Origin of the sequence: Neobacillus terrae, assembly GCF_011393025.1 — a bacterium.
Lineage (GTDB): Bacteria > Bacillota > Bacilli > Bacillales > Cytobacillaceae > Neobacillus_A > Neobacillus_A terrae.
Genome location: NZ_JAAOEO010000001.1, coordinates 287576 through 344131, shown reverse-complemented (window position 1 = coordinate 344131; position 56556 = coordinate 287576). Strand labels below are relative to the sequence as shown.

Sequence of the window (56556 nt, the reverse complement as noted above, 5' to 3'; positions counted from 1 at the left end):
ACGGCAACTGCTGTAAATTTAAGTTCTTCCGATAACTCGGAAACTTTTTCGTTTAGAAGTGTTTCTTGATCCAGGATTAAAGGCAGATCTTTTAACGAGAAAGAAACTGGAGAAATTTCCACCTGAAAGGTTGTTACGTCCGGAAAAATATTCTCCTGCTCACTAACATGGAGATCCGCTTTCATTGTTTCAATAATGGCTTCCTTCTTACCAAGAAGACCACAAATATATCGGGCTGCACAGCGAAGACCATTTCCGCACATGGAGGCTTCTGAGCCATCTGTGTTAAATACCCTCATTACACCATCAGCATGGTCGCTTTTTTGCAGGTATAAGATACCGTCTGCTCCTAGTTCTGTTTCTCTGCTGCACAACGCTTTTGCTATTTCTGCCCTTTGAATCTCTGAAAAAGTATAATTATTTGTTATTTCATCTATTATCAAAAAATCATTTCCGGAACCATGGCATTTAATGATCTCTAATTCCACTTTCACAACCCCCGAACTCATGTTTTATTAAGAATAACATAAGAATGACACAATTTATTTTATTAATCAATTTAAAAATAAGGCTATAGTAAACTTACCTTTTGATTTCATTCACCGCAAGCGCTTTCCTCGGGCGGCCAAGCTGCTGTCTCTAAATAACTTCGTGAACAGCTTTTTGGAACAGCCACCAGCGGCTTTGTGAAGAACTGAAGGGTGGCTTCTTCGAAGACTCTCTATGGCGCTGGATACGCGAAGAGCCTCAGTACAGGGATGCTTTCCCTGTACTAACGCATTTCCCCACCAAAAAACAGCCGGTTTAAACCGGCTGTTACATGAGTGAAGTTTCAAATTCAATTAATTGTTTTGACCAGGTCATTGCCTGCTGATAAAAACGGAACGCTATGTCCTCGGGCATATTTAGCTGAGTACATAAAAGTGATGCTGCTTCCCAGTCCCCTTTTTCAATTGCCAGTGATAGATCAAGTACAAGCTTCAATTCATTATTTTTGCCTTTTAAGGCTTCACAAATATCCTCCTGAAGAGGAAGGTCCACCAGTACATCGTTCATTGGCATGTTTAGCAATGAGTCCATCATTGAAAACATTCCTGTCATAAAAAACGATGGAGCTCCTGCCACGTTATGTAAATATACAGCAATTAATTCACCCATTTTTGCTCTGGTTAGACTCATGGCAACCATCTCTTTGGAAGGCTCCTGGTTTGCTCCGGGTGTCTCTCTGACAGCCAGTACATAAATCCATTTTTGGATTTCGATTAATCCTAAAAGCACAATAGCCTGACGTATTGAATTAATTTTTTGCTTTGGCCTGTAAGCCGGAGAATTGATAAGTTTAAGAAGCTTATAAGAAAGCGAAATATCCTTTTCAATTAGCTTTGTAATCGTATCTATTCGGGGCTCAGGTGATGATAAATGGTTAATAATTTCATAGTATGAATGAAAATAGGACGGGATATCTTTTGTTGTTAAAATAACAGGCTTGGAAAAAAAGTACCCCTGAAAATAGTGATAACCGGAGTGGACTGCTGACGTAAACTCTTCCCGGGTTTCTATTTTTTCAGCTAAAAGCTGTATCTGTTTTCGCCAAGCAAGAGCTTCAATTTTCTTTCTCATTGCAGGAGTAGAATTTTGAAAATCTACTTTTATAATATCTATGTACTTTAACAGTTCTTCTAGATATGGGTTTTGTTCATTTAAAATAAAATCGTCCAGAGCGATCTGATATTCCATATCCTTTAATTCACGGCAGATGGCTATAAGATCAGGACCAAGAACAACCGTTTCAAGAATCTCAACGACTATTTCTCGAGGCCGGAAAAAAGTTGGAAGCTTAAGTTTAAGTAATTTTTCCGTAAAATTAATAAAACAAGGTTTTCCATTTGAGAGCTGGTCAATTCCTATATTTAAAAAGCTATTAATAATAACATCGGCGGTAGCTTTATCACCATCCACCTGTGGAAAGTAATTTAGCTCGTTATTTCGGTAAAGCAACTCGTAAGCATAGATTTCTTCCTTTTTTGTAAAAATTGGCTGCCTTGCAACAAAGACTTCCATTCCTAAATCCCCACCCGAAAAGGTTTATATTTTATCTCCCTCTATTATGATAAATTTATCAAAAAATGTAAATACACAGTACAAAAGTCTTACCAATTTACCTTTCAATAAAGAACTCGTTAATTAAAACCGATATGGCAAGAAGATTAATATTTGAGTTTTTATTGGGGTTAAGTGTAAGGACGGGAGTGTTGGAATCTGGAAAGATACTGCTCCATTCCACTGGCATCCAGCCTCTTCTCAACCGCCCTATACTTTCATTATCGGGCATTATAATTTGCTCATCCATAAAAAATGCAGCTCCCTTAATCTCCGCTAAAAAGCAGCCATTGCCCTCAAAAAGCTCCTTTTTCACTTTTTTAAAGCCAGGCCTCTTCCTCTTCTGGTACTTACCCGCATATTCTCCCATCTCATTCCAAACTTCAATTACCAGTGAATTATTATTTTTTACCCGATAAGATCCCCTTACACTACTATTTTGATCAGTAAGGATGTATCTCCTAGTGGAATTCATAAAATCAGATAGTTTACGAGAAATAGGGGATATTTCCCCTGCCAGATTTCCATCAGGATAAAAGAGCTTGACGCTGGGCGTTATGGCCGGCAGAAAAAGTACAAGTAAATGCTGGGAACAAAATAAATGAGGATAGCTCGTCCCTTTTGAAAGCATATTCTTTTTTATTGATTTTCCATCCCTTGTTTTATTTCGATAGAGTTGGTAGCTTAAGACACTGTAGACAATAAAAGGTATACATAGCAGCATTAATATCTTTTGATGTAAAATCAAGATATTTCCCAATACAATGAACATTGCAGGAAAAAGCGCTAAAAGGCCGCCATTAAGTGTTAAATTAGCTGAATCCCGATAATATTCATAGATTTTCATAATTGTAATGGCTCCTTATCTATCCTCTTATTCAATTCTATTTACCAGAATTAAAAAAAATGATAGAAATAAGCAAAAAGAAAAGGGAAAAGCCAGCTTCGCTTTCCCCTTTTCTTAACTTACATACTATGATTATTTATCCATTTAAGCATTTTTTCTGCAGATTTTTCCGCATCCACGTACCCCTGATAATATAGCTCTTCCAGCTTTTTTGGATCCCTTTCCATTCTTCCTACTTTCAATGGGAGAGAGGGACGAATAAGGAAGACACTGCCCTTCTTGTTTCCTTCCTCGAGAAAAGCCATTGTTTCATTATAAATACTGTAACGCTGTCTTAAAGACTTTTGTAATCCTGTATATAAAGGATATTTTCTGTTAACGAGGAAATGAAACCGTGAGGGCTTTTTCAGATATCCCTCATTCCGGGTCAATATGACAACATTTTTCTTAAACCCATCCTCTATCGCTTTCTTCACAGGGATGGGATCGCTAATTCCGCCGTCAAGCAGCATTCTGTTCTGATAAGGTATTTCCGGTGCTAGAAACGGCAAGGAACTGGAAGCCCTTAAAACGGTTAGAAGATCGTTTTTGTAATCCTTTTTTCCAAAATAAACAGGTTCTCCTGTATGGCAATCGGTTGTCCCTACTACAAATTCGGATGGCCTTTCGTAAAAAGCATTATAATTATAAGGAACATGTTTGCTTGGAATTTCATCAAAAATAAAATCCATACCAAAAAATTGGCGGTTACGAAAGTAATTTCTCCAGGAAATATAGCGGGGATCGCCAGCATATTCAACAGTTACTGTTTTATTTCTTCCCCTTTGGCCTGACAGATAGGATGCGGCATTACAAGCACCCGCGGAAACCCCAATTACATACGGAAAAAATATTTCATTTTCTAAAAAGAACTCAAGGACGCCTGCCGTATAAACGCCGCGCATGCCCCCTCCTTCTAAAACAAGGCCTGTTTCGTCTAACATTTTACTCTTCCTTTCAATGGTACATCAATCGGATAAAGACTATTATAGTCCACTTAAGCCTTCAATTAAAATTAAACGCATTCTCAGGCGGCGAGCTCTTTTTTCCGAAAAACAACTACACTTAATGTCAATAATATAATGGTTGCAGTGACTGTAATGGCTGCGGCAGGGTTTGCTGCAGTGGGCAATGATTGACCTGCTAGAAGCTGGTTAGCATAATCCGTAAGCATGGAGGGACTCCATTTCATCCACTTAGTCAACGTCCCGCTAATCAGTGTATAGATCAAAACTGTGGCAATTGAAATGAAGCCTGCAGTCCCAGGAACCAAAAACAGAGAGCTGCAAAAGACAGTAAAAGTTAAAATAAGGCCAAGCCAAAGGGAATACAATAAAAACGAATGGAGAAAGTCCCCAAATGAAATCCATTCAAAAAGAATTCCGGTGTAATACCACGTTGCCAGGTATCCAATAAAAAAGGAGAAAACCAATAAAATAAGTCCTCCCATCCACTTTGCTGTCACATAGGAGATAAAGGAAACAGGCTTTACAAGGATCATTGCGGCAACCCCGCTCTTTCGCTCGCCAGCAATAATCCCCATGGTGGTTAATACAATTATTAAAACTCCTATTGAAGTATAGGAGCTGAGCCCTTCAACAAGAACTTCGGCCGCCGATGGCTCAGGGAGTTTAATAACAGCCCCTTTAGGCAGCCCTCCCAAAGCATCCAGAATCGGCTGCATATAATAGCTTGTTAGAGGCTCTTTTACTCCTAATAATATAAAAGTAATAGGAACCCAAAGCCATTTAAAGTTTCTCCACATTTCAACCAATTCTTTTTGTAATAGTGTTATCCACTGGCTCATCATTTCCCACCACCTTCATAAAGATATCCTCAAGTGTCATAGAACTGATTTCGAATTTGGATAAAGACCAATTTTCCTCTGCTATCCGGTTAAGAAAATACGACCTTGCTTTTTCCAAATTAGTCACTTCGACCGTTACCGTATCACCTTGAATTTTAAAAGAATTTACCAGGGGAGAAGCTGCAAATAATGTCTCATACTTATCGGCTTTTTGATTAAAGGAAAAGTCAATTTTCGCTTCCGTATACCGGTACATTAATTCCTCCATTGTCCCTGATTCCACTATGCGGCCCTTGTGGAGAAAAAGGATTTTATCACATACCTCTTCAGCATCGTTTAAGATATGGGTGGAGAAAAGGATGGTTGTTTCTTTTTTCAATTCCTCTAACAGTTCAAGCACTTCTCTTCTGCCAAAAGGATCCAGCGCGGATACCGGTTCATCCAGCATTAGGAGAAGCGGCCTGTGAATTAGTGCCTGGGCAATTCCGAGTCTTTGCTTCATTCCACCAGAAAATTTTGCAATCCTTCTATTTGTTGCTTCTTCAATACCTACTCTTTTCAGCAATTCCATTGTTCTTCCCTTTGCTTCCCTGCTGCTTAGTCCTGCAAGCCTTCCAACATACTGAAGAAATTCTTTTGCAGTCATCCAGTCAAAATAGACAGGAAACTGCGGAAGATAGCCAATCAAGTGACGAATATCCTCCCCTTTTCCATAATTAGAAAAAGAAATAGAACCGGATGTTGGTTTCATTAAACCTGAAAGCATTCTTAAGGTGGTTGTTTTCCCGGCGCCATTTGGCCCTAAAAGAGCGATACACTTTCCCCTCTCAAGCGAAAAATCAAGCCCTTTGATAACCTCTGTTCCATGAAAGCTTTTTTTCAGCCCGCTTACCTCAACAAGGGTCATTAATTGTTTCTCCTTCCTACAATAAAATAGAGAATTGGGCCAATTAAATTAACAAAGAGAATGATAAGTGCCCAAAGCCATTTTGGTCCTCTTGTGTTTTCAACTCGAACTAAATCAATAACAGCCACAATTATTAAAATGAGATTAATAATTAAAACCGGAGCTAATACTGCAATGTTTATTCCTTCTATTTGATTCATCATTTTTCCCCCTAGTATTCATTTCATCTCATCTGACGGATAACTGGATTATTCGTTCAGTAATCTGGAAAAATTTTTTTAAAGTTTGATTTGACGAAAATTCTAAAAACTTCCTTTGAGTAATTTGTTCCCAACTAAACAGTTAATTGATAAAATATTTAAAACTGTTTCTAGTCAGGGGAAAGAAATTAAAATGACAAAGATATTATTAAAAAATGCAAATGTTTATCCTATAACATCAGAGCTGATTTTGAACGGCGATGTATTAATTGAAAATGGAAAAATAATAAAGGTCGGAAAAAATCTGGTCAGCTCCACTGATGTTAAGATTATAGACTGCAGTAACCATTGCTTATTTCCTGGATTTATTGATGTTCATACTCATCTGGGGCTTTATGATGAGGGAACGGGCTGGGCTGGGAATGATGCAAATGAGACGGCAGAGCCTTTAACACCACATATTAGAGCTATAGATGGTGCATATCCTTTAGATACAGGATTTTTAGATGCGATTAAAAGCGGAATCACAACGGTTCATATTATGCCGGGAAGCGCCAATGTAATTGGAGGGACAACATCTGTCATTAAAACACACGGGAAAAACATAAAAAAAATGATTGTTAAAGAAACGGCGGGCTTAAAGATTGCCCTCGGAGAAAATCCAAAAAGGATTCACAGTAATGGGAACAATGCTTCTATTACCCGAATGGGAATTATGGGGATGCTGAGGGAAGCTTTTTATCATGCTTTGAATGCAGATAATCCTGATGATTTAAGAGTTTCGCCTCTTATAAAAGCATTAAAGAGAGAAATACCTGTAAGGATCCATGCGCATAGAGCCGATGATATTATAACAGCTATACGGCTTGCAGAAGAATTTAATCTGGACTTAAGGATTGAACACTGCACGGAAGGGCATTTAATAGCAAATGAGTTATCAGGATTCAATTTAAAGGTATCTGTTGGGCCAACTTTAACAAGACGATCAAAGGTGGAGCTTAAAAACAAGACATGGAAAACCTATCAGGAACTGTCTGAAAATGGAGTCGAGGTTTCCATTACCACTGATCATCCTTACACTCCTATTCAGTATTTAAATATCTGTGCAGCAATAGCTGTTCGCGAAGGACTTCCTGAGCAAAAAGCCTTAGAAGGCATAACTATTAATCCTGCCAGAAATTTACGTGTTGATGACAGACTGGGAAGTATTGAAGAAGGAAAGGAAGCGGATCTGGTCCTTTGGAGCCATCATCCTTTCCATTATTTAGCTCAGCCGAGATGGACTATGATCGGAGGTAAAATTGTTTATCAGCAGGTGTAGTAAATTGTTGAAAATTGGCATAAAATTTCACAAAAAATAAGAAAAAAAACTATTTATTTTTCGCGTTTTTTTTTGTATGATACTTGAAGTGACCTCTTATTAAAAGGTGCCAAATTTCTTTTGGCTGCCAATTCAAACTAGAAGGTGTTTTTTAGATTTAAAGCTTTAAAACAAAATGAAATAGGGAAGGCAAATGGTGCGCCACCAGGTATTCTGGTTCTAGTGGGTTCGATTCCCACCCCGAAATTTTTTAGCAATATCACAAAAAATTTCGAGGTGGACCGCTTCATATTAAGTGGAATCGGACTGCCTAACTGGAGGGACAATCATGATAAAAAAACGTGATCTTTCAGAATGCCATGCATTATATGAATTGATGACGCATCCAGATGTCTTCCCTTTTGTGCGCCAAAAAGCGGCTTCATACGATGAATTTCTTTTCGTAACGAAGCAAACGATTGAAGCAGAAGAACGCGGTGAATTAATTTCCCGCACGATTCATGATGAATGGGGCGCGCCAATAGGAACAATCAATCTATATGATATGGAAGATAATGCAGGGTTTCTAGGTACGTGGCTAGGTAAACCTTACCATGGCAAAGGGTATAACAGCCCGGCAAAAGAAGCATTTTTTGATGAGCTGTTTTACGAGCTAGGTATCGAAACAGTCTTTATGAGGATACGCAAAGTAAATATTCGATCCATTAAAGCTGCTGAAAAACTTCCGTATGTTGTAAAAGCAAATGAAACAAGAAAAGTTATTTATGAAAGCTTAAATGCATCAGAGGATGTATATGATTTATACGAAATTCCAAAAGATCTATATACTCTATCTATGATGAGAAATACAAATAGTAATACAGATGCTGATGACTCTCAACTGTTAGAAGCATAAAGAACACTTGGCGTTTGCCGAGCCTCTATGTGAGGTCAGAGCAGTCGTTGAACTTGTGGATAATTGGCTAAATAACAGGCTGGAACTATCACTGTTCCAGCCTGTTTTTGTAGTGTATTTAAAGGTTTTGCTCCAGGTTTTCTGCCTTTTCAACCAAGCCTGTTTGCAGAAAGAATTCATCAAGCTCTTCATTAGTCAGGGTTTCAAACCGGCCATCTTCAAAAAACACCTGAGTCTGATTGGGATTTATGCGATTTGTCCTGTGGCTCATAATCCACTCATCCTTTCACCATATATTAGTTAGATATATTATCTGCCTCTGGCTAATGGTTTATTCCTCTTATTCAAATTGTTCATAAAATTTGAACATAGTATAAAAAAAGTTGACACTAAATAGAAAGACCAGGAATCACTTCCTGGTCTTCTATAAATCAGTTCTTTTCACTTGTTATTTCCCAATATAAATTTCTAATTACATAGGTCTTGTAAAGCTCTATTTTTTTACGCTCAACAGGATGTTTACTAATCCCCATTTTTTTCAATTCTTGAACAAACCAGCCTTTCGAGCCTCTAAATGCCATGATGTCAACTCCCTCAAATGTATGTTCATACACTTTATGAGGGAACACCTTTATTAATTCTTAAATTTTAGCTCTACTCAGAAATAACTGTGGACAACTGTTTTCTTTCTTTTGTGTGTTAATTTTTTTGCAATGGTGTCTGCTAAACTTGGCTGTTGATTTTCGCTTCAAGACACTCTCTTTCCTCGGGCGGTTCGGGAGCCTGTCAAACTCAGCGCCTAGCCCCTCGAGGTCGCTTCGGTCCTGCAGGGTCTCCTCTGACCCGCTATTCCCGCTGGAGTCTCATGTCCTTTCATTCCAATCAACATTTATAAAAAATCAACAATATGTTTTAACACAGCCTAGCTGAAAACAGCTTTTAAGAATCAAGCAGGCAATATAAAGGCTCAAAGTCAAAAACAAATTGCGGATTAGAAAACAGTTTTATTAGTGCTCTGAAAGTCTTAATCCGTTAAAGGACCCCAAGAAATAACGGCCTTCAATAATTAAAACTGGTATCCCAATAATTGCCCCATTCTTTTTGGTATCTCAATATTGTTAAAGACGCCATCAAATCTTTCGCTGCCAGGCCCAAATGCAAAAATAGGAACCATATTTGCAGTGTGTCCCCCTGTGGAGCTTAATGCCCTAATCCTGCTGCTATTTATTCCAGCATTCATGTGCTGGGCAATGATGCTTCCAATTTCCCATGCTGCATGTTTAGAGGCGTACATTTGTCCCTTGTTGGCTTTTATTCTTAAATTAAAATCACTGACTTCCTTATCTGTTATCATAAGGCCGGCATAATGATAAAAAGCACTTTTAACACTTTCGGCAGTAAATTCCCCTGTATTTGGATCGAATATAAGTTTACTTGCCATAAATTCCGGTGACACTTTTATTCTTTTATAAGCCTCTATATTTATTGGTTCAGCTGCTGAAACTCCCATTGTTTCATGATCAGCAGTTACTACCACAAGTGTATCTCCCCGTTTTTCTGCCCAATTAACTGCATACTTAACCGCCTCATCAAATTCTATTAATTCACGCCAAATTCCTGGTATGTCGGAAGAATGAGCGGCATGGTCAATCCTTGCTCCTTCAATCATTACGAAAAATCCCTTATTGCCTGCCGATAATGTTTCAATACCTTTCTGGGCCATTTCATTTAAGGTAGGCTCCTTGCTTCCTGCCTCTTCCCTGTCCTGCATATAAGTCATATAGGAAGAATTAAATAAACCAAGCACCTTACCACCTTTCACGCTGGCAAGCTGATTTCTATCGGTAACATAACTGTATCCATTTTTGCGATACTGATTTACAAGATCTAAACCGTTTTGATTTTTCGGCTCGAAAAAATCACCTCCGCCGCCAAGAATGACATCCACCTGGTTTTTTAATTGCTGACGGGCGATTTCAGGCTGGCCACTCCACCTATTGGTTACACTTGCAGTGAATCCTGCTGGTGTAGCGTCTGTTACAAGACTGGTTGAAATGACTCCTGTTTTTTTTCCATCCTTTTTGAAAAGATCAAGGATGCTGGGAACCTCTTTTCCATCTGGTGTTACTCCTATCATCCCGTTATTGGTTTTTCTGCCAGTTGCTAAAGCCGTGGCGCCTGCAGCAGAATCGGTTACAAAGTTATTGGCAGAATAAGTCCTGGCTAGGCCTGCATGAGGAAGTGTCTGCATAAACAGAGTCCCTTCTTTGCCATATTCGAATAAACGGCCAATTTCAAGCTGACCGATGCCCATTCCGTCCCCTATCATATAAATAATATTTTTTGGCTTTTGGAGCTGTGGATTTCGAGGTGCTGCTTTTGCCGTGTTAGCTGGGCTGCCAGCTAACACGGTAATTCCAGTGATTAGTAAGGAAATAAAAAAACGCTTTACTATTTTTCGCATTTTCCTTCCTCCAATTTTAATTATTTACCCATAAGTTTCCTTGAATGAAGAATAATCATTCATAGACATTGTTTTAAGGAAATTCCACCCTAACCCAAAAGGCTGCCCCTATGGGACAGCCTTTTACAATTCAGCTAACATTTTCTTTGTTGATACTTTCATTAATAAATTCAATAAACTGATCCACAATTTTAGCATCCCATTGTGTGCCGCGCCCCTCATGAAGGATGTGGCAGGCTTTCTCCTGTGGCATCCCTTTACGATAAGGGCGATCTGAGGTCATTGCATCAAAAGAATCCGCAACAGCAATAATTCGGCCGAACAGTGGGATCTCCTTACCTGTTAATCCATCAGGATATCCCTTACCGTCCATCCGTTCATGATGTGAACGAACTCCAGGGAGAAAGTCAGCAATTTCACTTATTGGGTGAACTTGCTTTAAAATGTTTTCTCCAATTACAGGGTGGGCTTTTATTAAATTAAACTCTTCATCAGACAACCTGCCATCTTTGAGAAGAACATTGTCAGGAACACCTATTTTTCCTATATCGTGCAGTAAGGCAGTTTTATATAGAGCTTCAATTGAGTCCTTTGGTAAATCTATTTTGATGCCTATTCCTTTTGAAAAATCCGCAACCCTAACTGAATGTCCTGATGTATATTTATCTCTTGCATCTAAGGCTGCCGAAAGAACCATTAAAAAACTTTCGAGCATCATTTTATTTTTAGCATCATGTTTTTCCAGCTCATGAATCATTTTATTAAAACCATTAAATAAGTCGGAAAACTCATCCGTATAGACATTCTCCATGTGGATGTAATTTTGTTTTTCAACTTCACCCATCATTTGCTGAAGCTGTAGAATTGGTTTTTCAATATCTTTTGCCATAATTCTAGAAATTAAAATCGAGTATCCAATCGTTATGATCAGAACAACACCGGCCCATTTCCAAAAAACAGAGGGATTCATTCCGCTTACCTGCTGAATTTTCACCTGGGCAGAAAGAAGAAACAAAATTACCGGGAATATTCCTATTAATACAATAGCAGTTCCAAGTTTTATATTGATGGGAACCCTGATTTGAGATTTTAAAGGTAGAACAGGCAAAGAGACATTTTGATTTAAAAATAAGATAACTGGCTGAATCGCTTTAATGGTTAAAAAGTATTCTATTAACGCATGCATAGAGGCTATAATTAATGAAGCTGCCGAGGCATAAACAACATAAATATAGGAAAAGTTTAATAACCCATTATAAATAAGCAAAAGTGAAATGGAGGCGGCGGGAACAGAAAATCCAAAAAGATGAGGCCCCATTATTCTTTTGGCTGTTAATTCAGGAAATTTCAAAAGCTGGTAATATGCACTTTGCGTCAATTTTGGATTTTTAAAATGATTGTCAAAAGCCTTCTTTATGGGATTTCTTTGTTTCATAAAAAATAAAAATTCGCATACAGCCATAACGGTCAACGATCCCGCAATAATAGCTATCAAAAGCAGGCTTTCTGTATGATTTATATTTATACTCATAAACATTGGAATTCCCCCAGCAACAAAAACAGCCAAAAAGGAACCAACTATATAATTTAAAATTAAACGCTGGATAAACTGTCTATATTCCTTCATATTACTCCTACTGATTAATTTGAGAATTTTTTTCAATTTTACCATTAAAAGCAGCCGTTGAATAGTTGAGTTTATTCCACCCGATGTATCTTCCCTAAAACATCAGCCCCGCCTGTTACAGGAATAACACTGCCCGTGATAAAACCTGATTGGTCATCTGTTAAGAATGCTATGACTCTCGCAACGTCCTCACCTGTCCCTGTACGTCCCACAGGTGCAGCCATTTCTTTATCTTCGCAGGCGTCAGCAATCCTCTTTTCCTTCCACTCATTAATGATATCACCAGGACAAACCATGTTAGCGGTTATGCCAAACTCTGCTTCTTCCAAAGCAATTGATTTTGTAAGTGAGACAAGTCCAGCTTTAGCTGCCGCGAATACCGAGCGATAAGTCCAGCCTGGTGCGGTCTCAGCTCTGTCAAATCCCATTGTAATGATTCGTCCCCATCCCCTTTCTTTCATTCCAGGCAGCAGGCTTTTTGTTAATAAAAAGACAGAAGATAAATTCCCATGCAATAAATAATTCCATTCCTCTGCCGTATATTCTGCCATTTTTTTTCTTTCGTGGATATAGGGGCCTGCATTATGGATAAGAACATCTATACAAGAATATATGGAAAGTACCTCCCGGACTAACCTTTCGCAATCCTCCGGTTTTGAAATGTCACCTTTATGTATAGTCGCTTTAATGCCGAATTTTCCACTTAATTCCTTTGCCAGTGTCCTTGCTTTATTCCCGCTGTTTCTGTAATTGATGGCAACCGAAAACCCTTTTTCAGCTAAAAGATAAGCTGTCATTTTACCTATTCCGGATGCTCCTCCCGTAATAAAAGCGGTTCTGCTCACATTAAATACCTCAAATCCTCTTTATTTTCTTTCCTTTATAGTAAAAAGTTATTTACTTTAATGCAAATATTAACGATATCCTAATGGTTTTGTTTTCCTGACTTTTAAGGAAAGAAGTTTTTATAACGGATGGGCGTGTCATTGCATAGTATGGGATATAAAGTTATGAAAAGGGCAAACCGCCTGTCTGGCCAATTAGCTTATGGTCAGACGCAAGAACAGAAATTGGGATCATCTAATTTTGATCCAAAAAAAGGATGTGAAGGGATGCAAACTGTTATCAATATTTTCAGCCTGAAAATTAACAGTGTCTCCAACAATGGTTCTATTAATATTGGCGAAGCTCTTCATAACGCACATACAGCAAATTCGAAATCTCAAGGCCAAAATTCATCCTACGGAGACTACGCTCCCCCTACTGCAGCCATGGAAAATGTATTTATTGATCCGGACGTTAACGATATGGGTGATATCGCAAATCCGGCCAATGTCAATTCAAATCAAATGTAAAAAGGATTGAATCCAATGCCTTTTCAGATTAATATTTTCAACATCAAAACGAACGCTATTAATAATAATGCAAACATTTCCCTGGGCCCTGCTGTCCATAACAGCCATACCGCCAATTCCAAGTGGGTTGGTGCAAATTTAGGATTTGGAGACCTGTCGCCTACTGGCCAGTTTTCGACTAACGGAGTTGGAGACTTTGATATAAGTGATCAGGATCAAATTGCGAACCCCTCTTCACCGATTTCAAACCAATTTTAGTTTTAGATCTGAAAGGAGACCAATAAGATGTTTCCGTGGAATATCTTCCCTTTTAATAAAGATATAAAAAACATGATGGGCCAAATGAAGCCGGATGAAATTGATTCTTATGTCAATAATCTTCTTGAAAAAATGCTTCCGGGAAATATGAGGGGGATGACGAACCCACAGGATCTTTTCTCAGGAATGAATTTCTCTGGCCAGCAGCAGCCGGCAGCTGCATCTGCACCTGGTGCCCTAAACTCTTCTTCGTTTGAAACACATGATTTTGTTTTTGTCAGAATCCCTCTTAAAAATGAGGAATGGATAAAACAGCTCAAGCTGTATCATACGACCAACCAGCTCATAATCGAACATATCCCTGAATTTGATGATAAGCATACGATTCCTCTGCCTGCGATAGTCAGGAAAAAAGGCTCCTCTGCCAATTTTAAAGATGGAACACTTGAAATAAAACTCCCAAAAAATATCGATATGCAGTTTTCAGAAATTGATGTTAATGAAATTTTATAAACATCAATTTTTTTTGCATTTTTTTAGATTCTAAAAATAAGATAGATTAGCAAATCATCTTAAGAGGTGGTTTTTAAATGGAAATGGATAAGTTAAAAAAATGGCTTGATCTCGCCCAGCAATACCAATCGGATGACTTCTGGAAATCTGTGTTTGATGAAAAAACAGGCAGTAACCCCATTAACCGGACTAAATCTGCTCATGGCTTCAACAGCCAGGATATTTTGCCTAAATGTGACTTATTTGAAAAAGACAATTACCTCATCTTAATTGCTGAAATGCCAGGATTAAAAAAAGAGGATTTTCAGCTCTCTATCCAGGAGCAAACTCTGACACTATCTGGTGAATTCGTTTCACTTGAACAAAATCTCAGGTACTTTATGAAAGAAAGACCAAGCCGTAAATTCGAGAAAAAAATCAATCTCCCGTATCCTATCTTGAAAGAACAAATTCATACGGAACTTGATAAAGGAATTTTCAAATTAATTGTTCCAATTAACAAGGAAGATATGGAGGATATCCCCATTTCATTTGGTGAATAAACACCAGAATAGAGGTAGTTATGCGATTTCCTTTCCGCTTTCTTCCATCTCAAAAAAAATTACTCGAAAAGCTGTCGGATATCGAAAAGAAAATGAATACCATAGAAAAAATCTCTGAAATTGAAAAGAAAATGACTGGACTTGAAAAGCTTCCAGATATTGAGAAGAAAATGATTGCTATTGAAATTCTATTAAAATCAGCAATGCATGAAAAGTGGCAGCATTACACACCAATAAAGCCACCCCCTTCTGCCGCTCCTCCAGATGAAATGCCATCCATTAAGATTGATAATATAAATGTAGATAAAATTATCATTGAAAAGCTTGATTATGCTAATAATTTCGGACAGCTAGGAATAAAAGAACTCACTGGAAAGCTGAATATCGGAACGAGTTATGAAGGGGATATTTCAAAAGAGGCAGCAAAAATATTTAAGAAAAAGCTGGAGAGCAAATCAGAAAATGGCTCAGAAAATGAACCAGATAGCAAATTAAAAGATAACCCAGATAGCAAACCACAAAATACTGACGAATCATCTTCAAAGATAAACTTTCGGCCACGGAAAGAATAAAAGGCAAAGTGCTGGATTTCTGCACTTTGCCTTTTTGTAAATTGGAATTACTTCCCAATGAACTCTTGTGTCCAATAGTTACCCTTGGCTACATATCCAACACCAATATTTGTGAAATTAGAGTTTAATATATTTCTTCGATGTCCTTCACTGTTCATCCAGGCATTCACTACCTCTTCAGGAGTTTTTTGCCCCATTGCGATATTTTCACCAGCAGAAGTATAAGAAATACCATACTTTTTCATCATATCAAAAGGTGACCCGTAAGTTGGGCTAGTATGATCAAAGTAATGATTTGCCTGCATATCCTTTGACTTATCTCTTGCCATTTTGCTTAATGCAAGATCAACTTTAAGTGCTGGCAGACCATTCTTGGCCCTTTCCTGATTCGTTAAATCGACAACTTTTTGCTCATAGGCACTAAGCTGGCTGGAAGTTTGTACTGCTGGTACCGGCTGAGCTGGTGCAGCAGTTTTGTTTGTGCCTGGCTTTTGGACTGAAACTTCTTGTTTTGCCGGTGCAGGTACTTTAATCTGGTTGGCCTGCCGAGGTACTGACTGCTTTATAGGAGTATCATTGAAACTCCACTGGATACCTTGTTCTTTGATAAACTTTTCTAAAAAGCTATTTATATCGTTATTATTAAAATTGGAAGATTGATAGTAGTATACTTTTTCCTTCGTTGCTGTGAGGTTATTTGCAGCCGCATCTGCCTTGTGAATTCCCGGGCTGGCAGCCAATAAAGCTGCAGTTGCTGCTGTTCCGATTAATGCTTTCTTTTTCATCTCTTTTTCCTCCCCTGCTTGCGTTTCTCTTTTTCGCTACTAGCTTACCATAGCTTTTTTGTAATATTTTAGGAAGGAAAAGGAAATGAATTTTTTAAGAGATATTTAGAAGTATCTTTCTTGAAGTTTTCACTCAAATTATCCAGTAGATTCGAATGTTGAACTGTTTTTAAATAATTTGTTCATTTCCAAACAAAAAGGAAGGTATTTTCACACCTTCCATAAATTATCATGAATAAAGGGTTGACAGGTTTTTATGATAACCGGGTTTATAACTAATTTTTCATTTCTGTAACGTTTTTTACTTAATATTTTTATTAAAAGGCTCGGTTTTAGAAAAAGCTTAAAATTGAAATATAGATTATAATAAAAAACTTACACTGTTAGAGTTCTTCCATTACTTCATTATGCATCCTGATAAGGGCAACCTTTTCTTCAACTCCTATAGAGGAGTCGAGTATTCTTTTTGAAGCTAAATAATATTTCTCGTACTTTCCCTTTCGAACTCGGGGATGAGAGTTTTCATCGAGGAGCTCCCTTTTAATCGCTTCCTTCAAAATAGCTTCACTGCCTTCCATTCCCTCTAGAAGCCTGTTATTCCAAATCGAGCGGTAATACTTCAATAGTTTATCAAAATCCACCAATGTTCACCTCTGTTTCTCTCTGCTTTGCCTTCTAGCATTTTTACATATTTTGCAGCAGAATTGCAAAAAATACATATTAATCTTTTATTTGGAAGGAGATTTATATGTCTACACCTTACCGCTGTCCCAATTGCAAAACGAATCGGAGCAGATTTAATTTAATCCAGCAGCTTCCACATCCAGTAAAGATGGACCCAAATTCGGGAGAAATAGTTCAGGAATATTCCCAAAATGATCTAGATCCTTTTCATATTCCCTATAAAGGGCCTGAATTAAAGGTACAATGTGGGGTCTGTGGGTTAGTTGAAGATGAACGAACGTTTATTAAATTTGGCGAGCAGCAAATGTAATAATCTAAAACACCTCCCGGATAACCGTCTGGGAGGTGTTTATTTTAAAATTTCCTCTTTTAAAAAGGAAGAATCAACTTTCCAGGAATCATATGGGACTAATCGAACAACATTTATTTCCCCCTGGAATTTTTCTGCCCCCTTGCCCCTAAGCTGCATATCAAGGGTAATGGGAACCGTAAGGATGATCTGCTCTTTGATATCCTCTTCGGGAAGAAGAGGCATTCCTGATATCCGAATATTTTCAATCTCATCAAAAACACTATTCCATTTCAAATCCTGTAAAGATGTTAAAGAAACAATGTCACTATCATGCTGCTTTATTCCCGCAATAAAGGCAGATATCACTTCATAGGGCCCCTGTTTCGCGATATGGCTCTTTAATTTTCCAGCTGCCTTAAGAATCATTAATTGATGTGATAAATCCATAAAATTAGATCGATGTGTCGTACTCCCATAAAAATGAATGCAAAAATGGCCGGGAAAATTATTCTGGAGTGCTCCAGCCCCATGAGGCATTCCGTGCATAGATGCTGCAATTCGTTTACCTTTATAAGGTATAAAAATGGCCCTTCTCTTCCAGCTCCACTTACCGTCATAAATACCTTTCATAATTTTTGTGTCCTTTGCAGACAATGGCTGGACATCTGCATGACGGCTTCCTGCCCGCCTCTGAACTCGAAACTTCTTTCCTGTATTCATATCAATAACAGTGAATTTGGAATACCGGGGCAATGTCTGATTTGCTTCTTCCCATTTCATCAATATCCCTTTTTCTTGTTTCTTTTCCCCTGCATCTCCTATTCCAGGAAAAGTGAAAAAGATAAAACCAGATAAGATTAAAGGGATATAAATCCTTTTCATTTTCTTCACCTTAATTCGCTTTTTTTATTTATCTATAAAAGTTTTACCTAAGGTGAACTCAGACATGCATTTTAAAATGGTAAAAAGAAAAACCCCGTCGTTACGGAGTTCTTTTCATCACTTATTTTTGGGAGAAATACCCCCAAGTTGTGCCAATTGCTCCTCTATTTTCTCCCAGTCTATTCCTTCGCCTATAAAAACCAGGTTTAGTGGGATATTAATATATTCCTTCATATAAAGTGGCATTCCATAAGAAAACTGAAAAAGATACGGTTTATCGGAATAGGGAAATTTAATGTAACCTTTGATTCGGTAAATGGAATCTGGTAAACCTCGTAAAAATTGTTCGAATTCATCCTGGTTTATAGCAGATTTGAATTGATAAACAAAAGTAGATAGTTTTAAATCCTTCTGAGTCACCGGAATAACATCCGACCTTCTTGCAGAAAGCTGCAGCTTCTTTAATTGCTCAACAGGAACCTTGGAATGGGTTGTAAGCAGGCATTGTGAGGCCGGGTTAATACTTTGAATTTTATAGGTGATGGAGGCCTGCTGGGAATCTGTTAATTCATCCATTTTATTAATAATAACAAAATCAGCGTGCCTTACCTGCTCCAGCAAAAGTTGCTGAAGCTGTGGACTCATTGATTTACGATTCAGCCATCTTGACCCATCTACAGTTGTAATAATTCCTTTTACGTTTAGCTTCTCAGCAAACAAAGGAGACAGCACAGAATCAAGAACCTCAATAGGATGAGCAGCCCCGGTAGTTTCAATATAAATAACTTCTGGTTTTTCATTCATTAGAAGCCCCTGCATCTGTCCCTCTAATTTATCTTGGATTGTACAGCAAATGCATCCTCCAAGTAATTCTTTTAATGCAACATCTTCATCTACTGCTTCAGAATCGATTGAGACTGCTCCCAGCTCATTCATCATTACAGCTACTTTGCGGCCGACTTTATGTTCATTTTCGAGGAGCCGTTTTAATAAGGTAGTTTTCCCGCTTCCAAGAAAGCCAGACAAAATGTATACTTCTGTTTTCATTTCGATTAATTCCTTCCCTATTCTTCCTGCCTGCTATCTTCCAGCATTTCTGTCAGAAGGGCTGAGACAGTGGCTTCTATTTGTGAAAGACTCCTGTTTGTAAGGTATCCGGTCATTTGAAGCCATTCACTTTTACATTTCCACAGCGGAATATATCCATCGGGGTAATACTCCCCCTCATGTTCCAGGCCTATTTCGATAAAGGATTCATAATCCTCTTCAAAGAGATCGTCTTGATCAGCAGATTTCCCTTTGCGGATTCTTATTACATCAACCAAAAGACCTTTCCCTAGCTGAAACTTTTCAAAATATATAGCTTTATATTTTTCGCATATTTTTTGGCATTCATTTTCCAGGAGAAGGATTTTATCTTTAAGCTGGCTGTCAAAATCAACAATTTGCTTCATCTTGTCACCCCACCCGGTTTATTTTGTTCATTGAATCTTAAATCATCCTTTTTTAGCTTATGCCCTTTTCTAACATCCTAAAAGATAATTTTAATTCATTTTTTAGTTCCATACAAACAATTGAGAACTGATGATTAGCAGGAACTGAATTCGCTTTAAAAATGGGTAAAAGATATTATACTAAATAAAATTCCAATACAAAAATATTAGGGCAATTTTTGTTTTTTGGATTAACAGTCCCCGTACATTTTCTTATAATATACTAAAGCTATTCAGAAAGGGATTTTCATCATGCTATATGAAAATGTAAATCCTCCTTCACTGCCACGGTTTATGTCTAATCCCACACATGATTCATTTGCCGAAATCCTCTTTAACAATACGGGTGAATCTGATTTTCTCGACTTTAAGATGAAGTGGATTGAATTTACCAAACTTGCGAAACACATGCTTGCTATTGCTAATTCCGGTGGAGGCTGTATTATTTTTGGGGTGAGCCAGACAGATGACGGCTCTATCCTGCTGAATGGTTTAAGTGATGAAGAGTATATGGACAAAGCAGACGTTGATAATAAACTTGAACGTCTTCTGCCTAAGAATTTGAAATTTAGGACTGAAGATTATCACTTTATCCATAACGGCCCCCCTTTACTGAAAAATAAAAGGTTTCAGTCACTCCTTATTGAATATGACCCTAAATATGTTCCCTATACATCAGTACTTAGTAAAAACGAGCTAAGATATGGTGCTATTTATGTTCGCCAAGGAACCAAAACCGTTGAGGCAACAAATGAAAAACTAATAGAAATAGTCCTAAGGAAAGTACAGTCTGGCGGATCAGGTGTAAATGATTTTACTCTAAAGGATCATTTAGAACAATTAAGAGAGCTTTACGAGGAGCTTGCCAAGCAAACAGGAGCAGAATATATTCTTTTTTTAAAAGAGCTTATTGAACAGAAGAAAATTAGAATACTGCAATATCTGGATTTAATTTCAACAGTTTAAAAATATGGCTTTTACTATTAGAAAGACTTGGCATTCTCCAAGTCTTTTTTGAGGGATACACTAGTTTTTCTTATCACGCTCAAAACGGCACATCCTCGAAAAAGCTATGCTTTTTCTTCGTGCGAGGCAAAGCTGACGTAGCTTTCCTTGTCCTGTGCCTTTCGCCTGACTAGGACTTGCTCGGAAAAGCTAGTGCTTTTCCTTCGTGCGATGATATTGCTGACGAAGCCTTCCTTATCCTGTCCGTCTTGCGTTCAGAATTTATGAATATAAATTCTGATTAGCTAAGAAAAAACCCGGAAGCTCTGGCTTCCGGGTCTAAAATATCCATTTTTATTTTTTCATTCGTTCTTTTAAGACTTCAATTGCCTTGTTTAATTGAGTATCATTTTTAACGATTTTCTCTCTAAGTAAATCCATAAGCTTTAGAGATGACTTTCCGCTTAATACTCCGTTTGTATCAAGCTTGTTATCCTTTTGGAATTTAATAACTGCAGCCTGGGTTTTTTCGTCAAAGAAACCATCTTCCCGGCCTGGGTCATATCCGATTGCTTTCAGCATTTTTTGTGCTGTTTTCACATCAGTTGATGTATCGGATAGTTTCATGGCTTTTTCCGGATTGATGACCTGCAGATTCGCATATTCTGGAAGTGGAACATCGAAATCCGGTTTTATTCCTTTTTTATGAATCCAATTTCCATTAGGTGTAAGCCACTTGGCCATTGTAAATTTAAGATTGGATCCATCCGGGAAGTCCTGAGCTGTTTGGACAGTACCTTTACCGAAAGATTTTTCACCAATAAGCGGAACTCCTGCTGACTCTTTAACAGCTGAAGCAAGAATCTCTGAGGCGCTGGCACTGCCTTTATCAATTAAAACGACAAGAGGCAATGTAGGATTACCATCATTTTGGGAAGTATATTCTTTCACTTTTCCGTTTCGGTCTTCCACTTTAAATAAAATCTTTCCTTTTGGAACAAATAAGCTTGAAATATTTACAGCCTGATCCAGCAAACCGCCTGGATTTTGGCGTAAATCTAAAACAAGTCCTTTCATTCCCTTTTTCTGGAGTTCATTTAACTTTGCTACAAGCTCTTTTGATGAATTAGTAGAGAAGTTTGTCAATTGGACCTTCGCCACTCCATCGCCAACCATTTCACCATATACTGTTTCAATCGGGATTTCATCACGGATAATTGGTACCTTTGTATTACCCTCTGTGCCCGGACGCTGAATTGTAAGCTGTACCTTTGTCCCTTTTTTCCCTCTAATAAGCGTTACCGCTTCGGAAGAGCTCATTCCCTGCAGGCTCTTGCCATCCACAGATAAAACGATGTCGTTTGGCTTTAACCCTGCTTTTTCAGCCGGAGAACCTTTTATAGGTGAGACTATGATGATGTGTCCATCCTTTTCCTGGATTTCGGCACCAATGCCCTCAAATGAAGAAGAAATAACTTGATGAAATCCTTTTGATTCCTCATTGTTCATATAATCCGAGTATGGATCATCAAGTGATTCAACCATTCCATTAATAGCACCATTCACAAGCTTCTTTTCGTCTAATTTTTGATAATAGCCATTTTGAAGTGTGTCAAAGGCAGTATAAAGTTTATTGAACTCAGGCCTGTTTGTATTAATTGCAACTGTTTTCTCTTTGCCTGATCCAAGTGAGAATGCTGTTATGCCAGCAGTGAGTAAGACTGTTAGCAGCAAAATCAAGGATAATTGCCATTTCTTCAGCCGAATTAATCCCGGCTTTTTTTCAGGTGTCTCCTGTCCCTGATCAACCTTTTGTTCTTCCAAATCATTCACCACTTTCGTAACCTTCATGTCATATGTATTAAAATCCTTACTGATTAGAATAACATTCTTAATAGAAAATTAGCAAAGAAAAGTTCATGAACAATTTATTAAAAAATCATGAGAAAAAAGAGGAATACCGAAGTACACCTCTTTAAATTTTTCTTACCTCTTTAAAATATTCCTCGAGGGTCCAGTTCCTTTTATATATCTCTCTGGCAGCCTTAATACCAACATAACGAAAATGCCATGGTTCAAATTCATAAACCGTCACACTTTCTTTCCCTTTAGGGTAGCGGAGGATGAAACCATATTTATGGGCATTTTGAGCGAGCCATTTTCCTTCTTTTGATTTGTCATAGGCCTGAGTTAAATCAAGATGCTGGGATGGAGAAGAAATATCCATGGCTAGGCCAGTCTGATGCTCACTGGTTCCTGGCACAGCTACAGCTTGTTCCGCCTTTTCTCTGCCTACATGATAGACTTCTGCATCAAACAAGGTTTTTTGGCGGGCATATGACCGGTATCCGGACACAGCATATAGCTCCACTCCTGCTTTTTTAGCATCACTAAACATCCTCTCAAGTGCCGTTGCAGCTTCCTGGCGAATATAACTTTTTTCTATTTTTTGTGCTCCAAACGAAAAAGGAACATTTGGACGAACGAGATCTGCTGGTGTATAATTCTCCGGCAAAGCGAAGTCTTTATTTACCAGTGCTAAAATATTATCTGGATTTTGTATAACTTTTTTCCCATTTGCCACTTTGATTTTATTAAAATAAGCTGCTTGGAGCACTGGACCTCCAATAGTTGCCTTTTTATTTTCGTTATTATTGCCAGTGTTTTTTTTATGCTGCCCGCTTTCGTTGTCATTCGTAAATGGCAGCTTGTTTATGAGCGGCTCAAGCTTGCCGCAGCCCGCTAAAAGAATGCTGCATCCGATAATAACTAAAAACTTTCTCATTATAATTTCACCTGGTTCAAATAGATTTTTTGACAATAAATCTATTCTAGCATAGATTGACATGGAATCCAGAGGACTTTGGACTTACCAATAATGAAGAAAAATATGGAAAAGAACATACACGAATTAAAGTCCTTTCATCTGTAAAATTGTCCTTAATGAAGAAAACTCCTCCCAAAATAGGAGGAGTTCGTAATTTATTCCTTAATAGCGGCTTCAAGTGCTACTTCAATCATATCATTGAATGTTAGCTGGCGTTCTTCTGCAGTGGTTTCTTCACCGGTTAAAATATGGTCACTTACAGTTAATATTGAAAGAGCTTTACGTCCAAATTTAGCCGCAAGAGTATAAAGAGCGGTCGTTTCCATTTCAATGGCCAAAATCTGATATTTAGCCCATTTTTCATGATCGGCATTATCATTATAAAACTGGTCAGCTGTAAATACATTTCCTGCCTTCAGATTAAGACCCTTTTCTAGACCAGCATCGTATGCCTTTTTTAACAGGTCGAAATTCGCTGTCGGGGCGTAATCAATTCCACCAAAAGTCAAACGATTCATTTGGGAATCTGTAGAAGCTGTCATAGCAAGAATCACATCACGTACCTTTACATCTCTTTGAATCGCTCCGCAAGTTCCAACACGGATAAGGTTTTGTACATTGTAGCTTTGCATTAATTCGTTTACATAAATGGAGATAGAGGGAATACCCATTCCTGTACCTTGTACAGAAATTCTTTTTCCTTTGTAGGTTCCAGTGTAGCCAAACATATTTCTTACTTCATTATAACAGACAGCATTTTCTAAAAATGTTTCAGCAATATATTTTGCTCTAAGAGGGTCTCCAGGCAATAGTACTGTTTCAGCAATTTCATTTTCTTTTGCTCCAATATGTATACTCATAAATAGAATATCCTCCAGTCATTTAATAAATTGGTTAACTTGACCAATGAACAATCCAACTATACCACAAAGACATTTTGATTGAAAAACCTTTCCTGTCTGCTTCATGTTTTTTTGTTTTAAGGAAAAGCTATATATAGGCTTTACTGCAAAAGCCGTGTTCATGCTTCCTTTATAAGGGGAAGTAAGTTTTTCTCGTGAATTCCATATTGAGCGGGAGGGGTAACAATGGGAAAAAAACACCGAAATCGCATAAATGGACAAAAGAAGAATAATCATATTCCGCCGGAAGCCATCGAGGCGGAACATAACGCTCATGCAAAAGAATGGACTGCAGCTGGCGGGAGAAAGAATAAAGTTTAAAGAAAATATAAACAAAAAAGAAGGTATTCCTATTGTGAATACCTTCTTCCTGCAAGCGGATACTTTTTCATCTAATATGAATTCGATTAATCGTTTTCCATCCATCGGGCTGTAATCGATAATAAAATTGGCCAAATTTACCCTGATCAATCATAATAATATCCCCAGTGGTTAAAAATCTTCCTTTATAGTCACCCGGCATTGAATCAGAGACATTAAATTTTTTAAATACCTTTTCGAGGCAATCATTATGCCCCTGGCCAAAGACTAAAGTTCGATATACTTCACGGTATCCTTTATTTTGTCGGAAGCTCGGAGTCTGGAAAATGGTCACATCGTAATGGACAGCTGCTTTCTTGGCGAGAAATTTAATCACGTTAACCCCTCCAAATATTCTGTTAGCTCTTTTGTATAAAGTTAAACAGCTGCCCATTCGTTTCCTTCATCAAAATTCCACTATTTTTGTCGAATACAAATCTGCTGTTAAATCAGGAGAATTTTTCAATTGCTCTTTCCAGGATGTCAGGTACTACTGAAATATCAGAAGGAGACATAGTAAGACTTATATGGGTCTCATCCATTTCCAGGGCATATGACAATAGGCCAGCAAGCACCTCGCTCTTCGGTCAACTTGTAAAAGAACGTTGATATTTCCATTTCCAGCAGGGATAAATGCAACTTCCAATTCATCCAAAAGGCCACGGAACCTTCCTGAAGCAGGAACAAACTCAAATTCCTGAATAAACGGCGTTCGCCCTCTCAATCGTCTCGGAGCCTCCTGACAATCCGCTTCCCTTAAACGGAAACCTAGGTTTTGGGCGGAATGGAGTACTGCAGCCATTAGATTTGTTGGGATTACTTTTATATAGTCCTGGTCGCTGGGATCCATGGCTTTTTTGATATCAAGCCCTGTTGAAAGCCAGATTTTTGTTCTTCCTATCGTAATAGGAGTATCCTCAGGCAGCTTAAAGGAAAAAGGAAAAGATCTTTCTTCACCAGCCCTGATAATAAACGGAGAAGCAGCAGCCATCCTTTCAACGCAGGCTGAAACATTATATTTTCGATCATTCGATTCTTTCATATAAGTTGTGTGTACTGACAGAATAATCTCGTCAATTTCCTGATCCACACTTCCTCCTTTGACAAAAATAGAGCCCTTCATGGTTTCTCCCGGCGTGTAAGTATCTTTTTCCAATTTGGTATCAACAGATGCCGCCCCTATTCCCACACTGGCAAAAACTTTATTGAAAAATGACATATACTTTCTCCCCCTTACTAAAATATCTTTCTATGTTTACTTATTGATACATACGATGTGCAGCCTGAAAGGTTTCAAAAAAGGAAGGCTGACCGTAAGAAAAGCGCAAGCGCCGTACAGCGAAGCAACTGCCTGAGTAAACTTCCTGTAACGGCTTCTCTGAATAGACGACATGCAGCTTTGCGACGAGTTGAACATAAGCTTCTTTGAAAAAGCTGTGGCGCAGGAGCACTTGAGTTCGATGTTGACTTATCGTAGGGAGAAGCGGGATGGATACTAGCTGCACCAAGTATCACCTGCGGTCATACTTGAAGCAAGATATTCAAAGAAGCTTTTCAAAGGTGAAAACTCGCTGGGCGCTGGTGCTAGACAATTTAAACGGTAAAACTTTCTTTTTACTTTCTTAACCATTAAAAAAGACGAAGCCTGCTGCTCCGTCTTTTTTGTGCTTATAACCGATAGTTGCATAATTATGGAGTTTATAACAATGAAAGATTATCTATCCCTTGCAGATTAACCTTCTCCCTCAATTTCTTCATCGATAATACTTTTCTCAATTAAGTATTCGAAGGTGATGTCTGCAAGTTCCTCAAGCTCCTCTTCGGAGGGAACGTAACCTCTTTTCGTAAGCTGATGAAAGAAAAATTCCGCAATTTCTTCCGTATCAATAAATACTTCAATTTCTCTCATAGCATCTCCCCCTTTTTACTGAATGTATGAAGGACCAAGCTTTTTCATGCTATTTAAATAGAAAAAGCGTATACATTCAATGCTCCGATTCTTAAATTTTCACTATCTTATTCTATTCATTTTAGGACAAGCATATATTGAAACACAAATCATTGAATTGGAGCGGATGTTATGAAAGGGTTTAGAGTACTAGTAGAAAATTTAATTCAGGATGCAAACAACGATGAAGGCTTCTTGATTCCCCTTTTTGGAAACTTTACAGACCTTCTTTTTATAATAATTAAATGGGGTTGTATCCCTTTCTTTTTATATGTTCTATTATCATTTTTCCACATGAATTAAACGTGACTTTTCCCATCATTATTCATTAGGCTTTGCAATTTTCTTACAACCACCCTCATTACATGGTAATACTCCTGGTCATGGAACATTTCGTATAATATACGGTAATCATTATAAATATCCAAAAGATGGTCGATTAATTGCTGCCGGTCTTTTTTTCGGTCCATCTCTTCCCTTTCAGCCTTCCTGTAGCCCTGTGCAGGCTTTTCTAAGTTGACTTTCTTTTTCTGCTGCTTATTGATTGGATGCAATAGGCCAAGTTTCTGAATAAACGTATCGGCACTTTCCGAATCAGCAATAAGGGTTAACTCCTCTTCGTTTGCTTCAAGCCATTCCCCATCGCTAACCCGTGATAGTTCATAGATCACATCTTCCCATGCATCCTCTTTGTAACGCCAAATCTCCGTGCGGAAACCTACAACTTTAAAAAGCTCCGAACCATAACCCGTTACCTGAACTAAATCCCCAAAGAAAAATTTATATTCTATATCTATATGTTCCTGTTCAACCACACTGCCCTCATACTCTGATAGCAATTGAAGGCCAGATTCAAGGTATAGACCTTCACTGTTATTGACTTCATAAACATACTTATCTTCCAGCCATTTTACATCGGTAATTTTCCCGACTGTCCCATACATGGTTATCACGACTGTATCACCGATCTTATATTTCGGCTTTTTGCTTTTATCCATATCCTCCATCCTCTCAATGATGAGCCGTGAAAATTGATTACAATAGTATATGCATAGGGATGGAGGACGCGACGTATAAGAAAAGAAAAAATCGCCTTCTTATGAAAAGAGGCGATCATCATTTTACTTATATTTTTATTTTTTTTTAGCCTTCAATTGAGATATACAAATCCCAGGCATCATCGAAAATAGCCATACTTTCTAAATACTGTCCGTTTAATTCCAAGTAAGAACTTATTTCTTCGTAATCATAAGAATTCTTTGGAAAGCTATGGTCTAGATAGGCATCATTTGCAAAGCGGCTGATATTATCCGGAGGTTTCGGATGACGGTATTTCATTAAAAAATGATAAAATGATTTACTCATATAAAACGCCTTTCTTTCTTGCCCGGACAAACCCGGACTCTCTAGTTTATATATTATAACGAATTTTTCTGCTCCGTCCATATTTTAAAACTTTATCCTCTGCCTCCGAAATCCTATTCCTCGCCGCTGAAATCAAAGTAGTTTCTTTTTAACAAGCGTGGTTTTTCCATTAATTCACTATAACTTACACTTCTGGAGAGTTGTTTGGTATTAATCAGAAACAGTTGGTCCTCAATTTCCTTTACGGTGTCTGCAGTTTGATAGGTCATTCCACAATCTCCGCAACAAACCGTTGGAGTGTCTATGATTTCAATTGCCCTTGTTCCATCAGGAAGTTCCCAGTACACCTTTTTTGTTTCAATTTTAAAACTAGGACTCCCGCACCATTCACATAGACTGGCCATTTTTATTCCTCCTCACTCTTTTGCTGAAGTTTCTCCCTCCAATTTTGGCAATTTAGGCTGCTGGGTTGTTTTTTCACTTTGCGCTTTAAACTTCTTCTCTTTCAGCTCATCCCTTTTTTCACGCTTATCTTTTAAAGACATATGACCTGGATCATGGGCATATTGCTCCCTGCGGTTTAGTCGAGCCAGCCCCTCAGGCACAAGATTAAATTGGCTTTCATTCATTATCGAGGAGATGCCCACGTTTGATCTTTTTTCCTCCATGTTTGGGTAAACCTGCTGAAAGTAATCTTCTGCTTTTCCTGAGGTATAATTTTCTGGCTCAGGATAAGAAGTTATTACTCCCTCAAAATTACGAAGAACCACCTTACTGGCACTTTGTGAAATGAGGTAATTTGGCTGAAGTGAAATTTTTCCGCCACCGCCTGGAGCATCAACAACAAAGGTTGGAACCGCATATCCCGATGTGTGTCCCCGTAATCCTTCAATAATTTCAAGACCTTTTGAAACGGGCGCCCTGAAATGCCCAATTCCTTCAGATAAATCACATTGATAAATATAGTATGGTCGGACTCGAATCTTTACAAGGTCATGCATTAACTTCTTCATAATAGGGACACTGTCATTTATTCCTGCAAGGATTACTGACTGATTTCCAACCGGAACCCCTGAATTTGCGAGCATTTCACAGGCCCGTTTAGAATCTTCGGTAATTTCAATTGAAGTGTTAAAATGTGTATTCAGCCATACCGGATGATATTTTTTTAGAATATTGCACAAATTTTCGGTAATTCTCTGAGGAAAAACAACAGGGGCTCTCGTACCTATTCTGATTATTTCCACATGGTCGATTTCTCGCAGGTTTTTTAATATATATTCGAGGATGTTGTCATTAATGAGCAAACCATCACCGCCGGAAATTAAAACATCGCGTACTTGCGGTGTATTAGCAATATATGAAATCGCGGCATCCAGCTGTTTTTTTGGCACTCCCATCCCTATTTGACCTGAGAAGCGCCTTCTGGTGCAATAACGGCAATACATTGAACATTGGTTCGTTACCAGGAACAAAACACGATCAGGATACCGGTGTGTAAGCCCCGGAACAGGCGAATCCTCATCTTCATGGAGAGGATCCTCCAGGTCATACTTTGTTTTATAAATCTCTTTAGAAATGGGAACTGACTGCATACGGATTGGGCATCGCGGATCATCTGGATTCATAAGTGAGGCATAATAGGGTGTTATATTGAGAGGGATCGTTTTTGTCGAAATCCTAACCCCCTCTTCCTCTTCTGGAGTCAGGTTTATAACCTTTTTTAAATCTTCTAAAGTTCTTACTGTATTTGTAAGCTGCCAGATCCAGTCATTCCACTGTTCCTCTGTAACGTCCTTCCACAACTCTATATCCTTCCAATGCCTTTTAGGCTTATATAAATCTTGTTTCATAATTAATTCCTCCTAATACCCTTTGCTTAACTCTTTGCAATTTTCATGCCAACTTTTATTTAGGGCATTTTATTGATTAAAACGCTGTTAAAGATTTTTTAAAATAAAAAAACCGCCGGATTTCCGGCAGTCTGGGTTAGGAGGATTAATTAAATTTTTGTCTTCAATTTTCACTTAAAAGATCTGAGTATTTGTTTATTTTGTATTGAAGTGTTTGCCGGGGAACTTCAAGCAATTTCGCTGCTTGATTGATATTTCCTCCTGTCTTTTCCAAGGCACTTTCAATCAACTTTTCTTCAAGGTTCCTAATATTCTTTCTTAGTGAAAGAGATTCTGCACTGATTTGAAGTTCTTCAGATGGAAGCGATTTGTTCTTTAACATTATGGGCAAATCACTAAATGCAAGCTTTTCCTCTTCGCATACATTCATCATATATTCGAGCGAATGCTTCAGCTCCCTGACATTTCCCGGCCATGGGTATTGAAGAAACAAAATCTCCACTTCCCTCTCAATTCCACTAACAGCTTTCCTTAAATCGTTATTATACATTTTTATAAAATAGTCTGTTAGGAAAAGTATATCATCCTTTCTCTCTCTTAGCGGCAATAGGGAAAATGTGAATACATTTAATCTGTAATACAGATCTGAGCGCAGTTTTTTTTCCTGAAGAGCCTGGCTCGGATGTTCATTCATTGCAGCAGCTACACGAACATTTATGGATATATTATGTGAACTGCCTACTCTCCTGACAGTACCCTCTTCAAGTACTCTTAACAGCTTTGCTTGCAGCTCTATCGGCATGGTGTGAAGTTCATCAAGAAAAAGTGTACCTCCATCAGCAAGCTCAAATAACCCTTTTCTTTCGATTGCACCGGTATAACTGCCCTTGGCAGTACCAAACAGGATACTCTCCAAAAGAGTTTCCGGTATAGCAGCACAGTTTTGCGCGATAAAAGGACCATCCGATCTGCGTGATGCTTCATGTATTCCCTGAACAAACAGTTCTTTTCCTGTTCCGCTTTCGCCATATACCAAAATGGGTGAATCGGCCTTGGCTAGCTTCATAGCTTCTTCTTTGATTCGAATAAATTCAGGGTTCACTGTCATTAAGTCACTAAACGTGTATTTGACGTTTGTACCCGGCCGCCCGTTTTTTTCTATGTTAGAAAAACCTTTTTGCAGCTCCAGCAGTCTCTCTGCTAAAAGCTTCATCCTGGAATAATCCTTCGCAATCTCGACTGCTCCAATAACTTTATTTCTCACAAAAATCGGAAGGGTTGTATTCATGGTTTCAATTCTGTTTCCATGCTTATTAACATAAACCTGTGTCTGGTTATAAATAGGCTTTTGTGTTCTAATAACACGCAGCAAGGTACTGGAATTTTCAGTCAGAGAAGGAAAAGCCTCAATCAGGGGTCTTCCAAGGACTTCATCTATCGTAAGACCATCATGCTTTGCAGCCACTTTGTTATAAAAAATAGTTTTACCCTCCGTATTAACGGCATGAATGCCCTCATCAATGCTTTTTAAAATGGCTGATAATACTTCCTTTGTCATGTCTGCTATTTGTACCATCTATATCACCCCCTTAAAAACTATATGAAGGAGATGCCGAAAAATTGTCACTGTTTGCCCATTTTCTGTCACTCTGCCAAATTTCGAACCCAGACGTTCATATTTTCAAGCTTGTCATATATATAACAGTTATTCATGAGTCTTCCCTGATACCGGTAGCCAAGCTGATGCAGCACCGCATTCATACCGAAGGATAGTGCCCTTGCGATGGAATAGGAGCAATAAATTCCTCTCTCAAGCAGCTCTCGCTCCAGCCGCTTCAATAAAAACTTCATTAATCCGTGCTGTCGATACTCAGGAAGGGTTGCACAATCGGTCAATTCTGCATTTTTATAAAAATCATTTATTTCAGCAGATGCGGCACTAATGATTTCATTGCCATCCATATAAATAAAGTAAACGGTTCCTTCACTCATTGTTTTCTTAATATATTCAGGCTGTTGAAGGGGTGTGGGATATATTTTGAACACATTCCCGTATAAAGTGGCGAGTTTTTCCGCATGACGTTCTTCAGCCTTTATAAGAGCAAATTTTGCAGGAGGATGAGATATCTCCTTTGGTTTATTTAAGTGAACAATACTATTAACCATTCCATCTTCTGTAATCCAGTGATCATTCTTTTTTCTCTCCGGACTATAATATTTCGTGAAAAAGTAGGCATCTGTTCCGCGAAAATATCCGCCAATCTTCGCTTCAAGCACGTACCCAGCTTCAAGTAGATGGCCGATGTGCTCCGGCCTCCCTTTAACAATCAATTTTTCGGCCTGGCTTTCCTGAGCTAAATTCTCACATTTATTTAATAGTGCGGATAAATTGCCCCGATAATCATCAATCCGTACCCTTTTATTAAAAGGGTCCAAAAAAACTTCCATGTAATAGTTCTCTTTATTTAAATAAACGGTAGAAGATGGCTGATGCATGGGTTTCTCCTTTCTATCCTTTATATATGGCTTAAACTTAATTGTTGATTTTCGCTGCCGGCCTTCGCTTTTAACACAGCCAAATGATAAAAAACCAAATAAAATTGCCTTATATTTAAAAATGCCTGGCCTTAAAAAACGGCCAGGCATTTTTTCACAACAATATTATTCCGTCTTAAAGCTGATCAGCTTTAATTCAGTCATTTCTTCTACTGCATATTTAATGCCCTCGCGGCCCATTCCACTCAATTTAACTCCGCCATACGGCATTTGATCAACGCGGAAGGTTGGGATTTCATTTATCATGACCCCTCCCACCTCCAGCTTTTTCGCAGCTTTCAATGCTTTGTTGATATCATTGGTAAAAATCCCTGCCTGAAGGCCATATTTTGATTCATTTACCATGCCGATTGCTTCATCTACTGTTTTGAATTTATTAATATGAACAATAGGGGCAAAGGCTTCTTCACAGGAAACCTTGTCTTTTGGAGAAGCATTTAGAAGAACGGTTGGAGTAAACACGCCTTCTCTGGATTCTCCGCCGCTGGCTAAAACTGCCCCATTTTCAACTGCTTCATTAACCCAGTCTTTGGTACGGTCAAAATCATTTTTTGAAATCAGCGCAGAAATATCAGTATCTTCGTGGAGGGGATCACCTAATTTCAATTTACGGGTTTCCTGAAGGAAAAGCTCCACAAAGGTATCGAAAATATTTTCATGCACATAGATGCGCTGAACGGAGATGCACACCTGGCCCTGGTAAGCAAACGCTCCTGTAACAATGCGTGGTACAGCCTTTTCAAGGTTAACTCCTTCATCTACAATGACTCCCGAATTGGAACCAAGTTCAAGTGTTACCCTCTTCAGGCCGGAGTTTTCTCGAATATACTTTCCTACCTCCGGGCTCCCGGTGAAGGTGATCATTTTGATTCGATTATCCTTCATTAGAACGTCGCCAACCTTACTTCCGCTGCCGGAAACAACGTTTAATGCTCCTGATGGAAGTCCTGCTTCATGAAAGTATTCAGCAATTTTATAAGCAGAAAGCGGGGTTTGGCTGGCAGGCTTAAGAACAACTGTATTACCTGCGGCAACGGCAGGACCCACTTTATGGGCAACTAGATTCATAGGAAAATTAAATGGAGTAATGGCTCCAATAACACCCAGCGGCTCTCTTACTGTAAAAGCGAGCCTTCCTTCGCCTCCCGGTGCTGCATCCATAGGTACCGTTTCACCATGAATTCTTCTTGCTTCATTGGCCGCAAATTTATAAGTCATGATGGTCCGGTCCACTTCTGTCCGGGCAGCTTTTATCGGTTTTGCTGCTTCCTTTGCAATGATACGGGCACATTCTTCTCTGTTATCTTTTAACAGGCCAGCAACTTTCTCGAGTATTTCTGCTCTTTGATGAGAGGTAAGCTCAGCCATTTTCAGAGTAGCTTCTTCAGCAGCCGAAATAGCATTCAGTACATCGTTTTCTGATGCCATTGCAACATCTGCTATTTTTTCCTGTCCAAAAGGTCCTTTTAATTCGTTGTACTTTTCTGTTTCGACGTATTGACCATTAATCCATAATAGCTGCTTCAAAACAAAAACCTCCCCGCATGATTTATCTAATCTATTTCTATTTTCTTACGATTCATATGATAAATCGAGGAATATGCTTTCAAAAATTGAAGTAAATTACCTGGAAGGCTATGCTTTTTGGGTCTGAGTGCAGATTTTTATTGCTTTTTCAAGTACTGCTATCCCTTCATTAAGCTGGCTGTCGGTCACCACCAGAGGAACCAGCAGACGGATAATATTTCCGTATAAGCCTGCGGTCATAACTACCAGGCCATTCTGATGACAGTCCTGGACAACCCTTTGAACAAGTTCTTTATTAGGTTCTCTGCTTGCCCTATCCTTTACAAATTCAATCGCACACATCGCCCCTAACTGCCGTACTTCTCCGATTTGCTCCACCTGCAGTCTATCGAATCTTTCTTTAAAAACCTTCCCAATTAAATTTGCTCTTTCCAGCAAATCTTCTTCCTGTATCGTCTTAATTACTTCAAGAGCAGCGACACAGCCAAGGGGGCTCCCCCCATAAGTTCCACCGATTTCGCCAACATTGGTTGCATCCATTATTTCAGCTCTGCCTGTAACGGCACTGATTGGCAGTCCTGCCCCTATGGACTTAGACATGGTTATCAAATCAGGAATAACATCAGAGTGCTCAATGGCAAACATTTTTCCAGTTCTTCCAAAACCCGTCTGTACCTCGTCTGCAATAAAAAGAATTCCATATTTTTCACATAATGCTTTTACACCCTGAACAAACTTCCTGGAAGGGATAACAAAGCCACCCTCACCCTGGACGGGCTCCATGATAACGGCAGCGACATCTTCCGGAGGAACTTCGCTTTGAAAAAACGTCTCAAAGCGTTTTAGCAGAGCTTCATCCAGCTGTTCAACAGTTAAAAATTCAGAGCGATAATAGTAAGGATAAGCCCACTTATAGGTATCAGGAACAAATGGGCCAAATTCGTATTTATAAGGCTTTACCTTACTGGTTAACGACATAGCCATATAAGTTCTTCCATGGAAACCGCGTTCGAATGATATAATGGCTTTCCTGCCAGTATATTTTCGAGCTATTTTAACGGCGTTTTCAACGGCCTCTGCCCCGCTGCTTAAAAAGAATGTTTTTTTATCATGATTCCCTGGAGTAATACTGTTCAATGTTTCCGCAAGTTCAATATAGGGCTCATACATCATGACATGGAAGCAAGGGTGAAGATATGAATCTATCTGGCGGTGAAGCGCTTCTACCACCCTCGGAGGACAATGGCCGGCATTTAGCGTACCAATGGCACCCGCAAAATCAATAAATGTATTCCCATCGACATCTGTTATAAGAGCTCCTTCTGCTTTACTGGCAAACGTCTGAATCGTATTAAAAGGACCTTTCGGAACATTTTTATTTTTTCTTTCCAGAAGCTCTGCCGCCTTAGGCCCCGGAAGACTGGTCTTTATATTAATTGATTTCATTCCTGCTCCCCCTCTCCTCCTGATTCCACCTCACACCACTTTAATAAAGTGAGAGCAATAATTTCAGCCGATTTATACAAATCTTCAAGAATAATATGTTCATTGGCATCATGAGCCGTTTCAGTTATACCCGGACCAAACACAACTACAGGGGTTCCTCCATAACGGGATAAAATTCCTCCATCTGTTCCCCATGGCGAAGCCTCGATTACTGGTTCTTCTTTGAAAACTTCTTTGTAGCTTTCGCTTAAGGCACCTAATAAAGGATGGTTCTCCTCGAGACTTCCAGGCTGCCAGCGGCCGCCAAACCATTCCACCTTCAAAGGATTTTCCTTCAGCCACGGATCGTTTTCCTGTACTGTATTCAGTATGGATTCCAGCTCATCCTGTGCCGAAAGCATCTCCTCATCAGGTGCGACACCCATTCTTCCTTCGATAATAGCAGTATCGGGAACAGAAGATGGCCATTCCCCGCTCTGAATTTTTCCGATATTAATAGGGATCGGTATTGGTATGCTTTGGTAAAGAGGATCTGTAATTCTAGTATTTCTTTCCCGCTCGAGCTCCTGAAGAGCCTGGATGATTAGGGTAGCTTTTTCGATTGCACTTACTCCTTCATACCGTGTGCCGCCATGTGCAGCCCTACCCTTTACAGTGATCCGATACCACATTGAGCCCTGCTGTTTTGGAAATATTTTCAGATTTGTGGGCTCAGGAATAATGGCACCATCCGCCCTGTATCCTCTTAATACGGCCGCAAGAGTGCCGGCTCCTCCACTTTCTTCTTCTATAACGCTCTGGAAAATCACATCCCCTTTAAGCTTCAAACCCACAGTGGCCAGGGCCTCGACTGCCATCAACAAGGCAGCTGTGCCTCCCTTCATATCAGTTGAACCTCTGCCATAAAGCCTGCCCTTTTCAATATGGCCGCTGAAAGGATCATGAACCCAATTATTTAAGTCACCTACAGGAACAACATCAATATGCCCGTTAAGAATAATTGATTTACCACCGCCGGTTCCTTTCAGGACTGCAACAACATTGGGGTTTCCTTCATATTGACTCCTGTCTGAACAATAGGCCTCATGGTGGTAAAGCTTTTCATCGCCAATTTCCCAAATATCAAGCTCTAGGCCAATTTGCCGGCATTTTTCTATAATGATGGCCTGTGCGCTGCTTTCGTTCCCGCGGGTGCTGTTTTCCTGGACTAGTTTCTGCAGTAATCTCGCTGTTCTTGGGCGGATGTGTTTCAGCCTTGCAAAAATTCTTTCCTGAATCTTTTCCATTCTTTATTCACTCCCAGCGAATTAGCTTTAGATGCTTTCTCAATTGAATCTAGTAAGCAATTTTTCGGATTTGTTCAGGAAGATTAATTCCACAGCCGGTCCTTTCAATTACAGTCTGTATATCGTAAGGGGCAAAAAGCTCTTTTAGCCAGAGCTTACCCTTCTTGATTTCAAAAACAGCTAGTTCTGTAATAATCAAATCCACACATTCAGCTGAGGTAAGCGGTAATGTACAGGAAGAAACAATTTTGGGATTTCCTGCTTTATCACATTGGTTCATGACAACGATGACCTTTTTTGCTTTTTGGGCAAGCTCCATAGCGCCGCCCATCCCGGGGACCTTTTTACCTGGTACAATCCAATTGGCAAGGTCTCCTTTTTCACTGACCTGGAGGGATCCAAGAATGGTGAGGTCTACTTTCCCGCACCGAATCATACCAAAGGCAAGGGAGCTGTCGAAATAGGATCCTCCCGGTATAAGAGTAACCGGGAAGCCGCCAGCGTTACATAAATTCTCATCTTCCTCCCCGACAGCAGGGCTGGGCCCCATGCCAAGAATGCCGTTTTCTGCATGAAACATCACTCTCATATCCGTCGGAAGAAACTCTGGTACCAGGGACGGGATACCAATTCCCAGATTTACTACCATTCCATTTCGAATTTCATCGGAGGCTCTTCTCGCTATCCGGTTCCTTAGTTCGATTCCCATGCCCATTTCCAATTCACCCCTCCCGACTGTATGACGTAGTCCACGAAGACTCCTGGAGTGACGATTTCCTCGGGATCAAGATAGCCGACTGGAACGATCTCCTCCACCTCCGCAATCGTTATTGCCCCCGCCATTGCCACAAGAGGGTTTGTATTACGTGCACTTTTGTCATAAACCAGGTTTCCAAAACTATCAGCCTTTTTGGCATAAACAATAGCAACATCAGCTTTTAGCGCTGTTTCTACTAAATACTTTTTGCCATTCAGTTCAAACTGGGATTTTCCGTTTGAAACCATTTCATTGTCGAGCCCTATGTCCGTTAAAATAGCTGGCAGCCCTGTTCCGCCCGCCCGAATTCTTTCCGCTAAAATTCCCTGCGGAGAAAACTCCACTTCCATTTTCCCTTCTGTCATTAGCTTTCCTGCTATAGGATTCGAGCCAATATGGGAGGCGATTACTTTCTTTGCTCTCCCCTGGCTGACGATCCTTCCAATTCCGATATGCGGAAAACCAGTATCATTTCCTATAAGGGTTAAATCCTTAACACCCTTTTCCAAGATCTCATCAATTAGAAGCGGAGGTGAACCCACTCCTCCAAAGCCTCCAAACATAAGCACCATGTTATCATGAAAAAAACTCATGACCTGATCGACTTCGGCTATTTTCCCAAAAAGGTTTTCCATTCTCTTACCTCCATTGGCAGGCCAATTTTATTGACCGGCGGGATCATGTGCTGCCGCGACTTTTTCAAAGGCTTCCAAAGTCTGCTTTAATAAAGCACCGAGCTGTTCCATTTCTCTTTTTGTAATATTTAAAGGTGGGGCAATAATGACGGCATCCCCGTTTATCCCATCAATCCCAGCTCCTGCCGGATAAATGAGCAATCCTTTATCTCGTGCCAGTTTAACTATTTGATTTGTGGCTTGAAGAGTACGAGGGAAGGGTTCTTTCGTTGTTTTGTCCTTAACAAATTCCAATCCAAGCAGAAGACCCTTACCTCTAACATCACCAATATACTGAAACTGGTTTTTTAACTTGTTTAACAAATTTTTGAGGTAAACACCTTTGCACTCTACATCTTCAATAATTTTATTTTTTTCAAGATAGTTAAGTACGGCCAGTGAAGTGGCACAAGCTTGAGGATTTGCACTTAAGGTGTGGCCGCTCATAACGGATTTGGTCCCTTTGAGGATGGGTTCCATTACTTTTTCACTCGCCACCGCTGCTGCGATTGGAGCATAACCTGCCCCTAATCCTTTTCCGAAGGTTACAAGATCGGGGATTACCTCCCATTGCTCCGAAGCCAGCATTGTTCCAGTTCTGCCACAGCCGGTCATGACCTCATCAGCAATGAGTAAAATGTCATTTTTGTCGCAGATTTCCTTAATGGTTTTTAAATATCCTTTTGGAGGAGCAATCGCCCCGCCTGCTGCCCCTATAACTGGCTCCACTATAAAGGCGGCGATTTTGTCTGCACCGATTCTTGCAATAGCGCCCTCAAGCTCCCGTGCACATAAATAATTACATTCAGGGGCTTTTTGGCCATACGGACAGCGGTAGCAATAAGGAGGATGTATAACAGGAAAATCATCCAGCAGCGGCACAAATCTTGCTCTTCTGGCAGGATGTCCTGACATCGAAAGAGCTCCAAGCGTAATGCCGTGATAGCTGACCCATCTTGAGAGAACCTTCATTTTGGTGTGGATGCCCTTTTCCTGCCAATGCTGAATGGCCATTTTCATCGCTGTTTCTGTTGCCTCTGAACCGCTGTTGACAAAAAAACACCAATTCAAGTCACCAGGTGTCATTGCAGCAATTTTTCCGGCAAGCTTTTCAGCTGGTTCACTAGTAAACTGGGAACGGTATACAAAGGAGACCTTTTGGGCCTGTTCATCCATAGCCTCAATGATCTCCTTGACTCCATGTCCAATATTGGCAGTAACCGCTCCGGAAGAAGCATCCAGATATTTTTTTCCTTGCTTATCAAATAAAAAGACACCTGATCCATAATCAATTATCGGATAATTTTCCTCGAGGTCCGGCTTTATTAAATATGACAGCTCCACAAAAACCCTTCCTTCCTATAAAAAAACCAAGCAGAGATAAAGCCTGCCTAATACGAAAATCAGGTAAAAGAAAGCCGGGCATCGGCCAGGCTTTTCCTTACTTTTTAGATGGCACTTTCTCAGCTTTTGTTCAGGACAATTTATTAAATTGTATGAAAGGAAAACTTCAATCTTTCGTTATTTCGTAAAAAAAGACAGGCACCTGAAATAGATGCCTGCTTTAACTATATTTGTTCTATAAAAATAGTGGTCCCATCTTTACTAGCTTCCATTGAGGCTTTTCCCCCAATGGGGATAGTGGCAATTGGCTGGGTATGCCCGAAATTAACGTTTGCGATTATTGGTATACCCGAAAGCTCCTTTTTCCCCGCTATAAGTTTTCTAAGGGCAGCTTCCGTCATATTCGAGCCCTTTTGAAACCTGCCAATTAGTACTCCTTTTATCCCTTTTGCATGAGGGAGGTGCAGCAGGGATTGAAGCTGACGATCAATAGCTGTGGATGTGATTCATCATCATCTTCAATAAAAAGAATGGAATTTTCAAGAGATGGCATATATTCTGTCCCTTGCAGCAGGCTAATGGTTCCGAGGTTCCCTCCAATTAACCTGCCTGCCGCTTTTCCTTTCTGAAGGACAAGATATCCATCCTGCTTAATAAACTCACGAGACTCCTGGTCCTGGTACCATAGGTCATCACTCCAGGTTTCAGAAGGTGCTATCTCATATGGGGCATCATTGGTTACAGCCTCTAAGAAGGACTGTAAGGTATAATCAAACCCTATCTTCATCCCAAAGGTTGAAAATAAGGGGCCTGAATAGGAGATTAAGTTCGACTTTTGATAGAAAGCAAGATTCAATGCTGTTATATCGCTAAAGCCGATAAAGACCTTAGGATTGTCTTTTATTAAATCATAATCTATGTATTTCAATAGCTGATTGGCATTATATCCGCCAAGTGCCGTTAATATTCCTTTCACGTTTGTATCCCGGAAGGCTTCGTGTAGGTCTTCTATTCGATCTTCTATTGACGTACTAAAAAATTCATCATGCTCATAAACATTTTTTCCGAAAGTAACGGTAAATCCAAGATTATTTAAACGATCAATGGCAATATCAACCTGTTTTCCTTTTACAACAGCCATGCTAGTGGATGGTGCAATTACCCTAATTTCATCCCCTGGAGCAAGTCTTCTTGGCAGCATAAAATATCCCCCTATAATAAGAAACTATCCTTATCCTAACAGATTTATAATTAGAAAAAAATAAGGCCCGCACTCAGCGGACCAAATTCCTATTCTATAACTATACCAGTACCGTTTCCTTTGCCGGCTGGTTTGCTGTTTTTTCAATAATATCCCTGGCAATCCAAACACCGCAGGCACTGGCCTGAGCAAGACCGCGTGTCACACCTGCACCATCGCCTCCAGCATAAAGGCCGCCGATTTCTGTTTCGAACCGATCATTAACTTTTGGCCTTGCAGAGTAAAACTTCGCTTCAACTCCGTAAAAAAGAGTATGTTCGGAAGCAAGTCCTGGTGATACTTCATTTAGGGCCTCTGTCATTTCAATTAAGCTTTTCAGCGTGTTATATGGAAGGACAAGTCCCAGGTCTCCCGGTACAGCTTCCTTCATAGTCGGCTCCAAGAATCCCTCTTTAATTCGTTTTTCTGTTGATCTCCTGCCTTTTAGAAGGTCACCGTATCTTTGAACAATCAAGCCTCCATTGGAAAGACTGTTGGCAAGGCGCGAAATTTCATGGGCATATTCATTCGGCTTGTCAAAAGGCTCGGAAAACGTATGTGAAACAAGCAGAGCAAAATTAGTATTTGGGCTGCCCAGCTTTGGATCTTTATAAGCATGGCCATTGGCAAGCATAATACCCGAATGGTTTTCTACCACGACGTGTCCGGAAGGATTGCTGCAGAAGGTCCTTACTCTTGTCCCTACAGATGTATTAAAGACAAATTTCCCTTCATATAAATGTTCGTTAATTTCCTGCATGACGATATTTGATGTCTCAACCCTTACGCCAATATCAACCTGGTTATTCATCATACGAAGGCGTCTGGATTTTAAGATTTTGGTAAGCCATGCTGATCCATCACGCCCTGGAGATATTACGACCTTCTCAGCTGAGATCATACGGCCGTCCTTTAATTTAATGCCTGTTGCTTTATGGCCGGCAGAGGTTCTCTCAGTCATTAAATCATCGACCTCTGTTCCAAAAACCATGTCTATTTTAGTTTTTAAATACTCATATATGCTTTTCATAATTTCAAGGTTTTGTTCAGTTCCAAGGTGGCGGACCTGTGCACGAAGAAGCTTGAGTCCGGCAGCATATCCCCTGCGCTCAATTTCTTTTACCTTATCAGTGAGCGGATCTGTAATACTTTGAGTAGCACCGTGACTCAAATTAATTTCATCGACATATTTAATCAGATCAATTACTTGGGAATTCGATAGATAATCGGTCATCCATCCCCCGAACTCACTTGTTATATTAAATTTGCCATCAGAATATGCACCTGCTCCACCGAAACCATTTGTAATGGAACAGGCAGGCAGACATCCGGCAAACTCTTTTCTTCCCGCAGCTGGGGGACATTTTTCAATTTTCTTTTGTAAAATCGGACAATTTCTTCTATAGATGTCATGGCCTTTATCAATCAGCAGTATCTTAGCCTCCGGTTTTTTCAGAGTTAATTCATAACAAGTGAAAATCCCTGCTGGCCCTGCACCAACCACAATCACATCATAATTTGTTTCCATCATCCATTTCCCCCTAGCATAAATTACATTTCCAAAGGTAAATATATCAAGATAACAAGCGGAAAGTCAACAAAAACACGAATTAACTTTTATTAAAATTTATTAATGTTCGTGTTTCGTTAGTTTTAAAATAATTCTGACATAAAATTACTTATAAAAAACACCATCAATAGGTGCTTTAAATTAGTAATTAAATTCTACTCACTGGAATCCTCTCCTCTAGCCACCGGGTTTTTTTTGTACACTCACAAAATTCTATGAACAAAGATTTTTTTACCTTGTGATATTCATCTAAAAACAATAAAATATGTTAAAACAAACTTAAACAGTAAAGCATTTTAGTCCCCTTCAAAAAATTGAAAGTTTTTGGTTCAATTATAGAAAGGATATTTACTAAATAGACTGTTTTATTTTTTTGATTGTAGCGAACGCCTCGTGACAGGCAAAAGTGCCTGTCCCTGCGATGGATCTTCAAGGAAGCTTTCCTTTTTGGTGCAAAATCAACAAAAAATGTTAAACAACCGGATAATTGAATAGCTACTAATAAATAGTCCATTTGTCCGCTTTAAATGGTAATTTTTTTCCGGTAAAATTGTCATGATTCATATATTCAGTCATCTCGGGAGGAAGTTTCATTGAATCGAAAATATTTATCCGTTATACTTGTTTTTTTTATGGTCTCTGGGATCATTTTTTATATTAATGGGATTACGAAAGCAAAAGGAGACGAATTAAAGGGGAAAAATATCTATCAAAAGATCCAGTCAGGGCAAAAATATCAATACATAATTGTCGGTGACAGTATTGGCAGGGGTTCCGGCGCAAGAGTACCGGCACAAACCTGGTTTGCTCAATGGGAAAACCAGATTTATCATCACTACCACGCCTCAGCCATTCATTATCCAATCGTTCAAAGCGGGGCAACAGCCTTTGAAGGTATTGTTAAATTTCAAAAAGAAAAACCAAATGCAGATATTGACCTAGCCTTCATTGTATTTGGCGAAAATGATAGAAAGTATATGACTGCACGCCAGTTCTCTTTTTATTACGAAAAGCTTATCCGTGATATAAAAAAGACATACCCCAAGGCTGAGATTGTGACTATTACTGAGAGCTGCCTGCAATACCCCAAATTTGCCGATACGATTAAAATGCTTTCCGAGCAATATCAGGCAACAAATGTGGATATGAGGGAGCCCTTTCGCTTGTCTGGGATTCCGGTTGAAAATTTAACCAGAGACATGGTTCATCCAAATCCTGAAGGCTATCGCCTATACGCTGATGAGTTATTCAAGGTATTTACAAGCAAGGCAGTCAGCCAAAAAATCATTCCCAAAACTATGGTCGCTCCTATGAGTTCTGGAACAGAGATTTCCTATAACTATATTAATAAGCCAGTTTTAAGAAAGGAATTCTACCGCCGAGGAGCCTATTATATAAGCAGCAAGAAGGACGGGCGTCTGGAGTATGACTTTTACGGAAACTCAGTTGGGGTAACAGTATTTCGCCATGCAAAAGGAGGCAGAATGAATGTCTATATAGACGGTAAATATTCTGCCAGCATTTCAACATGGTGGCCCTTTGGAAGAGAAAGGCATTTATTTATTGCGAGCAATCTGGACAGCAGCAAACACCGGATAGAATTTATCAATACAGGGGCAGGAACGCATTTGACCTCCGGCTCAAAGCCAACCGTTCGCATTTCTTCCATTATTGTACCTTCCGGCATTAAACATTAGGAGAAACATACATGAAGTTTATTTTAAGAAATTTTATCAATGGAATCTTAACCTTTGTTCCAATACTTTTAGTTTTTTATGTAATTTATAAAATTTTTGTGTTCTTGGATAGCCTGCTTGGCAATGTCTTAAGGCAGCATATGAAGCATGGCTATGTACCCGGTATCGGCCTTTTGGTTACTCTTGCTTTAATCACTGTGCTGGGCTGGCTTTCAACAAGGTTTTTTACCGGAAAAATTATCGAGTTAATCGATAGACTGCTTGAAAAAATACCTTTTGTTAAAACCATTTACAGCATTATTAAGGACACTGTCCAATCCTTTTTGGGAGACAAAAAGTCGTTCTCTAAGGTGGTACTCGTCACCATGCCAGGCACTTCAATGAAAAGCATTGGATTTATTACCTCAGAGCAGCTTGAAGCTTTTTATCAGCCCCTTGCAGATCATGTTGCAGTATATGTTCCGCAAACGTTTCAGATGGCTGGTTTTACGTTTCTTTTTCCAAAGGATGATGTGGAAGTAATCGATGTGAAACCTGAAGAGGCCATGAAATTTATCCTATCTGGGGGACTTGCATCAAAGAAAGTGGAGGAAACTGCAAAACAAGAGTCTCACTCTTAAAATATTATGCTTTTCCTTTAGCCTTATTAATTCCCATTATGAAATGTGTTATCATGGATAGTATCGGGTATAATGGCAAAGTAAGCTAATAAACCCAATTTTAGAATGCAATTATTATTCATGATTTGAGGTTTTAAAATGATTAGAAGAGGAATTCCTAATTTATTCACGCTAAGCAATTTATTTTGCGGATTTTTATCGGTGGTTTTTTCTGCAAACGGCGACTTCCGAAATGCCGCCCTTCTCGTATTGATAGGGATGATGCTCGACAGTATGGACGGCAGATTGGCACGGATGCTAAATGCCCATTCCGAAATCGGCAAAGAGCTAGACTCTCTTGCAGATGTGGTGACCTTTGGTGTGGCTCCAGCGATTCTTGCCTATTATGTTTCTTTTTCAAAATATGGGCTGATTGGCCTTATTGTGGCAGGTTTATTTCCGTTGTTCGGTGCTTTCCGTCTTGCACGGTTTAATGTAAACACAAAGAGCTCAATTAAATATTTTACCGGCGTACCTATTACAGCAGCAGGCGGGATTTTAACACTGGTCGTCATGCTTACTAAATGGATACCTGATATTATCATCAATATCTCATTTATGGCGCTGTGCTTTTTAATGGTAAGTAAATATAAAATCCCTAGTTTAAAAAGCGTTCCGCTGCCTAAATATGGAACAATCATTACCGCACTGCTTGGATATCTAATATTTATTATCTTTAAAAATGAACGGGCACAAATGCCATACTTTATCTATATTGCTGTACCTTTATATATCGTATTTATCGGCTACCAGCTGAAGAGAAGAAGCAAGAAAAAAGCCGCACTTCATGAAGCGGAATTAAATAATAAACAAGATTAGCAAAACTTGGCCTTCGCCAAGTCTATTAGGCGAAGGTCCTAGTTTTGCTTATGCGTTCAGAATTTAGAGATACAAATTCTGATTAGCCTAAAAAACCAGCAGCTCTTATGGGCTGCTGGTTTTCTAATACACATTTTTACTCAAAGGTAATTTCCATGATTGGCGTCTTGCCCCGCTCCACACTTCCCAATGTAAGCTTTTCAAAGGCAGAAGCACTGTCCCCATTAGTTATAATAATAGGGGTTACAAGACTTTTTGCCTTTGCGCCGACTGTATCCATATCAAAAGTTACCAGCTTGTCACCGACCTGTACTTTATCTCCGGCCTGCACGTGCGCAGTAAATCCTTCCCCTTTTAAGGAAACAGTCTCAAGGCCTATGTGGATAAGAATTTCTGCCCCATTTTCCGCGCGTATTCCAATCGCATGCTTGGTAGGGAAAACCTGCAAAATTTCCCCTGCAGCTGGAGCAGCGATTACACCTTCCTTTGGTTCAATTGCAAGTCCGTCTCCCATCATTCGCTGTGAGAAAACAGGGTCTGGAACCTGCTCTAAATCCACTGCATTTCCCGTAACCGGAGCAACCAGCTGAACTGTTTTTACCGTTTCTTTTTTACCAAATAATTTTTTAAACATAATGTTCCCCTCTCTATTTTTCAAAAAGGGATTTAAACTGTCCGTATCCCTCCTGATCCAGGTCCTCTTTAGGAATAAACCTCATTGCTGCAGAATTAATGCAATAACGTAGTCCCGTTGGTCCAGGCCCATCATTAAAAAGATGGCCGAGATGAGAATCAGCTTCTTTGCTTCTGACTTCAGTCCGGACCATAAAGTGGCTTGTGTCCTGTTTTTCAAGAATTTCTTCTTCCTCAATTGGTTTTGTAAAGCTCGGCCATCCACAGCCGGCATCATATTTATCAAGAGAACTGAAAAGAGGTTTACCGGAAACAATATCAACATAAATCCCATCCCGGTTTTCGTTCCAGTACTCATTTCGGAAAGGAGGTTCCGTTCCGTTATTCTGTGTTACATCAAACTGCATAGGTGATAATTTATTTTTTAGTTCTTCTTTATTTTTCATTTCCGTTCCCCCAATGGCTTTGAATGAACCCTGCCCTGCCAGAGCCTACCTGGTAGGACTGATAGTGTGCGGGATTCTTTTTATAATAATGCTGATGATACTCTTCTGCTTCATAGAAATCTTCGGCAGGCAAAATTGGAGTAACGATTGACTTAGAGAATCTCCCGCTTTCCTGAAGCTCCTGTTTTGATTTCTCCGCTGCCTCTCTTTGTTCTTCGTCATGATAGAAAATCGCCGTTTGATAGGAACGGCCCCTGTCATAAAATTGACCTCCTGGATCAGTTGGGTCAATCTGCTGCCAAAAAAGTTCAAGAAGTTTATTGTAAGGAAACACCCTAGGGTCATATGTAATCTGTACAGCTTCAATGTGGCCCGTTGCACCCGAACAAACCTGCTCATAGGTTGGATTTTCAACATTTCCCCCGGTATAGCCGGAAACAACCTTCATAATGCCGGGCTGCTCATCAAAGGGCTTAACCATACACCAGAAACAGCCCCCAGCAAAAGTAGCTTTTTCATACAAAGTATCCATATCCTTCACCCTTTCTCCATTAAAAGTCTTTATTTTACTTTTTCCCTATTGCTAAAAAATTAAGCTTTGATTTCGAGTATACAGAATTAAAGAGGAGTTTTAAAATAATACAGCTTAGAGGAATCTCAACAAAATATAAAAAGAGCCGGCAAATGCCAGCTCCATTACTATTTACTCTTATTTTTTATATTCTTGCTGATATTTTTCCAGCGTTTTTTCTCTTCTGCATGCGCCCTTTTATCGATCTTACGTTCTAAGAAGGCAAGCTCTCTTTGCAGCTTTTTATAGCTTATAAAACGGTCTTCTGTAAGAGTACCATTACCGATTGCCCTTCTTACTGCACATCCCGGTTCATCCTCATGCTTGCAGTCCCTAAATTTGCACTCTTGACCGAGTTTATCAATATCCGTAAAGGTCTCCTCAATGGCATCACTGCTTTCCCAAAGCTGAAGCTCCCTCATTCCAGGAGTATCGATTAATATACAGCCGTTATCCATCAAAATAAGTTCACGGTGGGTGGTTGTATGTCTTCCTTTGTCATCAGATTCGCGGATTTCCTGTACTTTTTGTTTTTCCTGCCCAACGAGTCTATTGGTTAATGTCGACTTTCCTACACCTGAAGAACCAAGTAAAGCAACTGTTTTCCCAGGCTGGAGGTAAGCTTTTAATCCATCTATACCACTTTCGTTTTCTGCACTTACTGCAATAACAGGAACACCTAATGCAATTTCTTCAACACTTGCAGCTTTTGCTTTAATGTCATCGCATAAATCCGCCTTACTCAATACTATTACCGGATTGGCCCCGCTTTCCCATGTAAGGAGAAGATACCTTTCAATTCTTCTAAGATTTAAATCCTCATTCAGGGAATTAACTATCAGAACAGTATCAACATTGGCGGCGATTATTTGTTCCTCTGTGGTTTTACCTGCAGTTTTACGGGAGAATTTGCTTATTCTGGGCAGTAAAGCATGAATAGTGCCTTTTCCTGTTTCTCTTTGCTTTATAACCACCCAGTCTCCAACTGCAGGATAATCCTCACGGCTGACAGCTTCAAAAGCAAATTTCCCAGAAACCTCACAAAGCAGTTCCCCAGCATCCGTCCACACCCTGTACATTCTTTTGTGTTCGAGCGCCACTCTGCCCAGCAGCATATCTGTATCTTCATAAGACGAAAATTCCTGTTTTACTCTTTCATTTATACCAATTAATAAAAATGTCAATTTATATTCCTCCACAATTTAAATAGATATCCGGAAATCCGGATTTTTTCCATCAAAAAAACCATAGGCATGACAGCCCATGGTTTTATTATCGTGGCGGAAAATGAAGACAAACTTTCCCTACAATAATTTTCCCGTACGGGCTGTGCAAACGATATAGAGACTGCTCACTGCAATTAATAACTCTTTACTCATTACACTTCACCCGCTTTCTTATATTCTGAAATTTATTATATGCAATAAAAGGAAAAAAGTAAACAATTTGGAAAAAATAATGAACAAACTATCTGATAGGCACCGACCCATAGATGTATGCATACATTATCGGAGTAGATAACTAACTGGGAGTGTAAGCAATGGACGAAAAAAAGCGGATGGATTATTTTCAAAAAGCTGCTATTTATGATTTATTAGCATGCTATTATAAATACACCAATCCAGCCTTGCATGTTTATTATTATCAAAAACATCTAAAATCATTAAATAAAGGGGTTCAATTTATGAATCAGATGAACCGCCCTGCCAGAGAGGCAAGAGTAAGGGTAATCCACGCTGCCCCAAATGCTCCAAATGTTGATATTTATGTAAACGGGCAAAAAATACTAACTGATTTTCCTTTCAAACACGTCAGTGATTACCTATCTCTTACTCCCGGAAAACACCAAATAGACGTATACCCCACAGGGAATATGACAGAATCGGTCATTAGTAAAAAAGTAAACGTTGAATCCGGAAGTTCTTATACACTTGCTGTCATACAAAGTGAAAAATTCCTCAGGCTGCTTGCTATCCAAACTAATTCTAATGTTCCGGCAAATGAGACAAAAATACGCTTTGTTCACCTTTCTCCTGATGCACCTGCAGTAGATATTGCTGTTAAAAATGGGGATGTCGTATTTTCTCATATCTCCTACCGAAAGACTTCAGTTTACCTTGGCCTGACTCCAATGACAGTAGATTTAGAAGCCAGAGTTGCTGGCACTAAAGATGTGGTACTTCCACTGCCAAAAATGAGATTTGAACCAAACCGGTCCTATACTCTTTTTGCTGTGGGGTATGCAAAAGAGGAACCTGCATTAGAAGTATTATCCGTTCCAGACTGAGAAAAGCGCAAGCGCCCGTTCAGCGAAGCAACTGCCTGAATAACATGCTTCTACGAAGATACATCATGCAGCTTTGCGACGAGCTGAACATCAGCTTCTTCGAGATTGCTATGGCGCAGGAGCACTTTAACCGGCCGATGTTGACTTATCGTAGGGAGAAGCGGGATGGACGCTAGCTGCATCAAGTATCACCTAACGGTCATACTTGATGCAAGATAATCCAGGAAGCTTATCAAGGATGAAAACTCGCTGGGCGCTGGAGCTAGACAATTTAAAAGGTAGAACTTTATACTTATCAATTAAAAAAAGGTGTTCTGCGGAACACTTTTTCTTATTTTACCGGCACTAACAGGTCAAAGGAGATATCGTCTTTTTTCAGATTAAATTTATTAACCTTAACTTTTGCGTCACTTTTCAGTTTCAAATCCTGCATTCTGATATAAACCATTCTGTCATCCGGCAGAATTTGAACCCCCCTTGGTAATTCGTAATTATCACTGATCATTTTCATTACATAAGGAACAGGGAGATGAAGCCTGCCAAGGGAAATGGACTTTTGCTTTAAGACCAAATCACCATTTGGCTTAGCCTGTGGCTCAAAGGTTAGCCTCATCTTTAATTCGTCACTAAAGAAAGGAATGCTGCCGTACAATTCCACTTCATCAGCCAATACAATATGGTAATCGATAGGGCTTTTGGGAGCTTCCTTTTTTAAATAGTACTGAATCAACTGGTTAAGATCCGCTTTATTCGATTTAATATAAAAAGAAACATAGTCCTTTTCGTTAGATGAAAGTTTTTGTATCTTAGTATCCTTTGGAGGCGTCATTACCGTAATCAGAATAACTGCCACAATTATTAAATTTATAGCCAGTAAAACCAAAAATCCTGTTTTCCACTTGTTTTTCATTTTCTTTAATTCTCCTCTTTCCTTGCTGCTAAATATCTTTTGGATATGGCAGGCAAGGCCTTTACCTCCAGCTGATCGAATGTTCTCTCTGCAATTAGCTGATATCCCCTGTCATTTGGATGAAAATGGTCTGTGAATAGAAGATTTTCTTTTGTATTAGAAAACAGATCTTCTATTTGAACAAACGTAGTATTCGGAAAGCTGGATACGACCATTTGCCCGGCGCCATTCCACTCAGTTACCACCTTTTCCAGCTCTTTATTATCTGCAAACCATCTTTCAAAAGGATTATACAACCCAATAAGAACAATGGACGCATGGGGATTTTCCTGTGTGATAAATGAAACAATCTGGGTTAAATGAGTAATATATTTTTCTTTCGCTTTTTCAAATGCTGATAGCTGAAGATTAGAAAGATTGTCATAAACAACCTTCATGATATCATTGCCGCCGATCGTTAGAATAACCATGTCGGCTTTTTTGATATTTCCCCTAATTTCATCCGTCTTCAGTCTCTTTAATAGCTGTGTCGTCCTGTTGCCTTTTACCCCGTAGTTATAAAAATGAACCCCTTTAATTCCTTTTTCATTCTCAAGCCGCTTTTTTAAATAAGGAAGATAGCCTCCCTTATTGCTGCTGCCACCAATACCCTCAGTAAGAGAGTCACCTGCTGATACTACTGTCAGTGGTTTAGGAATAAAATCAGCGGGAATGCTTTGATATTCATGAAGATTTATTTTTTTATCCGGCTGGCGTCTCCACGTTTCCGGCTGGCTGCACGAACTTAAAAGGAATACGGAAAGGAACAGGCAGGTTATTCTTTTTAACAACTAATCCGCCTCCCTTAACTTATAGTTATTATAACACGGGAGAAAAATTACATTACATAAAAGGAATTGGGCAAATTTTGCAGATTAAAATACAAAAAAGGCCCTTCAAAAGGGCTTATTGCAAAGTCTTTATATCATCTACTATCTTGTCATACGGTATTTCCTGTAAACCGGTATAATACTTTTGTATTTTACCTTCCTGGTTGAGTAAGAAGAAATCAGTACCATGGATCACCTGATCGCCTTCCTGTGGCTTTTTCACGATCGTTTTAAATTCCTTCATGGCCTTGGTCTCGATTTCTTCCTGTGAATAACCGGTCAAAAAGTTCCAATTCTTAAAATCGACACCAAAACGGCCGCCATAGTTTTTTAAAGTCTCAGGTTTATCAACTGTAGGGTCTACACTGAATGAAACAAACTCAACATTCTTGATTCCTGCTTCTTTAATCTTTTTCTGAAGAGATGCCATATTGGAGGTCATAGGGGGGCAGACATCGACACAGCTAGTAAATACAAAGTCAGCTACCCATACCTTTCCTTTTAAATTCTTACTGCCAAATGACTTTCCATCCTGGTTGGTATAAGAGAAATCCTTCACTGGCCAATTCAAAGCACCTTTAATCTCTTTTTTGCCACAGCCTGCCAATAGAAGAACCCCAATAATAAAAATAAGTCCTAAAGCCCGCACTTTCATCTAATCACCTGCAATTATCATTTTCTGTCCGTGCTTATTTTAACAAACCCGGCCAAAAGAAGAAAGATTAATCAATTACACCAGTGCGGACAATTTTATTATCAATAACTATATCAAAGCTCGCTTCTTTAAACTTCTCTCTCCACTCTGTTTTGGTCATCTTTTTACCGCGTAAATGCGTGTTGTATTCATTGCCAAAGCCGACAGGGTCGATTCCCAGTGTGCTCGGTCATTTCCAGTATCCTTGATTTAAGCTTTACTTGGACCCTAAAGCGAAGCTTATCCTTATCCAACACTTTTATTTTGTGGCTGCTGTTTATGTTGTCAATCGTCATATAAATTCTGTCATGAAACTCCCGCTCTCGATGGCCTGCTGTTTTAATAATCAAAGGCTTAAATTCCTTTGCATTCAATGGGATTTCCTGTGATCCTGCTTTATAGGAGTCTACAAGAACCTTCAAAAAAAATAGTTTATCAGGTTTCAGCTCGTCAACCAGCCGGTCATTTTTAAACAATGCTACTGAGGATATTACAATATCTCCATGTCTGAGTTTTAACACCGGCAACACTGGATCCTTCCCGACATCATAAAAGCTATGGTTAAATTCGTGGAGGGTTGGTGAAATTAACTGTTCTCCCTCAACGTTTTGTTTAATCAAATTATATAAAAAGGTCCCAAGATTAGAGCCTTTTCCAATATTGTTTTTAGTTAAGAGATCAACTGCTTTCCCGTCGGAGATTGTAACATAAAGCATATTTCCAATTGTCGGATCCCGGTTAAGTGTATCAATCAGCTGAATAATTCCTCTTTGCGCCAGTTTCTTACTATATATGACTATCCGCATCTGGCCCGAAACTAATTTATGGCTTGTCTGAAGGTTTTCATCCTGCCTTAACCCCTTACTCGTTTTTGCTTGTTCCATTATCTTTTTTGTAACGTTTTTTTGAAGAGGATCAAACTGCTGGTAAACTACGGTTCCCAGGATATTATTTTTTTTCGAAAGGTCAAATCCAGCAGCCGTTATCAATCCCAATTTTTCAAGAGGCCTTTGCTGAAGGCAGCCGGCAAGAAATATCAGATTCATTGACACAAACACAATCGTGATATTCTTAACCCATTTCCTCATCTTGCTGCCTCCTTTTTCTTAGTTTCTTTTTTATAACAACAATTGGGAATAAAATAGCCGGATAACAGATAGCTAAAAAAAAGCCTGCTACCCCAATGTAATCTGTTACGAGATTCATTTGGTATCTCGCCTTAATAAAAAAGTTTCCTAGCCAGGCAACGCCTGCAATTATATAAATTCCTTTCGATTGCTTAATATTAAATAATCTTGTAAATCCCTTTGAGGCAGCCCAAAGGTATGTAACTAAATTAGGAAGGATAATAAGGAGCCAAAAGGAAACAGCAATAAATTCAAATCGTTCAAGATTTGGCAGCCTAACGATTTTGAACAAGGAAAGTACGGGCCAAATGGTTCTTTTTAAGCTTTCCCCTGCGAAAAAGATAATGCAAACAACAGTTACTACTGTAAAAAGAATGGTTGTATACAAGTTCCCCAGTTCAGCGTATAACAGGGCTTTTTTCTTTTCTTGAATATAGGGATAAACAAAAAGCAGCAGTTCAAAGCCTATTATTGAAAAAGAAGTTTTATATATACCACTGGCAATATTTTTAATGCCAGTATTCATGAAAGGGAACAAATGAGTAGGATCGGAATACTTCAAAGGTGAAATGATAACGAGAACAAGCCAAAAAGTCATAATAAACGAAATAAATGAAAATCCTACTACCATCCTGATTCCTGAAAGGGAGGCATAAACTGCGAGAGATATAATCACCCCCGATAGAACCCATGTGGGCATATCGGAAAAAATCCAGGCCTGGACAATCTCAACATAATTCATGCAGATATCGAAAAAGACACTGCTTAGATAAACCATATAGATTACCCCAAGCATTCTGCCAAAAAGCTTGCCAAACAAGTCTACCTGTATTCCATATAAATCAGCGCTATCGTACTCCCGAAGCAGCAGAAACATAACCCAAAGGATTATTCCGGTAAGCACACCAGCCAAAAGTACAGAAATCCAGCCGTCATGTTCCGCTTCAAGATAAACAATTCTTGGCAGTCCGGCCAATCCAACACCTGTTTGGGTTACATGGATTACAAACATAACCAGAAATGCATTAAATAGCAGCCCCTCTTTTGGCTGTATATTTACCTTCATGTTTACACCTACTCATCTACATCCTTCTTTTTCTTCGCTTTTTTCTGAGGGTAACGTTTTAAGTCGCCAGGCTGATTTGATAATGGTCTCATATAATTAAACTGAAATGGGAAACGCAGCAGACTGTAGCCAAAATCCTTCATGCTTAAGGGATAAAGGGGAGCCAAATAGGGAGTCCCCAGTGTAGAGAGCTTTAGAACATGAATGATCAAGAAACAAAAAGCAACCATAATTCCCACGCCCCCCCACAATCCAGCCAGAAGTATAATAGGGAAACGAATAATCCTAACCGCTGTACCCATCAAATAGCTGGGTGTAGTAAAGGAGCCAAGGGCACTTAGCGCAATAATAATAATCAAGATATTGCTCGTAAAACCGGCATCCACCGCTGCCTGCCCAATTACAATACCGCCAACAATACCCATTGTCTGGCCCACCTTGGTCGGCAGCCGGGCCCCGGCTTCCCTTAAAAGCTCGATAATAAATTCAAGGAGAAGTGCCTCAAAGACAGGAGGAAAAGGAACATTTGACCGCGACTCCCCTAAGGAAACGAGTAAAGGAGATGGAATCACCTCGTAGTGATAAGTCAAAACCGCCACATAGGCAGGTGTAAGCAGGATGGAGAAGAAAAATGAAAAGAAGCGAAGCATGCGCAGAAATAAACCCATATTCCAGCGCATATAAACATCCTCTGTTGATTCAAAAAAGCTGAAAAAAGTACTGGGTCCGTAGATTGCAGCAGGACTCCTGTCTACCAGGACGCCAACTCTTCCTTTTAAAAGAACGATTGATAAGCGGTCTGGCAATTCTGTTGTTAAAAGCTGGGGAAAAACAGTCCAGCTATTATCTTCAATTAGCTGTGCAAGAACAGTGCTGTCAGGAATATGGTCAATGCTGAGGTCCTTAATCCTTTGCTTGAACGTATTGACATTTTTTTCATCTGCAATGTCTTTGATATAAACTATTTTTCCTTTTGTCCTTCCCCGTGCTCCAATTTCTATGTCCTCCATTACAAGCATGGGGTCTTTTATGTTGGCCCTTATAATATTCATGTTGCTTTCAAGGGATTCAGTAAAGGAAATCTTTGGACCGTAAACAAGTGATTCGGTTTCTGCCCTTTCAAGTGACCGCTCCGCAATTTTTCCAGTGTTAATCAGAATTCCACAGGGCTCTCCTTCAGAGTAAAGGTAACCTTTTCCCTCAATCATTGCCTGAGCGATTTCCTTAAGCTGATTGGCATAGGAAATTTGCGCGGCTGGAAGACAAGCTTGAAACGTTTCAAGATTCCATGGGGAATGTACCCTGGCTTGAAGAGGTTTGATAATGATGTCCTCAAGCACCTTCACATCTGTCATACTGGTTAAAAAGGAAATTAATAAATGTTCACCATCTTTATAAATCTCCCGAAATTCCAAATCGGAGGTATCCATTAGTTCAGCATTTAACTGCTGCTTTAATTCTTCTATTTTAAGGCTGTGTGCTTTAGGAGTTTCATTCTCTTTTTTGCCATTCCGCCATTTGAACATAGTTCTGCACCTTTACATTCCAAAGTTAGGGTAAACCGACAATGAGACTTACCGATTTTTTTAGGTTTTCCAGTACTTCAAATTTTAACCACAGTGAAAGATAAATGTTAGAGAAGAGGGAGTTTTGAGGCAAACAAAAAACCCGGAGGGCTCCGGGTTAAAATGGGTTATTCAAAATAGTACATTAAGGCGAAGGCACCAGGGCCCGTGTGGGTCGAAACAGTAGAATTCGTATAATCAATATCTTCTATTTGATAACCGGTTAACTCAAAAACACTTTCTTTGATTTTTAGTGCTAATTCCAGTGCTTCCGCATGGGCAATGCCAGCACCTTTAATCGTGCATCCCTTTACATCCTCAGCAAATTGCTTGGCTAAAAACTTAACAACCTGAGTATGGCTTCGAACCTTGGCAATAGGTGAATATTCGGCACCTTCAAGTGAAGCAATAGGCTTAATATTAAGGAGAGATCCGATAAAAGCCTTACCCTTCCCAATTCTTCCGCCCTTCACTAGATTTTCGAGAGTGTCTACCATTATATAGAGACGTGTATTTTCACGGATCTGGTCAAGTCGTTTTAAGATATTTTCAAGGCTTTTTCCTTCGTTTGCCATGATTGCCGCTTCCTTCACCTGGAAAGAGAGCGCTTTAGAAATAAATTGTGAATCTACGACAGTTACCTTTGTCTTCGTCATACGGGCAGCGCTTTCTGCAGACCGGACAGTACCACTCATTTTTCCCGTCATATGTATTGATAAAACCTCGTACCCCTCAGCACCCAATCTATCGTAAACTTCTAGAAAAGCACCGGCTGATGGCTGCGAGCTCTTTGGTAATTCCTTTGTTTTACTCATTTTTTTTATAAACTCAACAGGACCAATCTCTACCCCGTCAAGATAGGTTTCTCTGTCGATTGTTATGGAAAGAGGAACAACCTCAATTCCCAGTTCTTTTACTAGTTTTTCAGGCATGTCCATAGTTGAATCAGTTACAATTTTAATCTTGCTCATTAAATTCACTTCCCTGTAAAAGCATTTCCCCTGTATTATACATGCTGTACGATGTGAGG

63 protein-coding genes and 1 pseudogene (1 of these 64 running past the window's edge) are annotated in these 56556 nt (G+C 39.3%); 14 read left to right on the top strand and 50 right to left on the bottom strand.

Going from position 1 to position 56556, the window contains the following annotated elements; all coding sequences use genetic code 11:
- From dapF to G8761_RS01800, 7 genes are all read right to left on the bottom strand, one after another.
- Positions 1-488 carry the 5' end (the start) of a diaminopimelate epimerase gene (dapF, locus tag G8761_RS01830; RefSeq protein ID WP_166023055.1) on the bottom strand. The gene continues 496 nt to the left of window position 1, outside the view, so the window shows 488 of its 984 coding nt (coding positions 1-488); the start codon lies at positions 486-488; its stop codon lies off the left edge, out of view.
- 328 nt (positions 489-816) lie between these two features.
- Positions 817-2061, bottom strand: a complete 1245-nt coding sequence (locus tag G8761_RS01825) for an EAL and HDOD domain-containing protein (protein ID WP_166023053.1) — start codon at positions 2059-2061, stop codon at positions 817-819.
- Between the two features lie 97 nt (positions 2062-2158).
- Positions 2159-2947, bottom strand: a complete 789-nt coding sequence (locus G8761_RS01820; protein WP_166023051.1) for a hypothetical protein — start codon at positions 2945-2947, stop codon at positions 2159-2161.
- Between the two features lie 119 nt (positions 2948-3066).
- Complete coding sequence (locus G8761_RS01815; RefSeq protein ID WP_166023049.1) at positions 3067-3930, bottom strand: patatin-like phospholipase family protein; 864 nt, start codon at positions 3928-3930, stop codon at positions 3067-3069.
- An 83-nt stretch (positions 3931-4013) separates the two neighbouring features.
- On the bottom strand, positions 4014-4796 hold the full coding sequence (locus tag G8761_RS01810; protein WP_243449860.1) for an ABC transporter permease: 783 nt from the start codon (positions 4794-4796) through the stop codon (positions 4014-4016).
- Positions 4753-5700 (bottom strand): ABC transporter ATP-binding protein, encoded by a 948-nt coding sequence (locus G8761_RS01805; RefSeq protein ID WP_166023047.1) that lies wholly within the window; start codon positions 5698-5700, stop codon positions 4753-4755. Before G8761_RS01805 ends, G8761_RS01810 begins: the two co-directional genes overlap by 44 nt.
- Positions 5700-5900: a PLD nuclease N-terminal domain-containing protein gene (locus G8761_RS01800; protein WP_166023324.1), complete on the bottom strand. Its 201-nt coding sequence runs from the start codon at positions 5898-5900 to the stop codon at positions 5700-5702. The genes G8761_RS01805 and G8761_RS01800 overlap by 1 nt, the downstream gene beginning before the upstream one ends.
- A 193-nt stretch (positions 5901-6093) precedes the next feature.
- Between G8761_RS01800 and G8761_RS01795 the strand changes: the two genes are divergently transcribed.
- Together G8761_RS01795 and G8761_RS01790 are read left to right on the top strand one after the other, a co-directional pair.
- On the top strand, positions 6094-7221 hold the full coding sequence (locus tag G8761_RS01795) for an amidohydrolase (protein WP_166023046.1): 1128 nt from the start codon (positions 6094-6096) through the stop codon (positions 7219-7221).
- A 328-nt stretch (positions 7222-7549) separates the two neighbouring features.
- Positions 7550-8116, top strand: coding sequence for a GNAT family N-acetyltransferase (locus G8761_RS01790; protein WP_166023044.1), 567 nt, complete (start codon positions 7550-7552; stop codon positions 8114-8116).
- A 118-nt stretch (positions 8117-8234) separates the two neighbouring features.
- On the opposite strand, the gene G8761_RS01785 is transcribed toward G8761_RS01790, so the two are convergent.
- From G8761_RS01785 to G8761_RS01765, 5 genes are all read right to left on the bottom strand, one after another.
- A complete protein-coding gene (locus G8761_RS01785) occupies positions 8235-8387 on the bottom strand; it encodes a hypothetical protein (protein ID WP_166023042.1) in 153 nt (50 codons plus the stop codon).
- A 160-nt stretch (positions 8388-8547) separates the two neighbouring features.
- On the bottom strand, positions 8548-8697 hold the full coding sequence (locus G8761_RS01780; protein WP_166023040.1) for a YflJ family protein: 150 nt from the start codon (positions 8695-8697) through the stop codon (positions 8548-8550).
- A gap of 485 nt (positions 8698-9182) precedes the next feature.
- A complete protein-coding gene (locus G8761_RS01775) occupies positions 9183-10580 on the bottom strand; it encodes an alkaline phosphatase (RefSeq protein WP_166023038.1) in 1398 nt (465 codons plus the stop codon).
- A 130-nt stretch (positions 10581-10710) separates the two neighbouring features.
- The gene (locus G8761_RS01770) at positions 10711-12207 is read right to left on the bottom strand and encodes an HD domain-containing phosphohydrolase (RefSeq protein WP_166023036.1); all 1497 of its coding nucleotides are present in this window, start codon (positions 12205-12207) and stop codon (positions 10711-10713) included.
- A 71-nt stretch (positions 12208-12278) separates the two neighbouring features.
- On the bottom strand, positions 12279-13052 hold the full coding sequence (locus G8761_RS01765) for an SDR family oxidoreductase (RefSeq protein ID WP_166023034.1): 774 nt from the start codon (positions 13050-13052) through the stop codon (positions 12279-12281).
- Positions 13053-13319: 267 nt separating this feature from the next.
- Between G8761_RS01765 and G8761_RS01760 the strand changes: the two genes are divergently transcribed.
- From G8761_RS01760 to G8761_RS01740, 5 genes are all read left to right on the top strand, one after another.
- Positions 13320-13562 carry a spore germination protein gene (locus tag G8761_RS01760; RefSeq protein WP_166023322.1) on the top strand — a complete coding sequence of 81 codons (243 nt, stop codon included), beginning with the start codon at positions 13320-13322 and terminating at the stop codon, positions 13560-13562.
- 15 nt (positions 13563-13577) lie between these two features.
- Complete coding sequence (locus G8761_RS01755) at positions 13578-13820, top strand: spore germination protein (protein WP_027321560.1); 243 nt, start codon at positions 13578-13580, stop codon at positions 13818-13820.
- 27 nt (positions 13821-13847) lie between these two features.
- A complete protein-coding gene (locus G8761_RS01750; protein WP_166023032.1) occupies positions 13848-14333 on the top strand; it encodes an Hsp20/alpha crystallin family protein in 486 nt (161 codons plus the stop codon).
- Between the two features lie 77 nt (positions 14334-14410).
- On the top strand, positions 14411-14875 hold the full coding sequence (locus G8761_RS01745) for an Hsp20/alpha crystallin family protein (RefSeq protein ID WP_166023029.1): 465 nt from the start codon (positions 14411-14413) through the stop codon (positions 14873-14875).
- Positions 14876-14895: 20 nt separating this feature from the next.
- On the top strand, positions 14896-15447 hold the full coding sequence (locus G8761_RS01740) for a hypothetical protein (RefSeq protein WP_166023028.1): 552 nt from the start codon (positions 14896-14898) through the stop codon (positions 15445-15447).
- A 47-nt stretch (positions 15448-15494) separates the two neighbouring features.
- Here G8761_RS01740 and G8761_RS01735 read toward each other — a convergent pair whose 3' ends face one another.
- Positions 15495-16232, bottom strand: coding sequence for a CAP domain-containing protein (locus G8761_RS01735; RefSeq protein ID WP_166023026.1), 738 nt, complete (start codon positions 16230-16232; stop codon positions 15495-15497).
- Positions 16233-16615: 383 nt separating this feature from the next.
- Positions 16616-16873: a hypothetical protein gene (locus tag G8761_RS01730; RefSeq protein WP_166023024.1), complete on the bottom strand. Its 258-nt coding sequence runs from the start codon at positions 16871-16873 to the stop codon at positions 16616-16618.
- A 107-nt stretch (positions 16874-16980) separates the two neighbouring features.
- Between G8761_RS01730 and G8761_RS01725 the strand changes: the two genes are divergently transcribed.
- Positions 16981-17226, top strand: coding sequence for a DNA alkylation repair protein (locus G8761_RS01725; RefSeq protein WP_166023021.1), 246 nt, complete (start codon positions 16981-16983; stop codon positions 17224-17226).
- Positions 17227-17265: 39 nt separating this feature from the next.
- Here the strand turns inward: G8761_RS01725 and G8761_RS01720 are convergent, their stop codons facing one another.
- From G8761_RS01720 to G8761_RS01710, 3 genes are all read right to left on the bottom strand, one after another.
- Positions 17266-18090, bottom strand: coding sequence for a hypothetical protein (locus tag G8761_RS01720; protein ID WP_166023019.1), 825 nt, complete (start codon positions 18088-18090; stop codon positions 17266-17268).
- A 117-nt stretch (positions 18091-18207) separates the two neighbouring features.
- The gene (locus G8761_RS01715) at positions 18208-19137 is read right to left on the bottom strand and encodes a CobW family GTP-binding protein (protein ID WP_166023017.1); all 930 of its coding nucleotides are present in this window, start codon (positions 19135-19137) and stop codon (positions 18208-18210) included.
- 17 nt (positions 19138-19154) lie between these two features.
- A complete protein-coding gene (locus G8761_RS01710) occupies positions 19155-19544 on the bottom strand; it encodes a hypothetical protein (protein WP_166023015.1) in 390 nt (129 codons plus the stop codon).
- Between the two features lie 291 nt (positions 19545-19835).
- Between G8761_RS01710 and G8761_RS01705 the strand changes: the two genes are divergently transcribed.
- Positions 19836-20549 carry an AlbA family DNA-binding domain-containing protein gene (locus G8761_RS01705; RefSeq protein ID WP_166023013.1) on the top strand — a complete coding sequence of 238 codons (714 nt, stop codon included), beginning with the start codon at positions 19836-19838 and terminating at the stop codon, positions 20547-20549.
- A gap of 333 nt (positions 20550-20882) precedes the next feature.
- Here the strand turns inward: G8761_RS01705 and G8761_RS01700 are convergent, their stop codons facing one another.
- The 3 genes from G8761_RS01700 to deoD all read right to left on the bottom strand — a co-directional run bounded on the left by G8761_RS01700 (position 20883) and on the right by deoD (position 24215).
- Positions 20883-22379 carry a lmo1851 family serine protease gene (locus G8761_RS01700; protein WP_166023011.1) on the bottom strand — a complete coding sequence of 499 codons (1497 nt, stop codon included), beginning with the start codon at positions 22377-22379 and terminating at the stop codon, positions 20883-20885.
- 124 nt (positions 22380-22503) lie between these two features.
- Positions 22504-23313, bottom strand: a complete 810-nt coding sequence (locus G8761_RS01695; RefSeq protein WP_166023009.1) for a M15 family metallopeptidase — start codon at positions 23311-23313, stop codon at positions 22504-22506.
- A gap of 197 nt (positions 23314-23510) precedes the next feature.
- Positions 23511-24215: a purine-nucleoside phosphorylase gene (gene deoD / locus G8761_RS01690; RefSeq protein ID WP_166023007.1), complete on the bottom strand. Its 705-nt coding sequence runs from the start codon at positions 24213-24215 to the stop codon at positions 23511-23513.
- 228 nt (positions 24216-24443) lie between these two features.
- Here deoD and G8761_RS27595 point away from each other — a divergent pair, with 228 nt between their 5' ends.
- Positions 24444-24578 (top strand): hypothetical protein, encoded by a 135-nt coding sequence (locus tag G8761_RS27595; RefSeq protein WP_275940676.1) that lies wholly within the window; start codon positions 24444-24446, stop codon positions 24576-24578.
- A 67-nt stretch (positions 24579-24645) separates the two neighbouring features.
- Here G8761_RS27595 and G8761_RS01685 read toward each other — a convergent pair whose 3' ends face one another.
- From G8761_RS01685 to G8761_RS01605, 17 genes and pseudogenes are all read right to left on the bottom strand, one after another.
- Positions 24646-24954, bottom strand: a complete 309-nt coding sequence (locus tag G8761_RS01685) for a YodL domain-containing protein (RefSeq protein ID WP_338000899.1) — start codon at positions 24952-24954, stop codon at positions 24646-24648.
- A gap of 186 nt (positions 24955-25140) precedes the next feature.
- Positions 25141-25836, bottom strand: a complete 696-nt coding sequence (locus G8761_RS01680; protein ID WP_338000898.1) for a sporulation protein — start codon at positions 25834-25836, stop codon at positions 25141-25143.
- 513 nt (positions 25837-26349) lie between these two features.
- Positions 26350-26526 carry a YozD family protein gene (locus G8761_RS01675; protein ID WP_166023003.1) on the bottom strand — a complete coding sequence of 59 codons (177 nt, stop codon included), beginning with the start codon at positions 26524-26526 and terminating at the stop codon, positions 26350-26352.
- Between the two features lie 338 nt (positions 26527-26864).
- Positions 26865-27563, bottom strand: a complete 699-nt coding sequence (locus G8761_RS01670) for a hypothetical protein (protein WP_166023001.1) — start codon at positions 27561-27563, stop codon at positions 26865-26867.
- Between the two features lie 145 nt (positions 27564-27708).
- Positions 27709-27930 (bottom strand): YozE family protein, encoded by a 222-nt coding sequence (locus G8761_RS01665; RefSeq protein WP_166022999.1) that lies wholly within the window; start codon positions 27928-27930, stop codon positions 27709-27711.
- A 113-nt stretch (positions 27931-28043) separates the two neighbouring features.
- Complete coding sequence (locus tag G8761_RS01660) at positions 28044-28334, bottom strand: YokU family protein (protein ID WP_166022997.1); 291 nt, start codon at positions 28332-28334, stop codon at positions 28044-28046.
- A gap of 12 nt (positions 28335-28346) precedes the next feature.
- Positions 28347-29783: a lysine 2,3-aminomutase gene (kamA, locus tag G8761_RS01655; RefSeq protein WP_166022995.1), complete on the bottom strand. Its 1437-nt coding sequence runs from the start codon at positions 29781-29783 to the stop codon at positions 28347-28349.
- Positions 29784-29946: 163 nt separating this feature from the next.
- Positions 29947-31359 (bottom strand): sigma-54 interaction domain-containing protein, encoded by a 1413-nt coding sequence (locus tag G8761_RS01650; RefSeq protein ID WP_166022993.1) that lies wholly within the window; start codon positions 31357-31359, stop codon positions 29947-29949.
- Positions 31360-31427: 68 nt separating this feature from the next.
- Entirely contained in the window at positions 31428-32279 is an 852-nt protein-coding gene (gene ablB, locus G8761_RS01645) for a putative beta-lysine N-acetyltransferase (protein WP_166022991.1), read from the bottom strand.
- 165 nt (positions 32280-32444) lie between these two features.
- On the bottom strand, positions 32445-33866 hold the full coding sequence (locus tag G8761_RS01640) for an aldehyde dehydrogenase family protein (RefSeq protein WP_166022989.1): 1422 nt from the start codon (positions 33864-33866) through the stop codon (positions 32445-32447).
- A 108-nt stretch (positions 33867-33974) separates the two neighbouring features.
- Positions 33975-35312: a 4-aminobutyrate--2-oxoglutarate transaminase gene (gene gabT, locus G8761_RS01635; RefSeq protein WP_166022987.1), complete on the bottom strand. Its 1338-nt coding sequence runs from the start codon at positions 35310-35312 to the stop codon at positions 33975-33977.
- Positions 35309-36598 carry a peptidase gene (locus G8761_RS01630; protein WP_166022985.1) on the bottom strand — a complete coding sequence of 430 codons (1290 nt, stop codon included), beginning with the start codon at positions 36596-36598 and terminating at the stop codon, positions 35309-35311. The genes gabT and G8761_RS01630 overlap by 4 nt, the downstream gene beginning before the upstream one ends.
- A 49-nt stretch (positions 36599-36647) precedes the next feature.
- Positions 36648-37313 (bottom strand): 3-oxoacid CoA-transferase subunit B, encoded by a 666-nt coding sequence (locus G8761_RS01625; RefSeq protein ID WP_166023320.1) that lies wholly within the window; start codon positions 37311-37313, stop codon positions 36648-36650.
- Complete coding sequence (locus G8761_RS01620; RefSeq protein ID WP_166022983.1) at positions 37292-37990, bottom strand: CoA transferase subunit A; 699 nt, start codon at positions 37988-37990, stop codon at positions 37292-37294. Before G8761_RS01620 ends, G8761_RS01625 begins: the two co-directional genes overlap by 22 nt.
- 27 nt (positions 37991-38017) lie before the next feature.
- A complete protein-coding gene (locus G8761_RS01615; RefSeq protein ID WP_166022981.1) occupies positions 38018-39373 on the bottom strand; it encodes an aspartate aminotransferase family protein in 1356 nt (451 codons plus the stop codon).
- Between the two features lie 224 nt (positions 39374-39597).
- Positions 39598-40574, bottom strand: a pseudogene (locus tag G8761_RS01610) (S66 family peptidase).
- 100 nt (positions 40575-40674) lie between these two features.
- A complete protein-coding gene (locus G8761_RS01605) occupies positions 40675-42141 on the bottom strand; it encodes an NAD(P)/FAD-dependent oxidoreductase (protein ID WP_166023318.1) in 1467 nt (488 codons plus the stop codon).
- A 635-nt stretch (positions 42142-42776) separates the two neighbouring features.
- Here G8761_RS01605 and G8761_RS01600 point away from each other — a divergent pair.
- The 3 genes from G8761_RS01600 to pssA all read left to right on the top strand — a co-directional run bounded on the left by G8761_RS01600 (position 42777) and on the right by pssA (position 45358).
- Positions 42777-43880 (top strand): SGNH/GDSL hydrolase family protein, encoded by a 1104-nt coding sequence (locus G8761_RS01600; protein WP_166022980.1) that lies wholly within the window; start codon positions 42777-42779, stop codon positions 43878-43880.
- A gap of 11 nt (positions 43881-43891) precedes the next feature.
- The gene (locus G8761_RS01595; protein WP_166022978.1) at positions 43892-44500 is read left to right on the top strand and encodes a DUF502 domain-containing protein; all 609 of its coding nucleotides are present in this window, start codon (positions 43892-43894) and stop codon (positions 44498-44500) included.
- A 138-nt stretch (positions 44501-44638) separates the two neighbouring features.
- Positions 44639-45358, top strand: coding sequence for a CDP-diacylglycerol--serine O-phosphatidyltransferase (gene pssA / locus G8761_RS01590; RefSeq protein ID WP_166022976.1), 720 nt, complete (start codon positions 44639-44641; stop codon positions 45356-45358).
- A 136-nt stretch (positions 45359-45494) separates the two neighbouring features.
- On the opposite strand, the gene G8761_RS01585 is transcribed toward pssA, so the two are convergent.
- The 4 genes from G8761_RS01585 to rsgA form a co-directional block, all read right to left on the bottom strand.
- Entirely contained in the window at positions 45495-45992 is a 498-nt protein-coding gene (locus G8761_RS01585; protein WP_166022974.1) for a PTS sugar transporter subunit IIA, read from the bottom strand.
- A 13-nt stretch (positions 45993-46005) separates the two neighbouring features.
- The gene (gene msrB / locus G8761_RS01580; protein ID WP_166022972.1) at positions 46006-46437 is read right to left on the bottom strand and encodes a peptide-methionine (R)-S-oxide reductase MsrB; all 432 of its coding nucleotides are present in this window, start codon (positions 46435-46437) and stop codon (positions 46006-46008) included.
- On the bottom strand, positions 46427-46969 hold the full coding sequence (msrA, locus tag G8761_RS01575) for a peptide-methionine (S)-S-oxide reductase MsrA (RefSeq protein WP_166022969.1): 543 nt from the start codon (positions 46967-46969) through the stop codon (positions 46427-46429). Before msrA ends, msrB begins: the two co-directional genes overlap by 11 nt.
- A gap of 167 nt (positions 46970-47136) precedes the next feature.
- The gene (rsgA, locus tag G8761_RS01570) at positions 47137-48192 is read right to left on the bottom strand and encodes a ribosome small subunit-dependent GTPase A (protein ID WP_420800220.1); all 1056 of its coding nucleotides are present in this window, start codon (positions 48190-48192) and stop codon (positions 47137-47139) included.
- A 356-nt stretch (positions 48193-48548) separates the two neighbouring features.
- Between rsgA and G8761_RS01565 the strand changes: the two genes are divergently transcribed.
- On the top strand, positions 48549-49295 hold the full coding sequence (locus G8761_RS01565) for a DUF4397 domain-containing protein (protein WP_166022967.1): 747 nt from the start codon (positions 48549-48551) through the stop codon (positions 49293-49295).
- A 50-nt stretch (positions 49296-49345) separates the two neighbouring features.
- Here G8761_RS01565 and G8761_RS27590 read toward each other — a convergent pair whose 3' ends face one another.
- From G8761_RS27590 to G8761_RS01525, 9 genes are all read right to left on the bottom strand, one after another.
- Positions 49346-49477 (bottom strand): hypothetical protein, encoded by a 132-nt coding sequence (locus G8761_RS27590; RefSeq protein WP_275940675.1) that lies wholly within the window; start codon positions 49475-49477, stop codon positions 49346-49348.
- Between the two features lie 149 nt (positions 49478-49626).
- Complete coding sequence (locus G8761_RS01560) at positions 49627-50205, bottom strand: YpmS family protein (protein ID WP_166022965.1); 579 nt, start codon at positions 50203-50205, stop codon at positions 49627-49629.
- 5 nt (positions 50206-50210) lie between these two features.
- The gene (locus G8761_RS01555) at positions 50211-51035 is read right to left on the bottom strand and encodes an SGNH/GDSL hydrolase family protein (protein ID WP_166022963.1); all 825 of its coding nucleotides are present in this window, start codon (positions 51033-51035) and stop codon (positions 50211-50213) included.
- Between the two features lie 115 nt (positions 51036-51150).
- Positions 51151-51729 carry an SCO family protein gene (locus tag G8761_RS01550; protein ID WP_166022961.1) on the bottom strand — a complete coding sequence of 193 codons (579 nt, stop codon included), beginning with the start codon at positions 51727-51729 and terminating at the stop codon, positions 51151-51153.
- A gap of 67 nt (positions 51730-51796) precedes the next feature.
- Positions 51797-51889 carry a hypothetical protein gene (locus G8761_RS27585; RefSeq protein ID WP_275940674.1) on the bottom strand — a complete coding sequence of 31 codons (93 nt, stop codon included), beginning with the start codon at positions 51887-51889 and terminating at the stop codon, positions 51797-51799.
- A gap of 28 nt (positions 51890-51917) precedes the next feature.
- Positions 51918-52856, bottom strand: a complete 939-nt coding sequence (locus G8761_RS27580; RefSeq protein ID WP_166022959.1) for a Ger(x)C family spore germination protein — start codon at positions 52854-52856, stop codon at positions 51918-51920.
- Positions 52840-53961, bottom strand: a complete 1122-nt coding sequence (locus tag G8761_RS01535) for a GerAB/ArcD/ProY family transporter (RefSeq protein WP_166022957.1) — start codon at positions 53959-53961, stop codon at positions 52840-52842. The genes G8761_RS27580 and G8761_RS01535 overlap by 17 nt, the downstream gene beginning before the upstream one ends.
- Positions 53962-53969: 8 nt before the next feature.
- Positions 53970-55487, bottom strand: coding sequence for a spore germination protein (locus tag G8761_RS01530; protein ID WP_166022955.1), 1518 nt, complete (start codon positions 55485-55487; stop codon positions 53970-53972).
- A 167-nt stretch (positions 55488-55654) separates the two neighbouring features.
- Positions 55655-56497, bottom strand: coding sequence for a DegV family protein (locus G8761_RS01525; protein WP_166022953.1), 843 nt, complete (start codon positions 56495-56497; stop codon positions 55655-55657).
- Positions 56498-56556 lie beyond the last annotated feature (59 nt).

What these genes read in the sequence shown, in the direction of transcription:
- G8761_RS01725 (WP_166023021.1), top strand. Translation starts at nt 16,981, where the DNA reads ATGTCTACACCTTACCGCTGTCCCAATTGCAAAACGAATCGGAGCAGA.
- G8761_RS01780 (WP_166023040.1), bottom strand. Translation starts at nt 8,697, where the DNA reads ATGGCATTTAGAGGCTCGAAAGGCTGGTTTGTTCAAGAATTGAAAAAA.
- G8761_RS01705 (WP_166023013.1), top strand. Translation starts at nt 19,836, where the DNA reads ATGCTATATGAAAATGTAAATCCTCCTTCACTGCCACGGTTTATGTCT.
- G8761_RS01745 (WP_166023029.1), top strand. Translation starts at nt 14,411, where the DNA reads ATGGAAATGGATAAGTTAAAAAAATGGCTTGATCTCGCCCAGCAATAC.
- G8761_RS27595 (WP_275940676.1), top strand. Translation starts at nt 24,444, where the DNA reads ATGGGAAAAAAACACCGAAATCGCATAAATGGACAAAAGAAGAATAAT.
- G8761_RS01720 (WP_166023019.1), bottom strand. Translation starts at nt 18,090, where the DNA reads ATGAAAAGGATTTATATCCCTTTAATCTTATCTGGTTTTATCTTTTTC.
- G8761_RS01660 (WP_166022997.1), bottom strand. Translation starts at nt 28,334, where the DNA reads ATGGCCAGTCTATGTGAATGGTGCGGGAGTCCTAGTTTTAAAATTGAA.
- msrA (WP_166022969.1), bottom strand. Translation starts at nt 46,969, where the DNA reads ATGGATACTTTGTATGAAAAAGCTACTTTTGCTGGGGGCTGTTTCTGG.
- G8761_RS27590 (WP_275940675.1), bottom strand. Translation starts at nt 49,477, where the DNA reads ATGCAGCTAGCGTCCATCCCGCTTCTCCCTACGATAAGTCAACATCGG.
- G8761_RS01695 (WP_166023009.1), bottom strand. Translation starts at nt 23,313, where the DNA reads ATGAGAAAGTTTTTAGTTATTATCGGATGCAGCATTCTTTTAGCGGGC.
- G8761_RS01805 (WP_166023047.1), bottom strand. Translation starts at nt 5,700, where the DNA reads ATGACCCTTGTTGAGGTAAGCGGGCTGAAAAAAAGCTTTCATGGAACA.
- G8761_RS01560 (WP_166022965.1), bottom strand. Translation starts at nt 50,205, where the DNA reads ATGAAAAACAAGTGGAAAACAGGATTTTTGGTTTTACTGGCTATAAAT.
- G8761_RS01755 (WP_027321560.1), top strand. Translation starts at nt 13,578, where the DNA reads ATGCCTTTTCAGATTAATATTTTCAACATCAAAACGAACGCTATTAAT.
- G8761_RS01530 (WP_166022955.1), bottom strand. Translation starts at nt 55,487, where the DNA reads ATGTTCAAATGGCGGAATGGCAAAAAAGAGAATGAAACTCCTAAAGCA.
- G8761_RS01790 (WP_166023044.1), top strand. Translation starts at nt 7,550, where the DNA reads ATGATAAAAAAACGTGATCTTTCAGAATGCCATGCATTATATGAATTG.
- ablB (WP_166022991.1), bottom strand. Translation starts at nt 32,279, where the DNA reads ATGCATCAGCCATCTTCTACCGTTTATTTAAATAAAGAGAACTATTAC.
- G8761_RS01620 (WP_166022983.1), bottom strand. Translation starts at nt 37,990, where the DNA reads ATGGAAAACCTTTTTGGGAAAATAGCCGAAGTCGATCAGGTCATGAGT.
- G8761_RS01675 (WP_166023003.1), bottom strand. Translation starts at nt 26,526, where the DNA reads ATGAGAGAAATTGAAGTATTTATTGATACGGAAGAAATTGCGGAATTT.
- G8761_RS01595 (WP_166022978.1), top strand. Translation starts at nt 43,892, where the DNA reads ATGAAGTTTATTTTAAGAAATTTTATCAATGGAATCTTAACCTTTGTT.
- G8761_RS01770 (WP_166023036.1), bottom strand. Translation starts at nt 12,207, where the DNA reads ATGAAGGAATATAGACAGTTTATCCAGCGTTTAATTTTAAATTATATA.
- G8761_RS01795 (WP_166023046.1), top strand. Translation starts at nt 6,094, where the DNA reads ATGACAAAGATATTATTAAAAAATGCAAATGTTTATCCTATAACATCA.
- G8761_RS01785 (WP_166023042.1), bottom strand. Translation starts at nt 8,387, where the DNA reads ATGAGCCACAGGACAAATCGCATAAATCCCAATCAGACTCAGGTGTTT.
- G8761_RS27585 (WP_275940674.1), bottom strand. Translation starts at nt 51,889, where the DNA reads ATGACCAAAACAGAGTGGAGAGAGAAGTTTAAAGAAGCGAGCTTTGAT.
- G8761_RS01650 (WP_166022993.1), bottom strand. Translation starts at nt 31,359, where the DNA reads ATGGTACAAATAGCAGACATGACAAAGGAAGTATTATCAGCCATTTTA.
- G8761_RS01630 (WP_166022985.1), bottom strand. Translation starts at nt 36,598, where the DNA reads ATGGAAAAGATTCAGGAAAGAATTTTTGCAAGGCTGAAACACATCCGC.
- G8761_RS01550 (WP_166022961.1), bottom strand. Translation starts at nt 51,729, where the DNA reads ATGAAAGTGCGGGCTTTAGGACTTATTTTTATTATTGGGGTTCTTCTA.
- G8761_RS01800 (WP_166023324.1), bottom strand. Translation starts at nt 5,900, where the DNA reads ATGAATCAAATAGAAGGAATAAACATTGCAGTATTAGCTCCGGTTTTA.
- G8761_RS01605 (WP_166023318.1), bottom strand. Translation starts at nt 42,141, where the DNA reads ATGGAAACAAATTATGATGTGATTGTGGTTGGTGCAGGGCCAGCAGGG.
- G8761_RS01665 (WP_166022999.1), bottom strand. Translation starts at nt 27,930, where the DNA reads ATGAGTAAATCATTTTATCATTTTTTAATGAAATACCGTCATCCGAAA.
- G8761_RS01680 (WP_338000898.1), bottom strand. Translation starts at nt 25,836, where the DNA reads ATGTCATTTTTCAATAAAGTTTTTGCCAGTGTGGGAATAGGGGCGGCA.
- G8761_RS27580 (WP_166022959.1), bottom strand. Translation starts at nt 52,856, where the DNA reads ATGAGGAAATGGGTTAAGAATATCACGATTGTGTTTGTGTCAATGAAT.
- kamA (WP_166022995.1), bottom strand. Translation starts at nt 29,783, where the DNA reads ATGAAACAAGATTTATATAAGCCTAAAAGGCATTGGAAGGATATAGAG.
- deoD (WP_166023007.1), bottom strand. Translation starts at nt 24,215, where the DNA reads ATGAGTATACATATTGGAGCAAAAGAAAATGAAATTGCTGAAACAGTA.
- G8761_RS01625 (WP_166023320.1), bottom strand. Translation starts at nt 37,313, where the DNA reads ATGGGCATGGGAATCGAACTAAGGAACCGGATAGCGAGAAGAGCCTCC.
- G8761_RS01820 (WP_166023051.1), bottom strand. Translation starts at nt 2,947, where the DNA reads ATGAAAATCTATGAATATTATCGGGATTCAGCTAATTTAACACTTAAT.
- pssA (WP_166022976.1), top strand. Translation starts at nt 44,639, where the DNA reads ATGATTAGAAGAGGAATTCCTAATTTATTCACGCTAAGCAATTTATTT.
- G8761_RS01700 (WP_166023011.1), bottom strand. Translation starts at nt 22,379, where the DNA reads ATGAAGGTTACGAAAGTGGTGAATGATTTGGAAGAACAAAAGGTTGAT.
- G8761_RS01710 (WP_166023015.1), bottom strand. Translation starts at nt 19,544, where the DNA reads ATGAAGCAAATTGTTGATTTTGACAGCCAGCTTAAAGATAAAATCCTT.
- G8761_RS01740 (WP_166023028.1), top strand. Translation starts at nt 14,896, where the DNA reads ATGCGATTTCCTTTCCGCTTTCTTCCATCTCAAAAAAAATTACTCGAA.
- G8761_RS01565 (WP_166022967.1), top strand. Translation starts at nt 48,549, where the DNA reads ATGGACGAAAAAAAGCGGATGGATTATTTTCAAAAAGCTGCTATTTAT.
- G8761_RS01750 (WP_166023032.1), top strand. Translation starts at nt 13,848, where the DNA reads ATGTTTCCGTGGAATATCTTCCCTTTTAATAAAGATATAAAAAACATG.
- G8761_RS01535 (WP_166022957.1), bottom strand. Translation starts at nt 53,961, where the DNA reads ATGAAGGTAAATATACAGCCAAAAGAGGGGCTGCTATTTAATGCATTT.
- G8761_RS01810 (WP_243449860.1), bottom strand. Translation starts at nt 4,796, where the DNA reads ATGATGAGCCAGTGGATAACACTATTACAAAAAGAATTGGTTGAAATG.
- G8761_RS01735 (WP_166023026.1), bottom strand. Translation starts at nt 16,232, where the DNA reads ATGAAAAAGAAAGCATTAATCGGAACAGCAGCAACTGCAGCTTTATTG.
- G8761_RS01775 (WP_166023038.1), bottom strand. Translation starts at nt 10,580, where the DNA reads ATGCGAAAAATAGTAAAGCGTTTTTTTATTTCCTTACTAATCACTGGA.
- G8761_RS01670 (WP_166023001.1), bottom strand. Translation starts at nt 27,563, where the DNA reads ATGGATAAAAGCAAAAAGCCGAAATATAAGATCGGTGATACAGTCGTG.
- G8761_RS01525 (WP_166022953.1), bottom strand. Translation starts at nt 56,497, where the DNA reads ATGAGCAAGATTAAAATTGTAACTGATTCAACTATGGACATGCCTGAA.
- G8761_RS01825 (WP_166023053.1), bottom strand. Translation starts at nt 2,061, where the DNA reads ATGGAAGTCTTTGTTGCAAGGCAGCCAATTTTTACAAAAAAGGAAGAA.
- G8761_RS01815 (WP_166023049.1), bottom strand. Translation starts at nt 3,930, where the DNA reads ATGTTAGACGAAACAGGCCTTGTTTTAGAAGGAGGGGGCATGCGCGGC.
- G8761_RS01760 (WP_166023322.1), top strand. Translation starts at nt 13,320, where the DNA reads ATGCAAACTGTTATCAATATTTTCAGCCTGAAAATTAACAGTGTCTCC.
- gabT (WP_166022987.1), bottom strand. Translation starts at nt 35,312, where the DNA reads ATGAAATCAATTAATATAAAGACCAGTCTTCCGGGGCCTAAGGCGGCA.
- msrB (WP_166022972.1), bottom strand. Translation starts at nt 46,437, where the DNA reads ATGAAAAATAAAGAAGAACTAAAAAATAAATTATCACCTATGCAGTTT.
- G8761_RS01585 (WP_166022974.1), bottom strand. Translation starts at nt 45,992, where the DNA reads ATGTTTAAAAAATTATTTGGTAAAAAAGAAACGGTAAAAACAGTTCAG.
- G8761_RS01715 (WP_166023017.1), bottom strand. Translation starts at nt 19,137, where the DNA reads ATGAAAACAGAAGTATACATTTTGTCTGGCTTTCTTGGAAGCGGGAAA.